The following is a 40,708-nucleotide window of genomic DNA, read 5'->3' as shown; positions in this document are numbered from 1 at the left end:
CGAGCGCGGCCGCCGTCGCGAGCTATCGCCAGCGCGTGCTGGCTCATCTCGCCCGCTTCAAGGTCTATCCGGATCAGGCCCGCGAGCGCGGCATTGTCGGCCGGGCGGTCGTCGCCTTCACCCTGTCGCGTGCCGGCCAGGTCACGGCTTCGTCTCTGGCCGGCTCGTCGGGGGCGGCGATCCTCGACCAGGCGACGATCGCCATGCTGCGCCGCGCCCAGCCATTCCCGGCCATGCCGGACGGCGGTCCGATGACGATGAGTTTCACCGCAGGAATCCGTTACGACCTCAGGTGAAATCCATTATAGGATTGTCGAGAATTCAAGGAGACAAACGATGTTCATCGCAATGAATCGCTTCAAGGTGATCAAGGGTGAGGAGGCCGCTTTCGAGCAGGTCTGGCGCTCGCGTGAATCATACTTGAACGAGCTCGCCGGCTTTATCGAATTTTCGCTGCTGAAGGGGCCGGAGCGCGAGGATCACACCCTCTACGCCTCGCACACTGTGTGGGCGTCGAAGGAGAATTTCACCGCCTGGACCAATTCCGAGCAGTTCCGCAAGTCTCACGCCCGCGCCGGCCAGGGTAAGCCGCTGTCGATCGGTCATCCGGAGTTCGAAGGGTTCGAGGCCGTGCTGGTCGACGACAACCGTTCGGTTCCCAGCGCCGCTGCCGAGTGAGGAAGGCGCCATGACTGCCCAAGCAACGGCTTCCGCCGAGGAGCGGCTGGCCGCGGCCCGCGCCGCGCTCGCCGCCAAGCCGGATGGCGTCATCGAGGCGGTGGCGCGCCAGCATGGCGTCGCCTCCCGTGACGTCCTCGCCATGCTGCCGCCCTCGGAAGCGGTCTTCGCGCCGGCTTCCGCCTTCGCCGACATCTGGCAGGACATGACGGGCTGGGGCGAGATCCTGTTCATCGTCAACACGCCGGACATCGTCCTGGAGTGTCACGGCACGCTGCCTGCCGGGTCCAGCGCGCAGGGCTGGTTCAACGTCCACGGCGACAGCCCGATCGGCGGCCACATCAAGGCCGACAATTGCCGCGAGATCGGCTTCGTCGACCGGACGTTCCACGGCCGGCGCTCCTGCTCGGTCCAGTTCTACAACGCGGCGGGCGAGGCCATGTTCAAGGTCTTCGTGCGGCGCGACGCCGAACGCCAACTCCTGCCGCAGCAGACCGCGCGTTTCGAGGCGCTGCGCGCCCGCTACGCCTGATCCGTCGCCAGGACGGGACGAGCCCGAGCGCCCGCGGTGTCCGCGGGCGCTTTTTTTTTGGGGCGTGCCACCCGCGGGGTTCGCCTTAGCCCGTTCGGCGGATCGGGCCGGTTCCGGCATTGCTTGCGCGGCGGCCGCTTTGCCGCTTTGTTTGCAGAAAGGTTCCATCGACAAGAGGCCGAGCCCCGGATGGAGGCTGCGGACCCGGAACCGGATGAGGGAACGCAACGCCCATGCGGCAGCCCCCTGCGCCGCAGCGGCTCGAGGGAGGCTCGCATGCCGGCAAACGGATCGTCCGACACGGATGTCGCGGATTTCGTCGTGGTTGGAGGCGGTTCGGCCGGATCGGTCGTGGCCGGCCGGCTCACCGAGGACGCCGCAACCCGCGTGGTGCTGCTGGAGGCGGGCGGCGGCGGCGACAGCCTCGCCATCCGGACGCCGGCCGGCATCATCGCCATGCTGCCGACCAGGCTCAACAACTGGGCCTTCTCCACCGTGCCGCAGAAGGGTCTCGGCGGCCGTGTCGGCTATCAGCCGCGCGGCAAGGCGCTCGGCGGATCCTCGGCGATCAACGCCATGGTCTATATCCGCGGCAACAAATGGGACTACGACCACTGGGCGAGCCTCGGCAATGCCGGCTGGTCCTATGCCGACGTGCTGCCCTATTTCGTGAAGTCCGAAGCCAATGAGCGGCTGGACGGGCCGCTGCACGGCCGCGAGGGGCCGCTGAACGTCGCGGACCTCAGGACGGGAAATCCATTCCCGCAGATCTTTCTCGATGCCTGCCGGCATCTGCAGATCCGGGTGACCGACGATTTCAACGGCGACGACCAGGAGGGCGTCGGCCTCTATCAGGTCACGCAGAAGAACGGCGAGCGCTGGAGCGCGGCGCGCGCCTATCTCCTGCCGCATATCGGCAGGCGCACCAATCTCGACGTGCGCACGGGGGCGCTCGCGACGCGCATCCTGTTCGAGGGCAAGCGCGCCGTCGGCGTCGAATACCGCGCCGGCGGCGAGACCCGCATCGTGCGGGCCAGGCGCGAGGTGATCATTTCCGCCGGTGCGTTCCAGTCACCGCAACTCCTGATGCTGTCGGGGGTCGGTGACCCCACAAAGCTCGGCCGGCTCGGCATTCCCGTGGTCGCCGCGGCGCCGGGCGTCGGTGCGAACCTGCAGGACCATCCCGATTTCATCTTCGGCTACAAGTCGAACAATCCGGCGCTGATGGGTGTTTCGCCCGGCGGCTCGGTGACGCTCGTCAGGGAGATCCTGCGCTACCGGCGCGAACGGCGCGGCCTGCTGACCTCCAACTTCGCCGAGGCCGGCGGGTTCCTGAAGACGAGGCCGGATCTCGACGTGCCCGACATCCAGCTGCATTTCGTCATCGGCATGGTCGACGACCACGCACGCAAGCAGCATCTCGGCCACGGCTTTTCCTGCCATGTCTGCCTGCTTCGGCCGAAGAGCCGTGGCACGCTGGAACTGGCGAGCCCGGATCCGATGGCCGCGCCGCTGATCGATCCGGCCTTCCTCGACCATGCCGACGACGTCGCGGCCATGGTCGAGGGCTTCAAGCTGACGCGCCGTATCATGGACGCGCCGCCGCTCGCCGCGCAGGCGACGAAAAACATGTTCACCGCCGGGGTCGAGACCGACGATGAGATCGTCGACACGCTGCGCAGGCGCGTCGACACGGTCTATCACCCGGTCGGCACCTGCAAGATGGGCACCGACCCCATGGCGGTGGTCGACCCCGCCTTGAAGGTGCGCGGCCTGGAGGCGCTGCGCGTCGTCGACGCCTCGATCATGCCGACCCTGATCGGCGGCAACACCAATGCACCGACCATCATGATCGGCGAGAAGGCGGCCGATCTGATCCGCGCTGCCTGAGGCCGGCCGGCCTTGGTCTGGCCTGCCGGACCGGCCGTCCCTGTTCACACGGCGTTGTCGCGGGCGAATTTCGCCACGTCCGCGTGGGTCGCGAACCAGACGTCGCCCTTCGCCTTGGCGTGGCGGATCAGCTCTTCGATGATCCAGATGCGCGAGCGGTAGCCGATGATGTGCGGGTGGGTGGTGAGCTGGAAGATGCCGCCTTCCTCGTAGGCCGCGTCGAATTCGCGCCGGAAGATGTCGAACACCGCTTCCGGCGGCGTATGCGGGCGCAGCGACTGGAACCGGTGCATCATGAAATAGACGGCGTCGTCGCGCACCCATTCCACCGGCAGCTCGACGATGCCGGTCGGCGTGCCTTCGAGCTCCAGCTCGTAGCAGTCCTCGTCCGCCATCAGCGAAGAATCGTAGAGGAGGCCCATCTCCTTTTCGATGCGCAGCGTGTTGGGGCTGAAATCCCAGGACGGCGTGCGCAGGCCCACCGGCCGGACGCCGGTGATCTTTTCCAGCGTATCCGCCGAGCGCAGCATCAGGTCGCGTTCGGCGTCGTAGGGCAGCACCGAATTGAGCTCGTGGATCCAGCCGTGGATGCCGATCTCGTGGCCTTCGGCGACGACGCGCCGCTGCTCGTCCTCGTGCAGCAGGGCCGCCACCGCCGGCACGTAGAAGGTCGCCGGCACGCCGTGGCGCTCCAGGATCTTCAGGATGCGCGGCACGCCGACGCGCGGGCCGTACTGGCCCCAGGCCATGCGGCCGATGGACTTGCCGCCGTCGCGCAGTTCGTTGGTCTCGTGGTCGGCGTCGAACGACAGCGCGAAGGCGCAACGCGCGCCGCCGGCCCACTGCGCCGGGCGATAGCTGCGGCCGGCACGCACCTGGCCGACCAGCTTGCGCCAATGCGCTTCCGGCCACTGCCAGGGTTCCATGGTGGTTTCGGCTGGATTGCTCATCTCGAACCTCTCCTGTTGCTTGGCGAATGGCGAGTGGCGAATAGCGCGTGGGGACGAGGCGAAACGGACCGGCCAGGCGCAAGAGGCGGCATCCCAATTCGCCATTCGCTATTCGCCACTCACCTCATTTTCCTCCGTCGACCGGCAGGACCTGGCCGTTGACGAAGCTGGCGAGGTCCGAGGCGAGGAACATGACCACCTTGGCGATCTCGTCGGCCGTGCCGAGCCGCTTCAGCGCGACGCTGTCGACGATCTGCCGTTGCCGCTCCTCGCTGTACGACGCCCATTGCCGTTCGGTGGCTGCATTGGTCCTGACGAAGCCCGGCGCGACGCTGTTGACGCGGATGCCGTGCGGGCCGAGCTCGTGGGCAAGCTGCCGTGTCAGGCCTAGAAGCGCATGCTTGGCCGCGCAATAGGCCTGGACGCCGGTCAGCGATGCCTGCAGCGCCGCGCCCGAGGTGATGGTGACGATCGCGCCCTGGCCGGCCCGTTTCATGGCGGGGGCGGTCGCCCGGCACAGGGCCAGCGCCGAGCCGAGATTGATCTCGAGGATGCGGTCGAAATCGGTGTCGGCGACCGTCTCGATCGGCACGGGCGCCTGGCCGGCGACGCCGCCGGCATTGCTGACCAGCACGTCGATCGCGCCGCCGGCGCGGGCTTCGACCGACGCGATCCAGTCGGCGCCGGCCTTGCGGTCCATGAGGTCGACGACGTCGGTGACGATCTGGGGCGAGGCGATCGCCTTCAGCTCGTCGCCGAGAATGTCGCAGCCATAGACGGTGGCGCCGGCGGCGGCGAAGCGCTGGCTGATGGCGCGGCCGAAACCGATGGCGGCGCCGCTGACGGCAATGGTCTTGCCCTGGAAATCGAGGCTCATGCGCGCACCAGTTCGTCGAGGTTGTCGTCCGTCATCGCGCGCTTGCCATCCTCGATCTCATGGATCATGGCGACGAGCGCCGCGAGCTTGGGGCAGGGGATGCCGTGGCGCGCGCCGAGAGCCGCCACCGGGGCGAGCTGAACGTCGACCTCGGTGCGCCGCTTGCGCACGGCGAGGTCGCGCCAGATGCCGGAATGGGTCTTGGCGTTCGGCCGGTTGAAGGCGACCATGGCGGCGACGCTGGCGCGCGCCGCCGCCTCCGACGAGCCCGGCTGGAAGGCGGCCGGATCGAAGCCGTTGAAGCCGCGTGGCGTCACGCCTTCGGCGCGGGCGACGCTCAGCACCTCGGTTGCAAGGCCGCGCCAGAGCGGCAGCAGCTCGGGCCGGGCGAGGCAATCGGCGATGCCGAGCTGGCCGACCCCTTGCGCGAACAGCAGCGAGCCATAGGCGAGCTTGCCCCAGAGATAGGAGCCGACATCGTCGGTGATGATCGCATCGGGCTCGAACAGCCTGACGTCGGCGAGCAGCGCTTCGAGGCGCGGCGTCGTCTTGCCGTCGAGCTCGCCGACCACGAACGCGGCCCGGTTGCCGTAGTGGATCTCGCCGGGCCCGATCCAGTCGGCGCCGAAATTGATGAAGGCGCCGACCGTGCGCTCGGGCCCGACGATGCCGGCGATGATCGGCTCGCAGAGACCGTTCTGCAGCGACAGGACGTAGCCGTCGGGTGCAAGATGGGGCCGAAGCGCGCGCGTCGCCTCGGCCGTGTGATGGGCCTTCACCGCGAGGAAGATGCGCTTCCAGGTGCCGGTCAGTTCGGCCGGCGTGAAGGCCGGCGCGGTCACCGTCATCGGATCGACCGGGCCGGTGATGGCAAGGCCGCGGGCCGGATCGCGGATCGCCGCCACGTGCTCGCCGACGATGTCGACGAAGGTCACGTCGCGGCCGGCGCGCTTCAGCGTGGCGCCGACGGTGCCGCCGATCGCGCCGGCGCCCCAGATCAGGATCGGTTCGGATGTCGCTTGTCGGGACATGATCGTTTCCTTGTCGTGTCGGATCAGCGCAGGCGCTCGTGCGCGGTCTCGCGGAAGCCCCAGATGACGACGGCCGAGACGATGCCCGCGAGGATGAGATAATAGGTCGGCGAGATCGGCGAACCGGTGACGCCGATCAGCCAGGTGGCGATGAACGGCGCGAAGCCGCCGAAAATGGCGACCGACACGCTGTAGCCGATCGACATGAGCGTGGTGCGCGAATGGGTCGGGAACAGTTCGGAGAGCGCGGCCGGGCCGGCGCCCGAGAAGGCTGCGATGAACAGGTTGAAGACGATCTGGATCGCCACGATCGTCACGAAGGACGAGCCCGACAGGATCACCTGGAACAGCGGATAGGGCAGCACCACGAAGGCGATGCAGCAGGCGAGCAGCAGCGGCTTGCGGCCGATCCGGTCCGAGAGCGCGCCGAACAGCGGCGTGGCGAGCACGAGGATGACCAGCGCGACCGCATTGCCCCACAGCGCCTGGCTCTGGCTGACCCCGGCATGTTTGGTCAGGAAGGTCGGCATGTAGTTGAGCATGATGTAGTAGGAGACCGTCCAGATGATGGTGAAGCCGAAGGCCTTGGCCATCAGGACGAGCGGACTGCCGAGATCGTGGCTCATGGGGCTCGGCGCCTGCTGCGCGGCGGTGAAGGCCGGTGTCTCCTCGATATTGCGGCGCATGTAGAAGCCGACCGGGACCAGGAGGCCGCCGAGCAGGAACGGGATGCGCCAGGCCCAGTCGTTCATCTGCTGGGCGGTGACGAGCCCGGCGACGATGGCCACGACCAGGCTGCCGAGCAGGCTCGCGCTGGCGATCGAGGCCTGGCCGATGCCGCCGAACAGGCCGCGCCGGCCTTGCGGCGCGGATTCGATGATGAAGGCGGTGGCGCCGCCCCATTCGCCGCCGGCGGCAAGGCCCTGGATCAGGCGCATCACGACCAGCAGGACGGGAGCGAGGATGCCGATCGTTTCGAACGAGGGCAGGATGCCGATGCCGACCGTGCCGACGGCCATGCCGAAAATGGTGATGAGCAGGGCGACCTTGCGGCCGCGCTTGTCGCCGATCCGGCCGATCACCGCGCCGCCGAGCGGGCGGGCGAGGAAGCCGACACCGAAGGCCGCGAAGGAGGCGAGCAGGGCCGCGACCTCGCTCTCGCTCGGGAAGAACTTGGTGGCGATGGTCGAGGCGAGGAAGGCGTAGACGACGAAGTCGTAATATTCGAGCACATTGCCGATCGAGGCGGCCATCAATTGCCGGCGGCGGGTGGCGGACGACATGGCGCTTTCGCTGTCGTGGGGTGCCGGCACGGGCTGCACGGTCGTGGGTTGCACGGTCCTGGGCTGCGCGGTCATGGGGTGACGATCCTCCTTGTCGGATTGGCGATATCGATTATCGCTTATCGTTTATCGAGAGCGGTGCGGCGGCGCCGGATCAGGCATCGTCCTGCATGGCGAGGTTGCGGGTGAGGGCCTCGGCGGCCTCGGCGAGAGCGGTGAGAATGGCGGCGCGCTTGACCTGGAAGCGCGGCGTGACGCAGCCGATGTCGAGGGTCGCGAGGATCGCGCCGTCGGGCCCGAAAATGGGCGCGGCGATGCCCGTGCCGCCGAGCGCATATTCTTCCTCGACGATGGCGATGCCGCGCTCGCGGACTCCCTCGACGATCGTGCGCAGCGTCTCCAGACGGGTCACGGTCGCCGGCGTCAGCTTGACCCGCGGCGAGGCGGTCAGCATCGCCTCGCGCTGCGCCGGAGGCGAAAAGGCGACGAGCACGCGGCCCATCGCCGTGCAGTAGAAGGGCGAGGGCACGGCGAGATCGACGTCGTAGCGGATGTTCTGCCGGGCGACCTCCTTGGCGAGGATCTTGACCGCGCCGGCTTCGGCGGCACCGAGCAGGACGGTTTCGCCGACCGTCTCGCAGAGCCGCTCCATGACCGGTTCGGCGAGGGCGATCAGGCGGGCGTGGCGGTGGCCGCCCCAGCCGAAGCCATGGGTGCGAAAGGTCTCGTTGAGACGATAGCGATCCGCCGCGTCGCGCGAGACGTAGCCGCGGGCGAGCAGCGTGCGCAGCAGCATCAGCGTGCTGCTCTTCGGCAGTCCGAGCGCCTCCGAGGCTTCGCTCAGCGACGCGCCTTCGGCATGCCCGGCCAGATGTTCGAGCAGGTCCAGGACGCGGGCCGCGGAGCGGACGGTGGCGGTCATATATCTGTCCGTGGTTCAGAATGCTGAACAGAGCCTATGAACGCCCGGCCGTGGAGTCAAACCTGCCGGCGGCATTGCCCTGTGGAGCAGCGGCGTGGCCGCCGCCCGGGTTGCAAAAAAAAGCCGCCGCGGAGGCTCCGCGGCGGCCGGGTGGCAGGAGAGGCGTGGTGCCCGTGGCGGCGAGGGCGCCGCCTCAGAAATTGACCTTGTCGCCGCCCTTCAGCGCCAGGATCTCGCGGGCCTCGTCGGCATCGGCCACTTCCAGGCCCAGGCCTTCGATGATCTGGCGCACCTTGGTGACCTGTGCGGCATTGGACTCGGCGAGCTTGCCGGGGCCGATCCAGAGCGAGTCCTCGAGGCCGACGCGCACATTGCCGCCCATGGCAAGCGACATGGCTGCGATCGGCATCTGGTTGCGGCCGGCGCCCAGCACCGACCAGTGATACTGGTCGCCGAACAGCCGGTCGGCCGTGCGCTTCATCATGACGACGTCCTCGTAATGCGGCCCGATGCCGCCGAGAATGCCGAACACCGACTGGATGAAGAACGGCGGCTTGATGATGCCGCGGTCGGCGAAGTGGCGCAGGGTGTAGAGGTGGCCGATATCGTAGCACTCGACCTCGAAGCGGGTGCCGTTATTGGCGCAGGTCGTAAGGATATATTCGATGTCGGCCAGCGTGTTCTTGAACATGCCGGCGCGCGAGCCCTCGAGATAGGCGCGCTCCCAATCGTGCTTGAAGTCCTTGAAGCGCTCCAGCATCGGATAGAGGCCGAAATTCATCGTGCCCATATTGAGGCTCGCGACCTCGGGGGCGTAGGTCGCGGCCGGCTTGACGCGCTCTTCCACCGTCATGGTCATGGCGCCGCCGGTGGTGATGTTCACCACGCAGTTCGACGACTGCTTGATCACCTTCAGGAACGGCGCATAGGCCTCCAGGCTCTGGTCCGGCCGGCCGTCCTTCGGGTCGCGCGCATGCAGGTGCACGATCGCCGCGCCGGCCTTGGCCGCGCCGATCGCCGCGTCGGCGATCTCCTGGCCCGTCACCGGCAGGTGGGGGGACATGCTGGGCGTGTGGATCGAGCCGGTGATGGCGCAGGTGATGATGACTTTTTTGGACTTCGCCATGGCGGGCGCTCCGATGCGAGTTGAGATCCGTCCGGTCCTTCGGGATCAGGCCGGTTTTTTCTTGGCGGCACGCTTATGTGCCTTGAGGGCGGCGAGCCGTCCGTCGCGCCAGCGCGACAGGCGCGCAATCCGCTCGGGCGACTGCTCACCGGCCCATTCGGCCATGATGGCCTTTGCGTTGCGTTTGGAAAAGGCGTCGCGGCCGGTGAGCCGCCCCAGATTTTCCGCATAGCGGCTGTTGTAGTCGGCAATGCCGGCGGGCGCGTTGAGCTCGATCGTCTCGAACGGCCCCATGAAGGACCAGCGCAGGCCGAGCCCGTCGCGGATCGTCTTGTCGAGGTCCTCCGGGCTCACCACGCCGTCGCCGACGAGCTGATAGGCCTCCGCCAGCAGCACGGCCTGCAGCCGGTTCAGCACGAAGCCGTCGATCTCCCTGCGCACGGTGATCGGCACCTGGCCGACCTTTTCGTAGATCCGGCGCGCCTTCTCGACCACAGCAGGATCGGTCCAGGGCGCCGGGCACAGCTCGACGATCGGCACGAGGTGCGGCGGATTGACGGGATGGCCGACCAGCACGCGGGCGCGGTGCTTCAGGTCTTTCGCCCAGAGCGAGGAGACCAGCACGGAGGTCGAGGAGGCGACGATCGCATCGGCCGGCGCCAGCCGGTCGATGGCGGCGTGGATCTCCTTCTTGGCGGCCACGGTCTCCGGACCGTTCTCCTGCACGAAGGCGACGCCCGTCAGCGCCTCCTCGAGGTTCTTGGCGACGACGAGATTGGCGGCGGAAGCCGCGGCATCCTTGACCAGATCGAGGGCCGCCAGCTCCTTCAGGTTGCGGGCGATGTGGCTGCGCGCCGCCTTGGCCGCGCCGGGAGCGGGGTCATGGAGGGCGGTCGTCCAGCCGTGGCTGGCAAAGACGGTGGCCCAGGCCCGGCCGATCAGGCCCGAACCGACGATGGCGACTTTCGGCATGCTGTCTCCCCGATGAAATATGTCACAGCCACAGGACCTTGCGGCGCAGATCCTGGTCGTCCCGCAGGCTCTTCGACGCGCCGCTCCAGGTCACCGTGCCGCGTTCGAGCGCGACCGTGCGGTCGGACAGCGCCAGGGCAAGGTCCAGGTGATGGTCGACGATGATGATCGACACCTCCCGGCGCAGCTTGTCGAAGGCCTCGAACAGTTCCTCGGTAATCGCCGGCGACAGGCCCTCGAAGGGTTCGTCGAGCAGCAGGATGCGGGTGTCGCCGACGAGCGCGCGGGCCACCGCGACCATCTGCTGCTCGCCGCCGGAGAGGAAGTCGGCCGGGGTATTCCAGCGCTCCTTGAGCCGCGGAAAGAAGCTCAGCACCTTGTCCTCGTCCCAGTGCCGGCCCGCGCCGGTCAGGCGCTTCAGCCGGCCCAGCATCAGGTTGTCCTTCACCGGCATGCCGGCGAACAGGCCGCGCCCCTGCGGCACGTAGCCGACGCCGCGCCGGGCAATCCGGTCGGAGGAAAGTCCGGCGAGCGCCTCGCCGGCGAGCAGGATGCTGCCGGAGGCGGGCGGCGCGATGCCGGTAATGGTCTTCAGCAGCGTCGACTTGCCGGCGCCGTTGCGGCCGAGAAGGGCGACGATCTCGCCTTCGGCGACCGCGACCGAGACGTCGTTCAGGATATGGCTCTTGCCGTAGAAGGTGTTGACCCCGTTCATCATGAGCAGGGGCGTCTCGGTCGCCGCAGAGGGACGCTCCTTGGCGGTGATGGCGTGGGTGCCGGAACCGAGATAGACGGCCTGCACCTTCTCGCTGGAGCGGGCTTCCTCCACCGTGCCGTCGATCAGCACCTCGCCGTCATTCATGACGGTGACGTGGTCGGCGATCTGGAACACCCGGTCGATGTCGTGCTCGACCAGCAGCACCGGAATGTCGGCCGAGATGGTCTTGATGATGTCGCCGACCCGGCGTCGCTCCGCGGCGGCAAGCCCCGCCAGAGGCTCGTCGAGCAGCAGCACGCGCGGCCGGGTGGCGAGCGCGAGCGCCATGTCGACGAGGCGCTGGCCGCCATAGGAAAGCGAGCCCGCTTCGGCCTTTTCGATCCCGGCGAGGCCGAGATAGCGCATCAGCGCGGTGGTGTCGGCGGCAACCCCGGGCAGGGCGGCCGCGCGCGTCCAGACGCCGAAGCGGCCGGAATGGCGCGCCTGGATGGCGAGACGCACATTCTCCTCGATCGTCAACCCGCCGAACAGGTTGGTGATCTGAAACGAGCGGCCGACGCCGGCCGCGGTGATCGCCTGCGGGCTGAGGCCCCCGATCGGCCGGCCGTCCAGCGTCACCGTGCCGCTGTCGGGCGGAAACATGCCGGACAGGAGGTTGAAGGCGGTGGTCTTGCCGGCGCCGTTCGGGCCGATCAGGGCATGGAGGGTGCGGTCCATCACTGTGAAGCTGACGCCGCGCACCGCGCGGATGCCGCCGAAGCTCTTCACGATCCCGTCGGCGCAGAGCACCGGGCCCGCGCCGCTGCCTTCGTGGACGAATTCGCGCGGCACCGGCCCGACCGCCTCGACCCGCCGGCCGGCCATGGCCGCATCGGTCTCCGGCAGCCTGCGGAACGGTGCCAGCAGGCGCTGGGCGACGCCGGTGAGCCCGGTCGGCGAGAACACGATGAAGCCGACGAACATCAGGCCGAAGAACAGGAGCCAGCTCGACGTGAACAGCGAGAGATATTCGCGCGACAGCATGAAGAACAGGGCGCCGAGGGCAGGGCCAAGGAAGCTGCGCATGCCGCCGATGACCACCATGGCGAGCAGCTCGCCGGAGAACTGGATGGCGACCGGGTCGGCCGAGGTGAAGCGGTGATGGAAGGCCGAGAGCGCGCCGGCAAAGCCGGTCAGCGCCGCCGAGACGGTGAAGGCGATGAGCTTGTAGCGGTCCGTGTCGTAGCCGACGAAGCGGGCGCGCGTCTCATTCTCGCGGATCGCCACCAGCACGCTGCCGACCGGCGCGTTGTGGAACCGCTGCAGCACCAGCACGACGACGAAGCCGAGCAGCGCCACGAGGCCGTAGAAGGTCCAGCCATGGTTGAGGTCGACCGGGCCGTAGTTCGGTCTGACCACGCCGCCGAGGCCGTTCTCGCCGCCGGTCAGCTCGGTCCAGCGGAACGAGATCGTGTACATGACGGCGGTGAGCGCCAGCGTCAGCAGCGAGAAATAGACGCCGCGCCGGCGCAGGATGACGAGCCCGGCGATGGCCGCGGCGAAGGCGACGAACAGGACGGCGAACAGCACGGGCAGCAGCATCTGGCCGGCCAGGGCATGGCGCTGGGCGAGCACGGCAGCATAGGCGCCGACGCCGAAGAAGGCGCCGTGGCCGAAGGAGACGAGGCCGGTATGGCCGACCAGGATGTTCAGCGCCATGGCGGCGATGGCGAAGATCACCACGTCGGTCGCCGAGGTCAGGGTGAGGCCGATGGCCAGCATGAACAGCGGCAGCGCGATCAGCGCCGCGGCGGCCACGAGAAGGGAGCGCAGTTCGGAGGTCATGGCGGTCACTCGAACTTGGCGATGCGTTCGCCGAACAGGCCGCGCGGGCGCAGGAGCAGCACGAGCACCATCAGGAGGTAGACCGAAGCTTCGGTCGCGGCGGGGTAGAAATGCGCGGCGATGCCGCGCGTCACGCCGACGATCGCCGCCGCCGCCACGACGCCCCAGAACGAACCAAGACCGCCGATCACCACCACCACGAAGGCGAAGGTGATGATCTCCTGGCCCATGGCCGGGTGGACGCCGGCGATCGGCGCGACCAGCACGCCGGCAAGGCCGGCCAGGCCGACGCCGATCATCACGACGGCGGTCATGTAGGGCCGCAGCGAGATGCCGAGCGCGCCGACCATGTCGGGGTTCTGCACGCCGGCGCGCACCACCTTGCCGAAGGCGGTGCGGGAGAGCAGCAGCCAGAGCCCGAGGACACAGGCAGCCGCGATGGCAAGGATCATCAGGCGGTAGCGGGAATAGACGAAATCGCCGATGAATACCTGGCCCCTGAGCGCCGGCGGGATCGAGAACGGCACCGGCGCCGCGCCGTAGATCATGCGCAGCGACTGCTCGGCCACCATGGCGAGGCCGAAGGTCAGCAGGAGGCCGAGGATCGGATCGCCGGTATAGAAGCGGCGCAGCAGGAAGCGCTCCACGACCATGCCGATCAGCGCGACGAGCAGCGGCGAGGCGACCATGGCGCCGCCGAAGCCGAGCTGGGGCGCCAGCGTCACGGTCAGATAGGCGCCGATGGCATAGAAGGCGCCGTGCGCGAGGTTCACGATGCCTCCGAGCGAGAAGATCATCGAGAGGCCGAGCGCGATCATCAGGTAGTAGGCGCCGTTCTGGAGCCCGTTGAGGATCTGCGACAGGAGCGGAATGAAGTCGATCACGAACACCTCTCGGGAAGGCCCAAGGGCCGGGTGCTTCGGGCGGCGGATGCGGGCGGGGCGAGGAGCGAGCGGGGAGGCCGCCGGGGCCTCCCCGCCTTTGCATGCAGGCGCCGCCGCGGGGGGCATGCGGTGTGTGGCGCGCTGCACGTCTGCCGGTCAGGATGGCTTGCGAGCCCTCAGGTCTTGAACACGCACTGGTTCTCGTCGGCGGTCGCGGCGATCGCCTCCAGGCTCTCGTCCGGGCCGGGCACCGGCGGCGACGAGGAGAAGATGTCCCACTGGTTCTTCACCTGCGCCGCGGGCAGGGCGGTGATGGCATACATTTCCATCATCATCTGATGGTCGCTCGCCCGGAAATAGCCCTCGCGGGTCTTCAGGAGATCGAACTTGGCGCCCTTCTCGAACAGCTCGACCAGCTTGGCCGCCTCGGTCGACTTGGTCTCGGCCATGGCCTGGGCGATCACCTTCAGCGAGCAGTAGTCGCCCCAGGCCTGGTTTTCCGGCGGCCGCTTCCAGCGGGCGAGATAGGCCGCGACGAACTTCTTGCTGCTCGGCGTGTCGACGAGATGGTGCCAGACGACCGGCCAGATGCCGCCGAAATTGCCCGATCCCGCACCCCAGGCGAGCGCCGTGTCGAAGCCGAAGCCGGCGACCGGGAAGGACAGGCCGAACTCGGCATATTGCTTGAGGAAATTGGTGATCTGGGTGCCGGCGAGATTGAGGATCACCACGTCGGGGCGGGCGGTGCGGATCTTCAGGAGGAAAGGCGAGAAGTCGGCGAGATCGGTCGGGATCAGGTCGTCGCCGGCATGGTTGCCGCCGTTCTCGGCCATGTAGCGCTTGGCAACCCGCAGCAGGTCGTGGCCGAAGGCATAGTCGGCGGTCAGCGAATACCATTTCTTGCCGCGCACCAGCCCGTCGCGCACCAGCGACCGGCCGACCGCCTTCACATACATCGAGTTCTGCGCCTCGATATGGAACATGAAGCGCTGGCAGTCGGTGCCGCGCAGCGCGTCGGAATTGGCGCCGGTATTGATGAACAGCACCTTCTCGCGCTGCACGACCTGGCCGATGGCCAGCGCCGAGGCGGAGGAGATCTCGCCGATCAGGGCGGTGATCTTGTCGCGCTGGATCAGACGTTCCGCCTTGGCCGACGCCTGCTGCGGATTGGGGCTGTCGTCCATCACCAGCTCGACCTTGCGGCCCATCACGCCGCCGGCCGCGTTGATCTCCTCGGCGGCGAGCTGTACCGCCTGCACGGCATATTCGCCCAGGGGGCCGAGAAAGCCGGTGCGGGGGGTGATATGACCGATCTTGATGGCCTCGGCCTGGGCCAGGCTGATGGCCGGCGCTCCGATCACGCCGAGCGCGGCGGCGCCGGCCGATGCCTTCAGAAGCCTGCGGCGCGAAAGGTTATGGACGAGCGGCATGAAACGTCTCCCTCAAGGTTTTTGCCTGCCCTGGAATGAGCGGGCCCGTTGTCCGGGCCTCGCCGACGGCCGCTCTATCAGCTTGCCGTGATCTGTGATCACAGTTATGGTTTCCCAATCGGGACGCTTTGTCCAGCCCCTTCTGAATGTGATGACCAGCGCCGTTGAAGCCCTCACCACCATTGGCCCGATCGAGCGCCAGACCCTCGGCGACCAGGTCTACGGCCATATGCGCGAGCTGCTGATGGCGGGGCGCCTGGCGCCCGGCGAAAAGCTGTCCCTGCGCGCGACGGCCGAGGCGCTCGGGATCAGCATGATGCCGGTGCGCGAGGCGGTCAGCCGGCTGGTCGCCGACCGGGCGCTGGAAGTGACGCCCAACCGGGCCATCCGGGTGCCGGTGCTTTCCGTGGAGCAGTTTCGCGAGCTCTCCGCGGTCCGCATCGAGATCGAAGGCTTTGCCGCCGAACGCGCCGCCTCGGCCGCCACCCCGGCGGAGATCGTCGCCATCGCAGAAGCGGAGGAGGCCTTCCGCCGCCTCAGCCTCGATGCCGGCGCCGATCTCTCCGAAGCGGTCAGCCGCAACAAGGAGTTCCATTTCGCGGTCTATGCGGCGAGCGGCCTGCCGACCCTGTTCGAGATCATCGGCGGGCTCTGGCTGAAGGCCGGCCCGGTCATCAACCTCGACCTGCGCGCCAATCCCGAGCGGCTCGCCACCGGCGGGGCGGTGCGTTTCCACGCCGACGCGCTCGCCGCCATCCGCGTCGGCGACGGGCCGGCGGCGCGCCGGGCCATCGCCGGCGATATCCGCGGCGCCTCGGAATTCATCATCGCGCGCGGCGGGCTCGCCCATGCGGCGGCCGACGGCTTTTCCGACATCAAGATCATCTGAGGGGACGCATCCATGGACATGGGCATCAAGGGCCTGCGCGTGCTGGTGACGGCGGGGGCCAACGGCATCGGCCGCGAGGTCGCGCGCGCCTTCGTCGAAGAGGGGGCGCGGGTCCATGTCTGCGACGTCGACGCCGAGGCCATCGCCGCGCTTGCCGGCACCGATCCGGCCATTTCCGCCAGCCTCTGCGACGTCACCGACCGCCAGGCCGTGGCCGGCCTGTTCGAGACGGCGCTCGCCAGGCTCGGCGGGCTCGACGTGCTGGTCAACAATGCCGGCACGGCCGGCCCGACCGGCCGGGTCGAGGAGATCAACCCGGAAGACTGGGACCGCTGCATCGACGTCTGCATCACCAGCCAGTTCAACTGCGTGCGCCTGGCGGTGCCGCACCTGAAGAACAGTGCGAACGCCTCGATCATCAACCTCTCCTCGGTCGCCGGTCGTCTCGGCTTCGCGCTGCGCACGCCCTATGCGGCAGCCAAATGGGCGGTCATCGGCTTCACCAAGTCGCTGTCGGTCGAGCTCGGCGAGTTCGGCATCCGCGTCAACGCCATCCTGCCGGGCCTCGTCGAAGGCGACCGCATCCGCCGCGTGTTCGAAGCCAAGGCGCAGGCGCGCGGCGTCTCGGCGCGCGAGATCCAGGAACAGGCGCTGAGCTATACCGCGCAGAAGACCATGGTGACGGCGCGCCAGCTCGCCGACCAGATCGTCTTCTGCGCCTCGCCGCGCGGGCGCACCATTTCCGGGCAGGCGCTGTCGATCTGCGGCGACACGCTGATGCTCAGCTGAGCGCGCCGGCGGCTTGCCGGGCGCGCGGATGATCGCGCCCGTGCAGGACCGCAGATGCCCCGCGGACCGCGAGAAGACTTTGCTTGTCGCCGGAGATACTTGGCGGAGATGAGCATGTTCTGCGACGGCCGATAATAAAAGACAATGTTTCATTGACGTCGACCTGAACAGGCAGAACCCTAAACGGGAGCCTATGATGCAGGAGACGTCGCATGACTGTACTGACGCGCCGCGGCTTCGGCCTCGTCGCCGGCGGGACGCTTTTCGCCCCGCATGTCCTGCGGGCCGCACCCGATCTGAGCAAGGTCACGCTGCGGGTCGGCGACCAGGTCGGCCAGCAGCAGAGCAAGCTGAAGGCGGCCGGCCTCCTCGACGATCTGCCCTACCGCATCGAATGGTCGGTCTATCCGGCCGCCGTCCATCTGCACGAAGCGCTGAAGGCGGGGGCGATCGACATTGGCGGCGCCAATGATTCCCCGACCGTCAGCGCCATTGCCAACGGTTCGCCGGCAACGGCCGTCGCGGCCTGGGACAATGGCGGGCGGGGCACCTATCTCCTGGTGCCGCGCGGCAGCACGGCAGGCTCCCTCGCGGATCTGCGCGGCAAGACCATCTCGCCGACGACCCGCGGCAGCGTGGCGCATCATCTCGTCGTCGGCGAACTGCGCCGCGCCGGCCTGACGGCGGAGGACGTCAAGCTCGCCTTCCTCAATCCGGTCGATGCCGGCGCGGCCTTCGCGGCCGGCAGCATCGATGCCTGGGCGACCTGGGGCATCTATGCGGCGCGCGTGCGCGGCGTGCTGGGCGGCCGCGTGCTGTCCGACGGCAAGGGCATCAATTCCGGCCTGTTCGTCTACAGCGCGACAGCCTCGGCCCTGCGCGATCCCGGCAAGGTCGCGGCGATCGCCGACCTCTCCGAACGGGTCAACCGCGGCTATCAATGGTCGCGCGACAATCGCGCGGCCCATATCGCCTGGTTCAAGACATTTCCCCGGCAGGACGACCAGATCGCCGCCGCGCTCTACGAGGACGAGGCGAGTCACCGGCGTGTCGCGATCGACGACGTCTTCGTCGCGCGCCTGCGCAAGACCTTCGAGACCTGGCGGTCGGTCGGCATTCTCGGCGGCGACATCGATTTCGACCGGCATGTCTATCGCGCGCTCGCGGTCGGAGGTCCGGCATGAGGAGCGATGGCGCGGCCGTGCTGAGCTCGGAGCGGGAACTGGTGGCTGCGATGGCGATGGGGCCGATCGCCTCGGTCGCGCCGGCGATCCCGACCGGCACGAAGGCGCCCGCCGCGGCCCTGCGCCCGGATGCCGGTCCGGGTCGGTCGCGCTCCATCGCGATGGTCGCGATCAAGCCTGCCGCCGCGGCGCGGCACCGCCTGCCGCGCGCCCTGCGGCGGGCGATCGGCCCCGTCCTCCTGGTCGCGCTCTGGCATGGCCTGTCGGTCACGGGACTGCTGCCGCCGGAGGCCCTCGCCGGTCCCGTGCGTGTCCTCTCCAGCGCCGCGGCGCTCTGGTCGACCGGCGAGTTGCAGGACGCCATGGCCGCCTCGCTCGGCCGCGTGCTTGCCGGGCTCGCGATCGGCGGCGCGACCGGCCTCGTTCTGGCCGTCCTTTCGGGCCTGTTCAAGGTCGGCGAGGATCTGATCGACGCCACCGTGCAGATGCTGCGCACGGTGCCGAACATTGCGCTCATTCCGCTGCTGATCATCTGGTTCGGCATCGGCGAACCGCCGAAGATCGCATTGATCGCGCTCGCCACCTCGTTCCCGATCTATCTCAACGTCTATGCCGGCATCCGCAACGTCGACCAGGCGCTGGTCGATGCCGGGCGGACACTCGGCCTCAGCCGGGCCGGATTGATCCGGCATGTCGTCCTGCCCGGTGCCTTGCCGAGCGCCCTGGTCGGGCTGCGTTACGCGCTCGGGGTCGCCTGGCTGGCGCTGGTCTTCGGCGAGCAGGTCAATGCCACCGCCGGCATTGGCTTTCTGATGAGCAATGCCCGCGAATTCTTCCAGACCGACGTGATCGTCGTCTGCCTTGCCGTCTATGCGCTGCTTGGCCTCGCCGTCGACCTCGTCGTCCGTCTCCTCGAAAGGATCTTCCTGTCATGGCGACCGGCATTCACGGGGGCCTGACGCCGGACCGGCCGGCGGCCGTTACCGTGCGCGGCCTGACGCGGCGCTTCGGCGACCGGGCGGTCATCCGCGATCTCGCTCTCGACATCGCCGCCGGCGAGTTCGTCGCGCTGGTCGGCGCCAGCGGCTGCGGCAAGAGCACGCTCCTGAGGGTGCTCGCCAATCTCGACCACGACATAGCGGGCGAGGTGCAGGTGCCCGTGAAGGTGGCGGTGGCCTTTCAGGCGCCACGGCTCATGCCGTGGAAGCCGGTCTGGCGCAATGTGGTGCTCGGCCTGCCGGGTGGCAGCCGGGCGCGGGCCGATGCCGCGTTGGCCGAGGTGGGGCTGTCCCACCGCGCCGACGTCTGGCCGAAGGTTCTGTCGGGCGGCGAGGCGCAGCGCGCTTCGCTCGCCCGCGCCCTGGTGCGCGACCCCGACCTGATGCTGCTCGACGAGCCGTTCGGCGCGCTCGACGCGCTGACGCGCCTCAAGGCACAGGCGCTCGTCGGCGAGCTCTGGCAAAGGCACGGCTGCGCCATCCTGCTGGTCACCCATGACGTCGATGAAGTCCTGATTCTCGCCGATCGCGTCCTGGTGATGGCCGACGGCCGCATCGGCCACGATATCCGTGTCGACCTGCCGCGCCCGCGCAGCCGCGATACCGGTATATTCGCCGCCCTGCGCCAGGATATTCTCGGTTGGCTGGGCGTGGCGACGCCCGGTGCCGGGGCGGCGCGCGCGGCATGAGCGGGGCGCGTCAAGCGGCGGACGATCTGGCGCTTCGTGCCGACGTCCTGGTCATTGGCGGCGGCATGGCCGGAGCCTGGGCGGCCGAGGCGGCCGCCCGCGAGGGTGCCTCGGTCGTCCTCGTCGACAAGGGCTATTGCGGCACGAGCGGCGTCACCGCGACGGCCGGGCCGGGCCATTGGTGGGCGCCGCCGGATCCGCCCGAGGCGCGCCGGCGCGCGATCGCCGGCCGCCAGGCCATCGCCTTCGGCCTCGCCGACCCGGACTGGATGGAAGCGATCATCGACGAGACGTTCCGGCGGCTGCCGGGGCTGGGCCGGCATTACCGGTTCACGCCCGACGACCGCGGCATCGTCAACTACCGGGCGGTGCGCGGTCCGGAATATATGCGCGCGCTGAGGGCGCAGGCCCTGGCGGCCGGAGTGACCATCCTGGATCATCATCCCGCCATGGAGCTCGTGGCCGACGGGGACGGGGCCGTGGCCGGCGCACGCGGCCTGCGGCGGCAGGCCGGGGGAGGCCGGTGGATGGTGACGGCGGGCGCGACCATCCTGGCCGCCGGCGGCACGAGCTTCCTGTCGCATCTCCTCGGCGCGCGCACGAATACCGGCGACGGCTACCTCATGGCCGCCGAGGCCGGCGCTGCCTTGTCGGGCATGGAGTTCACCGCGGCCTATACGATCGCGCCGCGCCGTTCCACGATGACCCGCACCATGTCCTATGCCTTCGCCGACTATTACGACGGCGACGGCCGGGCGATCGATGCGCCCTTCGGGCCGGACCAGACGCTGAAGATCGCCCGCGCCCTGCTGCGCGGGCCGGTCTACTGCTCGCTCGCGCGCCTGCCGCAGGATGTGCGCGACCGCCTCCACACCATTTCGCCCAATGTGCCCCTGGTCTTCGAGCGCTTCGGCATCGATCCCTATCGCGATCGGTTCGAGGTCACGCTGCATACCGACGGCACCATTCGCGGCATCGGCGGCGTGCATGTCGCGACGCGAGACTGCGCCACCACGGTCCGGGGCCTCTATGTCGCCGGCGACAATGCGAGCCGCGAGCGCGTCACCGGCGCTTCGTCGGGCGGCGGCAATGTCAATTCGGCCTGGGCGCTGTCATCGGGGATCTGGGCCGGGCGCGCCGCGGCGGCCCATGCCCGGCGCGTCGGGGCAGCGGATCGCGGCGCCCTGCGGCCGCTCGGGCGCGCCGGCCTGCAACCGGCCGGCGGCGCTCGCCCGCTCGACCTTCCCGCGCTCGCCCGGACGGTGAAGGACGCCATGCATCCCTACGACCGGAACCTGTTCCGCTCGGCGCCTGGCCTCATCGCCGCGCGCACGGCGCTCGATGCCGCGTGGTCGGAGCTCGGCCGCCATGGCGATGGCCGAGCCGAACCGCTGCGCCAGCGCGAGCTGGCCGCACTGATCGCGTCGGCACGCTGGTCGGTGGCGTCGGCGCTCGTCCGTGCGGAAACGCGCGGCATGCATATCCGCGCGGATCGTCCCGCGCTCGACCCCGGTCTCGGTCATCGTCTGCTCGCACGCGGCCTCGACGAGGTTGTGATCGCCGTCGAGACCGCCGCCGGTCCCCGGTCGCAGCTGGAGCCCGTGTCATGATCGCGCTGCTGGTCGCGGAACGTTGCACCGCCTGCAATCTCTGCGTCGATGTCTGCCCGACCAATGTCTTCGAGCGTGCCGGGCAGGGCGCGCCCGCCATTGCCCGGCCCGACGATTGCCAGACCTGCTTCATGTGCGAGCTCTACTGCCGCGCCGACGCGCTCTATGTCGACCCGGATTGCGAGCGGGCGGTGGCGGTGGACCAGGCCCACGTGCTGGCGGCCGGCTTTCTCGGCCGCTACCGCCGGCATTCCGGCTGGGACGAATGGCAAGATCTCTATCCCAATGAGCAATGGCGCATGGAGACGGTGTTCCGTCGGGCCGCGGAGGCGGCGGGTGCGGCGCGCGCTCGGGCGGAAACCGGCGCATCGCAGGAAATTTTAGCAACACGCGCCGGAGTGGAAGAAGAGTCTCGATAGGGTAAAGTATTTGGACGGACATTCCCGACGCAATTCTTATGATCTGCAGGATCAGATGTGGCGAAGAATGTCGGATGAATTATACGATCAGCCTGCTCGACAAGAGCCCCGTAGCGCCGTCAGGCAACGGCGTCGATGCCTTGCAGACCAGCATCCGGTTTGCCGAAGCCGCCGAGGCGCTCGGCTATGCCAGGCTCTGGCTGGCCGAGCATCACGGTTCGCCGGGGCTCGCCGGCTCGGCGCCGGAAATCCTCGCCGCCCATCTGCTGGCGCGCACGCGGTCGATCCGGATCGGCACCGGCGGCGTGCTGCTGCAGCACTACAGTCCCTTCAAGGTGGCCGAGGTGTTCAAGGTGCTGTCGGCGCTGGCACCCGGGCGCGTCGATCTCGGCATCGGCAAGGCGCCGGGCGGGCTGCCGATCACGGCACGGGCGCTGCAGGCCAAGCATGGCGGCGACGGCCGGCCCGGCTTCGGCGCGCAGCTCCGCGACCTCCACGGCTTCCTGGACGGGAGCCTGCCTGACGGCCACCCGCTGAGCGGGGCGATCGCCCATCCGCAGGTGCCGGCGCGGATCGAGCGCTTCCTGCTCGGCGCGAGCGAGGAGACGGCGCGGCTGGCGGCCGAGCTCGGCTGGAACTTCACCTTCGCGGGCCATTTCAACGGTGATGTCGAGAGCATCGAGACGAGTTTTGCGGCCTATCGGGCGCTGGCCGGCCGCGCGCCGTCGCTGGCCGTCTTCGCTTATGCCGACACATCCACCGCGAAGGCCAGGGAGGCGGTGGCGCATGTGCGCATCTTCCGCCTGACGCTGCCCGACGGCCGCCGGTTCAACGTCGCGAGCCTCGACCAGGCGAGCGAATTCGCCCGCCAGGTCGGCGCTGAGACCTATTCGATCGAGCCGGCCGAACCGCAGGTGATCGCCGGCACGGCCGACGAGGTTCGCCGCGAGCTCGACCGGCTCAGCCGTCGCTTCGGCGTCGAGGAATTCATCATCGACACGCCGGTGGCGGAGGCGGAGCGGCGCATCGGCAGCATCGAGCGCATTGCCGGCCGGCGGCTGACCGCCGCGGCCTGAGCGATGCCGACAGATCAGGGGACGCAAGATCCATGACCAAGCGCAAGATCAGTTTCGGCATCATGCTGCAGGGGCCGGGCGGCCACATGAATGCCTGGCGCCATCCGTCGAGCCCTGTCGATGCCAGCGTCAATCTCGACTTCTACATCGCCACCGCGCTCAAGGCGGAAGCCGCCGGCATCGCCTTCGCCTTCGTCGCCGACGGGCTCTACATCAACGACAAGTCGATCCCGCATTTCCTCAACCGTTTCGAGCCGCTGACCATCCTGTCGGCGCTGGCGACGCGCACGACCAAGATCGGCCTCGCCGGGACCGTGTCGACCTCCTATTCCGACCCCTTCACGGTCGCGCGGCAGTTCGCCTCGCTCGACCAGATCAGCGGCGGCCGGGCCGGCTGGAACGTCGTGACCTCGCCGCTCGAAGGCTCGGGGCGCAACTATGGCCGGCCGCATCCCGAACACGAGCTGCGCTACGCGATCGCCGACGAATACCTCGAAGTGGCGCAGGGGCTCTGGGATTCCTGGGATGACGACGCCTTCGTGCGCGACCGGGCGACGGGCCGCTTCTTCGACCGCGGCAAGCTGCACCGTCTCGATCACAAGGGACGCTTCTTCCAGGTCGAAGGCCCCTTGAACATCGGCCGCTCGCGGCAGGGCCAGCCGGTCATTTTTCAGGCCGGCTCCTCGGACACCGGCATCAAGCTCGCCGGCAAATATGCCGACGCCGTCTTCACCCATTCGCCCTCGCTCGAGGAGACGCGCGGCTTCCTCGGCCAGGTCAAGGCGAGCGCCGTGGCGCATGGCCGTCCGGCGGAGGCGGTGAAGATCTATCCAGGCATCGGGCCGATCGTCGGCGAGACCCTGGCCGAGGCCGAGGCCAAATACGAGACGATCAAGAACCTCATCACGATCGAGGAGGCGCTCGCCTATCTCGGCCGCTATTTCGACCATCACGACTTCAGCCAATATGCGCTGGACGCGCCGTTCCCGGAGCTCGGCGACATCGGCCGCAACAGCTTCCGCTCCACCACCGACAGGATCAAGGAGCGGGCGAGGGCGCGCGGCCTGTCGCTGCGCCAGGTCGCGCTCGAGGCGGCGACGCCGAAGCCCAACTTCATCGGCACGGGCAAGGACATCGCCGCCGAACTCGCGCGCTGGATCGATGCGGGCGCGGCCGACGGCTTCATCCTGGGCTTCCCGGTGATTGCCGAAGGGCTCGACGATTTCGTCAGGCTGGTGATCCCGGAGCTGGAGGCGCTCGGCCGCTACGACAGGGACCTGCCCGGCACGACGCTGCGCGACCATCTCGGGCTGCCGCGCAAGGCGAGCCGCCACGCCGCGGAGCAGCCTGCGCCGCGCCGGGCGGCCGGCCAATGACCGTTCACGTGACCGGCGACCCGATCCGGCGGGCGATCGACGGCTTCGTCGACGACTTCATCGTGCTCCGGCGCGACCTGCACCGCTGGCCCGAGCTCGCCTTCGAGGAGCACGGGACCGGCGCGCGGATCGCCGGCCTGCTCGAGGGCTGGGGCTACGAGGTCACCCGTGGCATCGGGCGGACCGGCGTCGTCGGCACCCTGCGGTCGGGGCGGGCAGGGCGGGGACTGGGCATCCGGGCCGATTTCGACGCCTTGCCGATCGACGAGGCGACCGGGCTCGACCATGCGAGCCGCCAGAAGGGGCGCATGCATGCCTGCGGCCATGACGGCCACACCGCGATCCTGCTCGCCGCAGCACGCTATCTTGCCGAGACCAGGCGTTTCGACGGCACGCTGCACCTGTTCTTCCAGCCGGCCGAGGAGGTCGGCGGCGGCGCTCGGGCGATGCTCGGCGATCGGCTGTTCGAGCGCTTTCCGGTCGAGGCGGTGTTCGCCCTGCACAACTGGCCAGGCGTGCCGGCCGGCCGGTTCGGCTTCGTCGAGGGCGCAGCCATGGCCGCGGTCGACCGGGCGCTGATCCGCGTCCGCGGCAAGGGCGGGCACGGCGCCGAGCCGCAGCATGCGGTCGATCCGGTCGTGGCCAGCGCCCATGTCGTCACCGCCCTGCAGACGCTGGTCTCACGCAATGTCGATCCGCGCGAGGCGGCGGTGGTGACGATCGGCGCGATCCATGGCGGCGATGCCGCCAACGTCATTCCCGACCATGTCGACCTGAAGGCGACGATCAGGACGTTCCAGCCGCATGTCCGCGACCTCGTCGAGCGCCGGCTGCCCGCCCTTGTCGAGGCGCAGGCGGCAAGTTTCGGCGCCGAGGCGGACATCAGCTACCAGCGCGGCTTTCCCGCCGTGGTCAACGATCCCGGCGCCCTGGCCTTCGCGCGCGAGACCCTTCTTGCGACACAGGGGCCGCAGGCGGTCGTCGCCGATTTCGCGCCACGCACGGCGAGCGAGGACTTCGCCTTCCTGCTGGAGCGGCGGCCCGGCGCCTTCATCTTCGTCGGCAACGGGCCTTCGGCGCCGCTGCACAGCCCCCGCTACGATTTCAACGACGCGATCATCGCGCCGGCCGCCGCCTTCTGGGCCGCCCTGGCCGAGCGCTTCCTGGCCGCGCCGGCCCTGGCCGCCGCCGCTTCCGTCTCCTGAAAGGGTTCGCACCGATGAGCGCCATCACCGTTCTCTACACGACCACGCTCGATCCGCGCGCCAGGCCGCTCATCGACGACCTCATCCACGAATATGACAGCCGCTACGGCAATATTCCCGGCCGGGAAGGGGCGGTGGTCGAGCTCAACCGCTATCCGCCCGCCGCCTTCGCGCCACCGGACGGCAATTTCCTGCTGCTCGTGCGCGACGGCGAGGCCATCGCCGGCGGCGGCTTCAAGCGCTACGACGCGATCACGGCCGAGCTCAAGCGGGTCTGGACGCGGCGCGACCTGCGCCGGCAGGGGCTGGCGGCGCGCGTGCTGGCCGAGCTCGAGGCCCAGGCGCTGCGCCAGGACTACCGGCGCCTCTATCTGACCACCGGTTTCCGCCAGCCGGAGGCGGTCGGGCTCTATCTCGCCAACGGCTACCGCGCCGAGTTCGATCCGAAGGCCGATCCGGAAACGCTGCAGAAGCTGCCCTTCACCAAGGTGCTGACGGCGGCGGCGCGCCCGGCCAGGGGCGACCGGCCCGATGCGCCGGGCACGGCGGCCTCGGGCAGCCGTGCCGCCTGACCTTTCGGGATCCACGCTCATGACCCTCGTCAACGATGCCACGCGTGTTGCCAGCGCGCCGCCGCAGAACCCGGCGCCGCCTTCGGGATCCTATCGGATCGTCAAGGCACGCTATCCGGGCCGGACCGCCGGCACCGTCTTCGCGGCGCTGGTGATCGCGTTCGTGCTGCATTCCGTTCTCGCCAATCCGCGCTGGGGCTGGGACGTCTTCGCCGAATGGTTCTTCGCCGAGCCGGTGCTGCTCGGGCTCGGCCGGACGCTGCTCCTGACTGTGCTCGGGGCCTTTTTCGGCTTCACCCTCGGGACCGCACTGGCGCTGGCGCGCGTCTCCGGCTCGCCGCTGCTCGCGGCCCTGTCCTGGACCTTCACCTGGCTGTTCCGGTCGATCCCGCTCATCGTGCTGCTGCTGATCCTCAACAATCTCGGCTATCTCTACGAGACCGTGGCGCTCGGCGTGCCCTTCACCGGCATCAGCTTCTTCTCCTACCAGACGACGCAGCTGATCACGCCCTTCGCGGCCGCCATCATCGGCCTGACGCTGAACCAGGCGGCCTTCACCTCCGAGATCATCCGCGGCGGCCTTCTGTCGGTCGACCAGGGGCAACTGGAGGCGGCTGCGGCACTCGGCCTGCCGCGTTCGCGCCAGGCATTCCGGATCGTGCTGCCGCAGGCGATGCGCGCGATCGTGCCGCCGGCCTTCAACGACATTATCGGCCTCGCCAAGGGCACCTCGAATGCCTACATCCTGGCGCTGCCGGAGCTGTTCTACACGATCCAGATCATCTACCGCCGCAATCTGGAGGTCATCCCGCTCCTGATGGTGGCGACCGTCTGGTACCTCGTCCTGCTCTCGGTCCTCTCGGCCGTCCAGTATTTCATCGAGCGCCACTATGCACGCGGCGCGGTGCGCAATCCGCCGCCGCCGGTCATCCGCACGCTGGTCGGCTGGCTCGGCAGGCTGCGTTTCGTGCCCGATGGCCTGCCGCTCGCCGCCGCCACGCCGGCCACGCTGGCCGCGCCGGCGCCCCGGCGGCGACGCGCCTCAGGCGAGGAGGCCCGGCGCGGCGGCCAGGTGACGATCCACAACGTCTCCAAGAGCTTCGGGGCGCTGAAGGTGCTCGACCGGGTGCATCTGACGCTGAGGCCCGGCAGCGTCACCGTCATTCTCGGCCAGTCGGGCTCGGGCAAGTCGACGCTGCTGCGCTCGATCAACCACTTGGAGCCGATCGACGCGGGCCATATCGCCGTCGACGGCCGGTTCATCGGCTACCGCCAGGAGGGCGACGCGCTGCACGAACTGAAGGAGCGCGACATCCGGAAGCGCCGCGCCGATGTCGGCATGGTGTTCCAGACCTTCAATCTCTTCCCGCACCTGACGGTGCTCGAAAACATCGTCGAAGCTCCCGTCGCGGTGCGCCGGCTCGACCGCGTCGCCGCCGTGGAGCTTGCCCGGGACCTGCTCGCCCGCGTCGGCCTCGCCGACAAGGAGAACGCCTATCCGCGGCAATTGTCGGGAGGCCAGCAGCAGCGGGTGGCGATCGCCCGGGCGCTCGCCATGCAGCCGAAGGTGCTGCTTTTCGACGAGCCGACCTCGGCGCTCGACCCTGAACTCGTCAACGAGGTGCTGGACGTGATCAAGGAGCTCGCGCGGTCCGGCGTCACCCTGGTCATCGTCACCCATGAAGTGGGCTTTGCCCGCGAGGTTGCCGACGAGGTCGTGTTCATGGAGCGCGGCCAGATCCTGGAGCAGGGGCCGCCGGCAGGCGTGCTCGATGCGCCCAGCCATCCGCGCACGCGTGAATTCCTCGCCAAGGTTCTCTGATCGGCGCCCCCGGCCCGCATTTCCCGAAGAAGGACAGCCGCCATGCTCTCCCGCCGTCTCGTCGTCAGCCTTCTCGCCGGCACCGCCATGGCCGGCCTGCCGATGCCAGCACCCGTGCTCGCCGCCGAGGCCGACCTCTCGCCCGAACAGAAGGGGCGGGTCCGGGCACAGCGCGTCGAGGACGCGATCAGGCTGATCTCGCCGCAATACCGCTTCGTCGCGCCCGGCAAGTTCACTGTCGGCATTGCCGCGGGCCGCCTGCCGTTCGGCACGATCGCCACCGACAACCGCACCGTCGTCGGCTCGGAAGCCGATCTCGGCCAGCTCGTCGCCGACAGCCTCGGCCTCGATCTCGCCATCGTCCTCACCGCCTGGGCGGACTGGCCTCTCGGCGTTCAGTCCGGCCGCTTCGACGCGGTCATTTCCAACGTCACGGTGACGGAGGAGCGCAAGGAGCGCCTCGACTTCTCCACCTACCGGAACGACCTGCTCGCCTTCTTCGTCCGCCAGGACGGCCCGATCCAGAGCATCCGCGAGCCGAAGGACGTCGCCGGGCTCAAGGTGATCGTCTCCTCCGGCACCAACCAGGAGCGCATCCTCATCAACTGGATCCGGCAGAACGAGGCCGCTGGCCTGAGGACCTCGGAGATCCAGTATTACGACGACGATGCGGTGCTCCAGCTCGCGCTGCAGAGCGGGCGGGCGGATGCCTATCTCGGCCCGCATGCGCTGCTGTCCTACCGGGCGGCGCTCGACCGCAAGACGCGCCTGGCCGGTACGCTGTCCGGCGGCTGGCCGCTGACCGCCGAGATCGCCGTCACCACCCGCAAGGGCGCGGGGCTCGCCGAGGCGATCACGGCCGCCCTCAACGCCCAGATCGCCAACGGCAACTACGGCAAGGCACTGGCCCGCTGGGGGCTCGAACAGGAGGCGATCACGCACTCGCGCACCAATCCGCCGGGCCTGCCGAAGAGCTGAGCCGCCGGCCGCTTCCCCTGCCAGAGAGAAAGTCCATGCCTTTCCGGTCGTCCCTTCCGCCGTCGTCCAGGCGATGGTTCGCGCGCCGATCCCGTTGGCTGCGCTGGGGCCTCGCCGTCGCCTTGCTTGGCACGGCCGCTGCGCCTGCGGCGGCGTCCGAAGCGCCTTCCGCCACTTTCGATCTCAGCCCGGCCCAGGCATCCCGCCCGCGCGCCGCGCGAAACCCCGAAGCCGTCGCCGCGATCGCCCCGGCCTATCGTTTCGTCACGCCGGGGGTATTCACGGTCGGCATCGCGCCCTCCGTGCCGCCGATCGCCACCTACGCCACCGATGCCCGCACCGTGGTGGGCGCCGATGCCGACATCGCCCAGGCCGTCGCCGACAGTCTCGGCCTCCGGCTGGACCTGGTGCCGGTCGCCTGGGCCGATTGGCCGCTCGGGCTCGCCTCCGGCAAATACGATGCGGTGATCTCCAATGTCGGCGTCACCGAGCAGCGCAAGGAGAAGTTCGATTTCTCCACCTACCGGCAGGGGCTGCACGGCTTCTTCGCGCCGCTGGCGAGCCAGGTCACGCGCATCGGCGAGCCGGCCGATGCCGCCGGACTGCGCATCGTCGTCGGCGCCGGCACCAATCAGGAGCGCATCCTGCTGGAATGGAGCCGGCGCAACGTCGCCGCCGGCCTCAGGCCGATCTCGCTCCTCTATTTCGACGACCAGCCGACCAGCCTGCTGGCGCTGCAGGCTGGCCGCGCGGACGTGATCGTGCAGCCGCATTCGCAACTGCTGTTCATCGCGGCGCGCGATCGCAACATCCGCAAGGTCGGCGTGCTCAGCGCCGGCTGGCCGGATCGCTCGGACGTCGCGATCACCACGCGCAAGGGCGCGGGCCTTGCCGGCGCGCTGACGACGGCGATCAACGGCCTCATCCAGTCCGGCCGATATGGCGAGATCCTGGCACGCTGGTCGCTGGAGGACGAGGCGCTGCCGCGCTCCGAGATCAATCCTCCCGGCCTGCCGAGTCATTGAGGGGAGGTGGCCGTGACCAGGACTGTCGAACTCGAGCGGATCAGCTTCCTCGTGCCCGGCACCTATCCGCCCGGCGATCCCGCCCGCGGGCTCGAGGATACGCTGCGCCTCATTGCGGCAGGCGAGGCGCTCGGCTTCGACGGTGCCTGGATCAGGCAGCGCCATCTCGAGCACAGCATTTCCTCCGCGACGGTGATGCTGGCGGCGGCCAGCCAGCGCACGCGGACCATCGCGCTCGGCACGGCGGTCATCCAGATGGGCTACGAGAATCCCTTCCGCCTCGCCGAGGACCTGGCGACGGCCGACCTGCTCTCCGGCGGCCGGCTGCAGGTCGGGCTCAGCGCCGCGCCGCCCGAACATGCGCGGCTGCTCGGCAATCGCTTCCGCGACGGTGACGAGGGTGACGGCGGCGATCAGTCCTACAGCCGGCTCGAGCGGCTGGTCGGCAATCTGCGCGGCGAACTGATCGGCTCGGACGAGACCTTCATCAGCTCGGCCGCCGGCCGCATGCGCCCGGCGATCCGCCCGGTCGCGCCCGGCCTGACCGAACGGCTCTGGCTCAGCGCGGGCTCGACGCGGTCGGTCGAATGGGCGGCCCGCAACGGGTTCAATCTGCTCATCGGCAATATCAACCTCGCCGGCGACACGAGCGGTTTCGTCGCGACGCAGCGCGATCACGTCGCCCGGTTCCGCGCGCTGTCCGATGCCACGATCGCGGTCGGCAGGGTCATCCTGCCGCTCAACGGCGCCGACGGGCGGACCCGCGAGCGCTATCGCGCCTTCGCCGCGGAGCGCCATGGCCGGACGCTGAGCCCGCAGGGCGAGCGGCGCGTCCAGTTCGCAGCCGATCTCGTCGGCAGCGCCGACGAGATCGTGCTGCACCTGCTGACCGAACCGGTCGTCGCGGCGACGCGCGAGCTGCGCCTGGAGCTGCCCTACAATTTCGCCTACGAAGACTATGTCCAGATCCTGACCGACTTTGCCCGCCAGGTCGCGCCGTTCCTGGGTTGGGCGCCTGGCCGGCAGGCGGCGGGCGCACGGCCGCTGCCGGCCAATGTCACGCCGCTGCGGCGTGGCCTCTGACCGGCCGGCCGTTCATGCGCCGATGGCGGCGAGGCCCGCGCTCATCCGCGCCAGCGCCTCGTCGAGCAGGGCGCGCGGCGTGCCGAAATTCATCCGGACATGGCCGAAGCCCTCGCGGCCGAACTCTTCGCCCGCGCTGAAGCCGATCCGGGCCCTGTCGAGGAAGAAGGCGTGGGGCGTCGGCTTCAGCCCCAGGGCGCTGCAGTCGAGCCAGGCGAGGAAGGTGGCTTCCGGGCGGCGGAAGGTGATGGCCGGAAAGCGGGCGGCGATCTCGGCTTCGAGGTGATCGAGATTGGCCGCGAGATAGGCCATGAGCTGGTCGCGCCAGGGCCGGCCCGAGCGGTAGGCGGCTTCCGTCGCCGCCAGCCCGAGCAGGTTGTTGCTGTCGACCATGCCGAGGCGGGCCGCCTCGAACCGCTTGCGCAGGTCGGGGTTCGGAACGATGGCGAAAGCCGTCTTCAGGCCGGGAATGTTGAACGTCTTGCTCGCCGACATCAGCGTGATCGTGCGGGCCGCGATCTCGGGGCCGAGCGTCGCGATTGGAATATGGCGCGCGCCGGCATGGACGAGGTCGCAATGGATCTCGTCGGAGACGATCAGGAGGTCGGAGCGCTCGCATTCGGCGGCGAGGAAGCTCAGCTCGGCCCTGGTGAGCACGCGGCCCGTCGGGTTATGCGGGTTGCACAGGAGCAGCGCGCGCGCCCGTGCGAGCGCCGGTTTCAGCCGTTCGGCATCGATATCGAAGCCGGCGCCAGCCGGCACGATAGGCACGTCGATGCGCTGGAGGTCCCAATGTTTCGGCGCATTGAGCAGCGGACGGTAAAGCGGCGTCTGCACGACGACGCCGTCGCCGGGGGCGAGAAAGGCCTTGAAGGCCATGTTCACGCCGGGATCGACGCCCGGCAGGAAGACGAGGGCCGAGGGATCGACGGCCCAGCCATGCCAGTCGCGCAATGCGCCGACAATGGCCTCCCGCAGCGAATCCGGCGGGTTCGCATAGCCGAGGACCGGATGGTCGAGCCTCTGCCTGATGGCGGCGAGAACGGGTTCGGCGGCGGCAAAATCCATGTCCGCCACCCACATGGGCAGCACGCCGTCGGGATAATAGTGCCACTTCTTGCAGTCGGTCGTGGCCTTGCGGTCGAAAGGAATGTCGAAGACGGAGGTCATGGCGGGCTGTCGCAATATCCGGGCACTGGCCGCAGCAGTCGCACCTGATCGTATCGGCGGCAAGGACAGAATTTTCCGTTTTTCGGCGCGATCCTGGCAGGCCATTTCAGCCCGGCGCGCGCTCCGCCGTGACATCCCTGCCGGCCATGGGCCAGAGTGGCGGCATCCTGTCGAAGCGAATCCGCCGTGACCGTCATTGCCCATCTTTCCGACCTGCATATCGGGCCGGTGCCGTTTCCCCTCGCGCCGCCATGGCGGCTGAAGCCGGTGCTCGGCTGGATCAACTGGGCACGCCAGCGCGGCGCGCACGAGGCCGCGCTGCTGCGGCGGACGCTCGCGGCGGTGCGCGATGCGGGGGCCGACCATATGGTGGTGACCGGCGATCTCGTCGAGCTCGGTCAGGAGACCGAATGGCGGGCGGCGGCGGCGGCGCTCGCGGCGCTCGGCCCGGCCGGGCAGGTCGCCTGGGCGCCCGGCAACCACGACCTCTACACCCGTGATGCGCCGGCGCGCATCCGCGCCGGCCTTGCCGGCTGGCTCGCCCCGGCAGAGCCGCGCGGCGACATCAGGGCGCATTTTCCGCGGCTCGACCGGGTCGGCGACGTGGCGCTGGTGACGCTGTGCACCGGCACGCCCACCTGGCTGTTCTCCGCCGAAGGCGCGCTCGGGGCCGGGCAGCTCGCACGCCTCGACCGGCTGCTCGCCGGCCTCGACCGGCAGCGCTGCCTGCCGGTCATCGCCATGCATCATCCGCCCGTCGCGCCCGGCCTGTCGCGGCTGAAGCGATTGCGCGACGGCGCTGCGCTGCTCGGTCTCGCCGACCGCCATGGCTGTCCGGTGATCCTGCACGGGCACCTGCACAAGGCCTGTCGCGTCGACTGGCAGGGCGCGCATGGCCGGATCGCGCTGATCGGGGCGGCTTCGGCCTCGGCGGCGGGCCATGGCCACGATGATCCGGCGTCCTTCAATCTCGTCACCGTCACCCGCGCCGCGGACGGCTTTGCCTGGCAGGTGGAGACGCGGCGCCCCGGCTGAGGTTCTGCACAGGCGTCATGCGCTTTGCCTGATGGGCTTTGGCCGGCCTTGGTGTAGTTGGAGGGGAGTGCCTGTCCCGCCCCGGAGCCTTCCCGATGTCCGCCTCTGCTCTCGCGCCCGCCCTGCTCGACGCCCTCAAGGCGCTTCTCGGCGCCAGGGTGTCGACCTCGGAATCCGATCGGGCGCAGCACGGCCGCGACGAATCATCCCATCCGCCGCGCCTGCCGGACGCCGTCTGCCGGCCGGAGAGCACCGAGGAGGTCGCCGGCATCGTCAAACTGTGCGCCGCCCACCGCACGCCGGTCGTCGCCTATGGCGCCGGCTCGTCGCTGGAGGGCGCGCTGATCCCGCTGCAGGGCGGCGTATCGATCGACCTCACCGGCATGAACCAGATCCTCGCCGTCCGGCCGGAGGATCTCGACGCGACCGTGCAGGCCGGCGTCACCCGCAAGCAGCTCAATGCGCATCTGCGCGATACCGGCCTGTTCTTCCCGATCGACCCTGGCGCCGACGCCACGATCGGCGGCATGGCCGCGACCCGTGCCTCCGGCACCAATGCGGTGCGCTACGGCACGATGCGCGAGAATGTGGTGAGCCTCACCGTGGTGCTGGCCGACGGACGCGTCATCCGGACCCGCTCGCGCGCCAAGAAGTCCTCGGCGGGTTATGACCTGACCGGGCTCTTCGTCGGGTCGGAGGGCACGCTCGGCATCATCACCGAGGTGACCGTGCGCCTCTATGGCATTCCCGAGGTGATGGCGGCGGCGATCTGCGCCTTCCCGACCGTCGAGGCCGCGGTCGATACGGTCATCACCACCATCCAGATGGGCCTGCCGGTCTCGCGCATGGAACTGCTCGACGACCGCGCCATCGAGGCGGTGAACGGCTATTCCAAGCTGGACCTGCCGGTGACGCCGACGCTGTTCCTCGAATTTGCCGGCAGCGCCGCGAGCGTCGAGGAACAGGCCGTGCTGGTCGAGGAGATCGCCCGCGGCGAGGGGGCGACGGGCTGGCGGCGGTCGACCGATCCGGACGAGCGCGCGCGGCTCTGGCAGGCCCGGCACGACTTCCACTGGGCACTGCGCGCCCTGCGTCCGGGCGCGCGCGGCTGGGGCACCGATGTCTGCGTGCCGATCTCGGCGCTTGCGGAGGTGATCCGCGAGACCCGCAAGCACTGCGCCCAGGCGCCGTTCTTCACCGCCATGGTCGGTCATGTCGGCGACGGCAATTTCCACCTCGCCATGCAGATCGACCGCGACAACCCGGACGAGCTGGCGCTCGCCAGTGCCATCAACGACCGCATGGTGAACCTCGCCCTGAAGCTCGGCGGCACCTGCACCGGCGAGCACGGGGTGGGCATCGGCAAGATGAAGTTCATGCGCACCGAGCATGGCGAGGCGGTCGACGTGATGCATCTGATCAAGGACGCCCTCGACCCGAACGGCCTGTTCAACCCGGGCAAGGTGCTGCCGCCGAGGACCTCGTGAGCAAGCACGAGGGCTCGTGCCGCGCTTGAGGAAAATTTCTTATCGAATTGATATAAATCGATAAAACGAAAGGAATTGATGTAAAATCTCAAGCTGTTGCGGCAGCCGGAGTCGCTGCCTGGCGGTGGGCGGCCCACCAGCCGGCGAGCGCCTCCATCCGGCAGGCGAGCTTGTCGTCCATGCCGCCGGCGAATGCGTCCCAGGCGTCGGCGAAGCGCCGCGGCACCCCGATGACGAGCGGCCGGCCGGCCGCCACGGCGTCGCCGATCTCGGCGATGAGGCCGAGGCCCTCGCTCTCCATCCGGCCGAACTTGTTGATCACCACGAGGTCCAGCGGCTTGTCGAGCGCGGCCTTCAACGCCCCGGCGGCCTCGGCGAGGCCGGTCGGGTCGAGCCGGCAGCTGCCGGCGCTGCCGCTGCCGAGCTCCTGGCAGATATTGATGCGCCGGCCGGTGTCGAGATCCTCGAGCTCCATGTCCATGGTCTCGCAGGAGGCGTCGCTGCCGTTGATCTGGACGAGCCCGGCCACCGCGATGCCGCTGGCGGCGAGGCCGTGGGCGAAATCGGCGAGCATCTGGTCGCAGTCGTCGTCCGGGCCATAGACCACGGCGGCGAGCAGGGAGGGGGATTTGCAAGGGGTCATCGCCGCCAGCTTGCCGTTGCCGCCGCCATCAGTCAAAGCGCCGGTGCCGGGCGCTTGCGGATGCGGAACACCAAGAGCCTCTCCTGCCGGTCCTGGCCCTCCAGGCTGTCGCCGGTCTCCCGCACCAGATTGGGAATGTCGATCGCCGCCATCGGGTCGGTGCAGGTGACCACGAGGAGATCGCCACAGGCCACCGCGGCGAGCGCCTTGCGCGTCTTCAGGGCCGGCAGGGGGCATTTCAGGCCGCGCAGGTCGAGCGCCGTCTCGTTCATGCCGCATGCTCCGCCGGTGCGGTCCGGGCCTCGAACCGGCGCATGATCTCGCGCAGGTGGTTGTCGCCCCACAGTTTCAGCGCACTGATGACGGGTTCGAGGCTGAGGCCGAGCGGCGACAGCGAATATTCGACCTTCGGCGGCACCTGCGCATAGATCGTGCGCACCACCAGGCCGTCGGCCTCCAGCTCGCGCAGCTGGTTGGTCAGCATGCGCTGGGTGACGCGCGGCACCTTCCGGCGCAGCTCGTTGAAGCGCAGCGTGCCCTCCAGCAGGTGGAACAGGATGACGCCTTTCCACTTGCCGTCGATCAGCGACAGCGCGCCTTCCACCGGGCAGCCCGGCCAGTTGCCGAGCTTGCGCAGACGCGGGTTTGGCATGCGTTGCTCCTCAAGGTCGACAGTATCAGTTTCGACACTATAGGCGAAATATGTGCGTTCTTGCGAGCCTGCAAGCTACTGTGCATCTCGTCTCCTGCACCTGGATGAAGGAGATGCCCATGCGTGCCGTCGGATATCGTGAGAACCTGCCGATCGCGGCGGAGGCCGCGCTCATCGACCTCGACCTGCCGAGACCGGTGCCCACGGGCAGGGACCTGCTGGTCGAAGTGCGCGCCGTCTCGGTCAATCCGGTCGACGTCAAGGTACGGGCCTCGACCCCGCCCGAGCCCGGCGCGGCGAAAGTGATCGGCTGGGACGCTGCGGGCGTGGTGGCCGCCACCGGCCCCGAAGCCCGCCTGTTCAAGCCGGGCGACGCGGTCTTCTACGCGGGCGCCATCAACCGGCCCGGCTCCAATGCCGAGTTCCAGCTGGTCGACGAGCGGATCGTCGGGCCGAAGCCGGCATCGCTCGATTTCGCAGCGGCCGCGGCCCTGCCGCTCACCACCATCACCGCCTGGGAGATGCTGTTCGATCGGCTCGACGTCAGCCGGCCGGTGCCAGGCGCGGCGCCCGCGCTGCTGATCGTCGGCGGCGCCGGCGGGGTCGGCTCGATCGCCATCCAGCTTGCCCGCCAGCTCACCGATCTCACCGTCATCGCCACGGCCTCGCGCCCCGAAACCCGCGACTGGGTGCGCGGGCTCGGCGCCCACCACGTCGTCGATCATCGCCAAAAGCTTGCGCCACAGGTTGCGGCGCTCGGCCTCGGCGCGCCGGGGCTCGTCTTTTCGACCACGCATACGGCGAGCCATCTCGCCGATATCGCCGCGCTGATCGCGCCGCAGGGGCGGGTCGGCGCCATCGACAATGCGCCGAGCCTCGACGTCATGCCGCTGATGTCCAAGAGCCTGTCGTTCCATTGGGAGCTGATGTTCACGCGTCCCGTGCAGGGCACGGTCGATATCGAGGCTCAGCACCGCCTGCTCGGGGAGACCGCCCGGCTCGTCGATGCCGGGCGGATCCGCTCGACGCTGACCGAGACCTTCGGCACGATCAACGCGGCCAATCTGAAGCGCGCCCACGCCCATGTCGAAACCGGCACGGCGCGCGGCAAGATCGTCCTCGCCGGCTTCTGATGGGAGCGCATTCCGGCATCATCGGTGCCGGGATGACGCGGCCCGGGCTGCCGTGGCCAGCCAATGGCCGCGGCGGCCGCAACGGCGCAATCGGACGAAGGTCGTCGGCTTGCCGGGTGGAGCGAGGCGGGCAAGACCTGCCTTGCCGGTCAAGGTGGTCGCGCCGCTGAGCGCGCGGCCTTGCCGTCTCGGCGCTCAGGCACGCCGCTCGCGGTCTCGACATCGACCGGCCGGGCAGGAGGCTGCGCCCGGCCGGCGGGTGACGGGTCGGGGTTTGTGCTAGAGCTTGCGGCCATGGCGCAGCTTTCCCCCGACCATTTCGCCCTCACCAGCGCTCTTCTGTCGGTCGACGACGCGATCGCCCGGGTTTCCGCCAACCTGTCGCCGGTCGCCGAGACCGAGCGCCTCGGCCTGCTCGAAGCCGATGGCCGCATCCTCGCCGAGGATATTTTCGCGCCGATCGACCTGCCGCCCTTCTTCAACTCGGCCGTCGACGGCTATGCCGTGCGTTTTGCCGATCTCGACCCGGCAGGGGTGACGGAACTCGCCCTGGCCGGCCGCGTCGCCGCCGGCACGGCGCCGGACCGGCCGGCCGCGACGGGCGAAGCGGTGCGCATCTTCACCGGCGCGCCCATGCCGGCCGGCACCGATACCGTCTTCATGCAGGAGGACGTCCGCCTCGCGGGCGAGCGCGTCGGCTTGCCGCCCGGCCTGAAGGCGGGCGCCAATTGCCGCCCGGCGGGCGAGGACCTGGCGCGCGGCCGGCTGGCGCTCGCCGCCGGCCGGCGCATCACGCCGGAAGCCATCGCGCTCATCGCCGCCCTCGGCCTGACCCAGATCACCGTGCGCAGGCGCGTGAAGGTCGCGATCTTCTCCACCGGCGACGAGATCGTCTCGCCCGGCCGGCCGCTCGGACCGGCCGAACTCTACGATTCCAACCGTTTCACGCTGCAGGCGCTGCTGTGCCGGCTCGGCGCGACCGTCACCGATCTCGGCATCCTGCCCGACGACCGCGCCGCGGTCAGCGCCGCGCTCGCCGCCGCGGCGCATGGCCACGACCTGGTGCTGACCTCGGGCGGCGTCTCGATGGGCGAGGAGGACCACGTCAAGGCAGCGGTTGAGGCGGCCGGCAGCCTGACCTTCTGGCGCCTGGCCATCAAGCCGGGGCGGCCGGTGGCCATGGGCGTCGTCGGCGGCACGGCCTTCATCGGCCTGCCGGGCAATCCGGTCGCCGTCTTCGTCACCTTCGCCCATGTCGTGCGGCCCTTCCTGTGCGCACTCGGCGGCGGCCGGCCCGAGGCGCCGCCGGCTCTGCCCGTCCGGCTGACCTTCACCCATGCCAAGAAGGCCGGCCGGCGCGAATATGTCCGGGTCATGCTGGCGCGTGCCGCCGACGGCGTGGTGGAGGCGGTCAAGCACCCGCGCGACGGGGCCGGGATGATCACCTCGCTCACCGAGACCGACGGCCTCGTCGAGCTCGGCGAGACGGTCACCGCGGTCCAGCCCGGCGACATGGCGGGCTTCCTGCCCTATGCGCTGCTCCGGTAAGCCGAGCCTGCCCGGGCCTTGGCCGCTTCCGGCGTGCCCCGTCCGATCGCGGAGCGAGGTCAGGCGTCCGGATGGCGCGCGGCGATGGCTTCGGCCGCGGCGAGATCTGCGGGCGCATTGGCGTTGAAGAAGGGATCGTAGGGATCGGCGGGCCAGACCGCCTCGGCGACGCCGTGGCGGGCGGTCCAGCGGTCGACCCGCCTGACGTCCTCGACGACGAGGGCGTGGCGCAGATCGGTGCGCAGCCTGACCGGCCAGAGCCCGATGACCGGGTGCGTCCGGTCGCCCGAGCGCGCCGCCGCGAGCGGCTGGCCGGCCGCCGCGCGCGCCGCATGCAGCCGCGACACGAGGTCTGCGGGCAGGAAGGGCGTATCGGTCGCCGCCGACAGGACCCAGGCGATGTCGGGCCGGTGCCCGGCGGCCCAGTCGAGCGCGGCGAGAATGCCGGCGAGCGGCCCGGCGAAACCGGGCACGTCGTCGGCGACGACCGGCAGGCCGAGGAAGCCGAACCGCGCGAGGTCGCCATTGGCGTTGACGATCAGCCCGTCGCATTGCGGCGCGAGCCGCGCCACGATGCGGTCGAGGATCGAGCGGCCGCCAACCGTCTTCATCGGCTTGTCGCCGCCGCCCATGCGCCGGGCGAGCCCGCCGGCCAAGAGGACGCCGAGGGTCGGAGGCATCAGGCGGCCTCCGTTGCACGGGGCGCCGCGCCGGCCCGCGCCCGATTGCACAGGTCGCGCAGCGTCCGGGCCACCTCGCGGGCATGCCGCACGCCGATGAAGCCGGATTTGCTGTAGCGGAAGCGCAGGTGTTCCGGGGTCGCCAACCGGCCGAGATAGGTGCGCTGGAACATGACATGGCCGTCCGCGCCGAAGGCGAGGCCGCTCGTGTCGACGAATTCGATCCGCGCGAGGGCGAAGGCGCGCGTTGCCCGGCCCTCCAGGATCAGCGCGCGCCGGTCGGTCAGCGCATAGAGCGTCCGCCCGCCGCGGAGCGCCGCGCGCAGCGGCGCCGACAGCGACCAGAGGCCATAGGCGAGCGGCGGCAGGGCGGCATAGGCGAAGGGGGGCGGCGCGCCCGCGGTCTTGCTGAGCCAGAAGGCGGCGAAGCCGGTCGCCGCGACGCCGACCGGCATCTCCTGCCACATGGCGCGGCGGGCGAGCCGCAGCCGCACCGGCCGGTCCCACCAGACGAGCCTTTCGCCCGGCTCGATCTGCCGCATGAGCCGTTCGGGGGGCTGGGAGCTATCGGTCATGGCGCGGGCCGCGGAAGGTGGCCTGCATGGAGCAGGGCCGTGGTTCGAGCCGCAGGCGAGCCTCGAACCACGGGAGGTCCCGATGCAGCGGGCCCGCCAGTCCGCCCGGCCGGACGCGATGAGCCCGCCATCATTCGATGATGATCGTCGGCGCGGCCTTCTGCTTGAGGCCGCCGGCGCCGGAGAGCGCCGCCCAGACCTGCCGGGCCATGTCGCGGTAGACGCGCGATTGCGGGTCGTCCGGCGCCATCGCGACCACCGGCTCGCCGGCATCCGAGCGCTCGCGCAGGTTCATGTCGAGCGGCACCTCGCCGAGGAAGGGCACGCCGAGGCGCCCGGCCTCCTGGCGCGCGCCGCCATGGCCGAAAATGTCGTAGCGCTTGCCGGTATCGGGCGCCAGGAAATAGCTCATGTTCTCGACGATGCCGAGGATCGGCACCTCGGTCTTGCGGAACATGGCGACGCCGCGCCGGGCGTCGAGCAGGGCGAGGTCCTGCGGCGTCGAGACGATGACCGCGCCGGCGAGCGGGGTGGCCTGGGCCATGGTGAGCTGGGCATCGCCCGTGCCCGGCGGCATGTCGACCACCAGCACGTCGAGATCGCCCCAGGCGACCTCCCGCAGCATCTGGGTGATGGCGCTCATCACCATCGGCCCGCGCCAGATCATCGGGGTTTCCTCGTCGACCATGAAGCCGATCGACATGACCTTCAGGCCGAACCGCTCGAGCGGGGCGAGGGTGCGCCCCTCGATCACCCGCGGCTTGCCGGAGAGGCCGAGGAGCTTCGGCAGCGACGGGCCGTAGATGTCGGCGTCGAGAATGCCGACCTTCAGGCCTTCCGCGGCGAGGCCGAGCGCCAGATTGCAGGCGGTGGTCGACTTGCCGACGCCGCCCTTGCCGGAGGCGACCGCGATGACGTTGCGGATGCCGGGAATGGTGGCGGCCCGTGTCGGG

Annotated in this window: 40 protein-coding genes; 23 read left to right on the top strand and 17 right to left on the bottom strand. The window is 69.6% G+C overall.

Annotation, left to right across the window (positions count from 1 at the left end):
* From OZ671_RS26835 to OZ671_RS26820, 4 genes are all read left to right on the top strand, one after another.
* The coding region (locus tag OZ671_RS26835) for an energy transducer TonB (protein WP_268863550.1) at positions 1–296 on the top strand (296 nt) is incomplete at its 5' end.
* 40 nt (positions 297–336) lie between these two features.
* Positions 337–678: an antibiotic biosynthesis monooxygenase family protein gene (locus tag OZ671_RS26830; protein ID WP_038314123.1), complete on the top strand. Its 342-nt coding sequence runs from the start codon at positions 337–339 to the stop codon at positions 676–678.
* 10 nt (positions 679–688) lie between these two features.
* The gene (hutX, locus tag OZ671_RS26825; RefSeq protein ID WP_038314122.1) at positions 689–1,210 is read left to right on the top strand and encodes a heme utilization cystosolic carrier protein HutX; all 522 of its coding nucleotides are present in this window, start codon (positions 689–691) and stop codon (positions 1,208–1,210) included.
* Positions 1,211–1,486: 276 nt separating this feature from the next.
* Positions 1,487–3,100, top strand: coding sequence for a GMC family oxidoreductase (locus tag OZ671_RS26820; RefSeq protein WP_268863549.1), 1,614 nt, complete (start codon positions 1,487–1,489; stop codon positions 3,098–3,100).
* Positions 3,101–3,144: 44 nt separating this feature from the next.
* Here OZ671_RS26820 and OZ671_RS26815 read toward each other — a convergent pair whose 3' ends face one another.
* The 10 genes from OZ671_RS26815 to OZ671_RS26770 form a co-directional block, all read right to left on the bottom strand.
* Positions 3,145–4,050, bottom strand: coding sequence for a polysaccharide deacetylase family protein (locus tag OZ671_RS26815; protein ID WP_268863548.1), 906 nt, complete (start codon positions 4,048–4,050; stop codon positions 3,145–3,147).
* Positions 4,051–4,174: 124 nt separating this feature from the next.
* On the bottom strand, positions 4,175–4,927 hold the full coding sequence (locus OZ671_RS26810) for an SDR family NAD(P)-dependent oxidoreductase (protein WP_268863547.1): 753 nt from the start codon (positions 4,925–4,927) through the stop codon (positions 4,175–4,177).
* The gene (locus tag OZ671_RS26805; RefSeq protein WP_268863546.1) at positions 4,924–5,958 is read right to left on the bottom strand and encodes a ketopantoate reductase family protein; all 1,035 of its coding nucleotides are present in this window, start codon (positions 5,956–5,958) and stop codon (positions 4,924–4,926) included. The genes OZ671_RS26810 and OZ671_RS26805 overlap by 4 nt, the downstream gene beginning before the upstream one ends.
* Before the next feature lie 23 nt (positions 5,959–5,981).
* Complete coding sequence (locus OZ671_RS26800; protein WP_268863545.1) at positions 5,982–7,316, bottom strand: MFS transporter; 1,335 nt, start codon at positions 7,314–7,316, stop codon at positions 5,982–5,984.
* A gap of 79 nt (positions 7,317–7,395) precedes the next feature.
* Complete coding sequence (locus OZ671_RS26795; protein WP_268863544.1) at positions 7,396–8,163, bottom strand: IclR family transcriptional regulator; 768 nt, start codon at positions 8,161–8,163, stop codon at positions 7,396–7,398.
* Positions 8,164–8,356: 193 nt separating this feature from the next.
* Positions 8,357–9,289 (bottom strand): 3-keto-5-aminohexanoate cleavage protein, encoded by a 933-nt coding sequence (locus tag OZ671_RS26790; protein ID WP_038314116.1) that lies wholly within the window; start codon positions 9,287–9,289, stop codon positions 8,357–8,359.
* A gap of 45 nt (positions 9,290–9,334) precedes the next feature.
* The gene (locus OZ671_RS26785; RefSeq protein ID WP_268863543.1) at positions 9,335–10,261 is read right to left on the bottom strand and encodes a 3-hydroxyacyl-CoA dehydrogenase; all 927 of its coding nucleotides are present in this window, start codon (positions 10,259–10,261) and stop codon (positions 9,335–9,337) included.
* A 22-nt stretch (positions 10,262–10,283) separates the two neighbouring features.
* Complete coding sequence (locus tag OZ671_RS26780; RefSeq protein WP_268863542.1) at positions 10,284–12,803, bottom strand: branched-chain amino acid ABC transporter ATP-binding protein/permease; 2,520 nt, start codon at positions 12,801–12,803, stop codon at positions 10,284–10,286.
* Between the two features lie 5 nt (positions 12,804–12,808).
* Complete coding sequence (locus tag OZ671_RS26775) at positions 12,809–13,684, bottom strand: branched-chain amino acid ABC transporter permease (protein ID WP_268863552.1); 876 nt, start codon at positions 13,682–13,684, stop codon at positions 12,809–12,811.
* Between the two features lie 179 nt (positions 13,685–13,863).
* Entirely contained in the window at positions 13,864–15,117 is a 1,254-nt protein-coding gene (locus tag OZ671_RS26770; protein WP_268863541.1) for an ABC transporter substrate-binding protein, read from the bottom strand.
* Positions 15,118–15,268: 151 nt separating this feature from the next.
* On the opposite strand from OZ671_RS26770, the gene OZ671_RS26765 reads away from it, so the two are divergent.
* The 15 genes from OZ671_RS26765 to OZ671_RS26690 all read left to right on the top strand — a co-directional run bounded on the left by OZ671_RS26765 (position 15,269) and on the right by OZ671_RS26690 (position 30,832).
* Positions 15,269–16,006 (top strand): GntR family transcriptional regulator, encoded by a 738-nt coding sequence (locus OZ671_RS26765; protein WP_268863540.1) that lies wholly within the window; start codon positions 15,269–15,271, stop codon positions 16,004–16,006.
* 12 nt (positions 16,007–16,018) lie between these two features.
* Positions 16,019–16,795: an SDR family oxidoreductase gene (locus OZ671_RS26760; RefSeq protein WP_268863539.1), complete on the top strand. Its 777-nt coding sequence runs from the start codon at positions 16,019–16,021 to the stop codon at positions 16,793–16,795.
* A 212-nt stretch (positions 16,796–17,007) separates the two neighbouring features.
* Positions 17,008–17,979, top strand: a complete 972-nt coding sequence (locus OZ671_RS26755; RefSeq protein ID WP_268863538.1) for an ABC transporter substrate-binding protein — start codon at positions 17,008–17,010, stop codon at positions 17,977–17,979.
* Complete coding sequence (locus OZ671_RS26750; protein ID WP_268863537.1) at positions 17,976–18,938, top strand: ABC transporter permease; 963 nt, start codon at positions 17,976–17,978, stop codon at positions 18,936–18,938. Before OZ671_RS26755 ends, OZ671_RS26750 begins: the two co-directional genes overlap by 4 nt.
* The gene (locus OZ671_RS26745; protein WP_268863536.1) at positions 18,911–19,666 is read left to right on the top strand and encodes an ABC transporter ATP-binding protein; all 756 of its coding nucleotides are present in this window, start codon (positions 18,911–18,913) and stop codon (positions 19,664–19,666) included. The genes OZ671_RS26750 and OZ671_RS26745 overlap by 28 nt, the downstream gene beginning before the upstream one ends.
* Positions 19,663–21,276: an FAD-dependent oxidoreductase gene (locus tag OZ671_RS26740; protein WP_268863535.1), complete on the top strand. Its 1,614-nt coding sequence runs from the start codon at positions 19,663–19,665 to the stop codon at positions 21,274–21,276. The genes OZ671_RS26745 and OZ671_RS26740 overlap by 4 nt, the downstream gene beginning before the upstream one ends.
* Positions 21,273–21,695, top strand: coding sequence for a 4Fe-4S dicluster domain-containing protein (locus OZ671_RS26735; protein WP_268863534.1), 423 nt, complete (start codon positions 21,273–21,275; stop codon positions 21,693–21,695). Before OZ671_RS26740 ends, OZ671_RS26735 begins: the two co-directional genes overlap by 4 nt.
* A gap of 74 nt (positions 21,696–21,769) precedes the next feature.
* A complete protein-coding gene (locus tag OZ671_RS26730) occupies positions 21,770–22,771 on the top strand; it encodes an MsnO8 family LLM class oxidoreductase (protein WP_268863533.1) in 1,002 nt (333 codons plus the stop codon).
* Between the two features lie 32 nt (positions 22,772–22,803).
* Complete coding sequence (locus tag OZ671_RS26725) at positions 22,804–24,147, top strand: LLM class flavin-dependent oxidoreductase (RefSeq protein ID WP_268863532.1); 1,344 nt, start codon at positions 22,804–22,806, stop codon at positions 24,145–24,147.
* Positions 24,144–25,352 carry a M20 aminoacylase family protein gene (locus OZ671_RS26720; protein ID WP_268863531.1) on the top strand — a complete coding sequence of 403 codons (1,209 nt, stop codon included), beginning with the start codon at positions 24,144–24,146 and terminating at the stop codon, positions 25,350–25,352. Before OZ671_RS26725 ends, OZ671_RS26720 begins: the two co-directional genes overlap by 4 nt.
* A gap of 14 nt (positions 25,353–25,366) precedes the next feature.
* A complete protein-coding gene (locus tag OZ671_RS26715) occupies positions 25,367–25,924 on the top strand; it encodes a GNAT family N-acetyltransferase (protein ID WP_268863530.1) in 558 nt (185 codons plus the stop codon).
* Between the two features lie 19 nt (positions 25,925–25,943).
* Positions 25,944–27,746, top strand: coding sequence for an amino acid ABC transporter permease/ATP-binding protein (locus tag OZ671_RS32000; RefSeq protein WP_328286402.1), 1,803 nt, complete (start codon positions 25,944–25,946; stop codon positions 27,744–27,746).
* A gap of 42 nt (positions 27,747–27,788) precedes the next feature.
* Positions 27,789–28,724, top strand: a complete 936-nt coding sequence (locus OZ671_RS26700) for an ABC transporter substrate-binding protein (RefSeq protein ID WP_268863529.1) — start codon at positions 27,789–27,791, stop codon at positions 28,722–28,724.
* 98 nt (positions 28,725–28,822) lie between these two features.
* Positions 28,823–29,749, top strand: a complete 927-nt coding sequence (locus tag OZ671_RS26695; RefSeq protein WP_442957132.1) for an ABC transporter substrate-binding protein — start codon at positions 28,823–28,825, stop codon at positions 29,747–29,749.
* Between the two features lie 12 nt (positions 29,750–29,761).
* On the top strand, positions 29,762–30,832 hold the full coding sequence (locus tag OZ671_RS26690) for an LLM class flavin-dependent oxidoreductase (RefSeq protein WP_268863527.1): 1,071 nt from the start codon (positions 29,762–29,764) through the stop codon (positions 30,830–30,832).
* A 12-nt stretch (positions 30,833–30,844) separates the two neighbouring features.
* Here OZ671_RS26690 and OZ671_RS26685 read toward each other — a convergent pair whose 3' ends face one another.
* The gene (locus tag OZ671_RS26685) at positions 30,845–32,002 is read right to left on the bottom strand and encodes a MalY/PatB family protein (RefSeq protein ID WP_268863526.1); all 1,158 of its coding nucleotides are present in this window, start codon (positions 32,000–32,002) and stop codon (positions 30,845–30,847) included.
* A 186-nt stretch (positions 32,003–32,188) separates the two neighbouring features.
* On the opposite strand from OZ671_RS26685, the gene OZ671_RS26680 reads away from it, so the two are divergent.
* Both OZ671_RS26680 and OZ671_RS26675 read left to right on the top strand, forming a co-directional pair.
* On the top strand, positions 32,189–33,037 hold the full coding sequence (locus tag OZ671_RS26680; protein ID WP_268863525.1) for a metallophosphoesterase family protein: 849 nt from the start codon (positions 32,189–32,191) through the stop codon (positions 33,035–33,037).
* 95 nt (positions 33,038–33,132) lie between these two features.
* Positions 33,133–34,524, top strand: coding sequence for an FAD-binding oxidoreductase (locus tag OZ671_RS26675; protein ID WP_268863524.1), 1,392 nt, complete (start codon positions 33,133–33,135; stop codon positions 34,522–34,524).
* An 88-nt stretch (positions 34,525–34,612) separates the two neighbouring features.
* Here OZ671_RS26675 and OZ671_RS26670 read toward each other — a convergent pair whose 3' ends face one another.
* The 3 genes from OZ671_RS26670 to OZ671_RS26660 are packed head-to-tail and all read right to left on the bottom strand — an operon-like array spanning position 34,613 to position 35,819.
* Positions 34,613–35,167, bottom strand: a complete 555-nt coding sequence (locus OZ671_RS26670) for a DUF2478 domain-containing protein (RefSeq protein WP_268863523.1) — start codon at positions 35,165–35,167, stop codon at positions 34,613–34,615.
* A 32-nt stretch (positions 35,168–35,199) separates the two neighbouring features.
* Positions 35,200–35,439, bottom strand: a complete 240-nt coding sequence (locus OZ671_RS26665; RefSeq protein ID WP_268863522.1) for a sulfurtransferase TusA family protein — start codon at positions 35,437–35,439, stop codon at positions 35,200–35,202.
* On the bottom strand, positions 35,436–35,819 hold the full coding sequence (locus tag OZ671_RS26660) for a winged helix-turn-helix transcriptional regulator (RefSeq protein WP_038314089.1): 384 nt from the start codon (positions 35,817–35,819) through the stop codon (positions 35,436–35,438). The genes OZ671_RS26665 and OZ671_RS26660 overlap by 4 nt, the downstream gene beginning before the upstream one ends.
* Before the next feature lie 119 nt (positions 35,820–35,938).
* Between OZ671_RS26660 and OZ671_RS26655 the strand changes: the two genes are divergently transcribed.
* A complete protein-coding gene (locus OZ671_RS26655; protein WP_268863521.1) occupies positions 35,939–36,952 on the top strand; it encodes a zinc-binding alcohol dehydrogenase family protein in 1,014 nt (337 codons plus the stop codon).
* 294 nt (positions 36,953–37,246) lie between these two features.
* Entirely contained in the window at positions 37,247–38,500 is a 1,254-nt protein-coding gene (locus OZ671_RS26650) for a molybdopterin molybdotransferase MoeA (protein WP_268863520.1), read from the top strand.
* 59 nt (positions 38,501–38,559) lie between these two features.
* Here OZ671_RS26650 and mobA read toward each other — a convergent pair whose 3' ends face one another.
* The 3 genes from mobA to OZ671_RS26635 all read right to left on the bottom strand — a co-directional run.
* Positions 38,560–39,180, bottom strand: coding sequence for a molybdenum cofactor guanylyltransferase MobA (mobA, locus tag OZ671_RS26645; RefSeq protein WP_268863519.1), 621 nt, complete (start codon positions 39,178–39,180; stop codon positions 38,560–38,562).
* A complete protein-coding gene (locus tag OZ671_RS26640; protein ID WP_268863518.1) occupies positions 39,180–39,755 on the bottom strand; it encodes a hypothetical protein in 576 nt (191 codons plus the stop codon). The genes mobA and OZ671_RS26640 overlap by 1 nt, the downstream gene beginning before the upstream one ends.
* 130 nt (positions 39,756–39,885) lie before the next feature.
* The coding region (locus OZ671_RS26635; protein WP_268863517.1) for an Mrp/NBP35 family ATP-binding protein at positions 39,886–40,708 on the bottom strand (823 nt) is incomplete at its 5' end.

The sequence above is a fragment of the Phreatobacter sp. AB_2022a genome (assembly GCF_026847585.1).
Classification (GTDB): Bacteria; Pseudomonadota; Alphaproteobacteria; order Rhizobiales; family Phreatobacteraceae; genus Phreatobacter.
This window is presented reverse-complemented; position numbering and strand designations above follow the sequence as displayed.

Excerpts from the sequence above, each read along its gene's own strand:
- OZ671_RS26830 (WP_038314123.1), top strand. The coding sequence starts at position 337 with ATGTTCATCGCAATGAATCGCTTCAAGGTGATCAAGGGTGAGGAGGCC.
- hutX (WP_038314122.1), top strand. The coding sequence starts at position 689 with ATGACTGCCCAAGCAACGGCTTCCGCCGAGGAGCGGCTGGCCGCGGCC.
- OZ671_RS26820 (WP_268863549.1), top strand. The coding sequence starts at position 1,487 with ATGCCGGCAAACGGATCGTCCGACACGGATGTCGCGGATTTCGTCGTG.
- OZ671_RS26815 (WP_268863548.1), bottom strand. The coding sequence starts at position 4,050 with ATGAGCAATCCAGCCGAAACCACCATGGAACCCTGGCAGTGGCCGGAA.
- OZ671_RS26810 (WP_268863547.1), bottom strand. The coding sequence starts at position 4,927 with ATGAGCCTCGATTTCCAGGGCAAGACCATTGCCGTCAGCGGCGCCGCC.
- OZ671_RS26805 (WP_268863546.1), bottom strand. The coding sequence starts at position 5,958 with ATGTCCCGACAAGCGACATCCGAACCGATCCTGATCTGGGGCGCCGGC.
- OZ671_RS26800 (WP_268863545.1), bottom strand. The coding sequence starts at position 7,316 with ATGACCGCGCAGCCCAGGACCGTGCAACCCACGACCGTGCAGCCCGTG.
- OZ671_RS26795 (WP_268863544.1), bottom strand. The coding sequence starts at position 8,163 with ATGACCGCCACCGTCCGCTCCGCGGCCCGCGTCCTGGACCTGCTCGAA.
- OZ671_RS26790 (WP_038314116.1), bottom strand. The coding sequence starts at position 9,289 with ATGGCGAAGTCCAAAAAAGTCATCATCACCTGCGCCATCACCGGCTCG.
- OZ671_RS26785 (WP_268863543.1), bottom strand. The coding sequence starts at position 10,261 with ATGCCGAAAGTCGCCATCGTCGGTTCGGGCCTGATCGGCCGGGCCTGG.
- OZ671_RS26780 (WP_268863542.1), bottom strand. The coding sequence starts at position 12,803 with ATGACCTCCGAACTGCGCTCCCTTCTCGTGGCCGCCGCGGCGCTGATC.
- OZ671_RS26770 (WP_268863541.1), bottom strand. The coding sequence starts at position 15,117 with ATGCCGCTCGTCCATAACCTTTCGCGCCGCAGGCTTCTGAAGGCATCG.
- OZ671_RS26765 (WP_268863540.1), top strand. The coding sequence starts at position 15,269 with ATGACCAGCGCCGTTGAAGCCCTCACCACCATTGGCCCGATCGAGCGC.
- OZ671_RS26760 (WP_268863539.1), top strand. The coding sequence starts at position 16,019 with ATGGACATGGGCATCAAGGGCCTGCGCGTGCTGGTGACGGCGGGGGCC.
- OZ671_RS26755 (WP_268863538.1), top strand. The coding sequence starts at position 17,008 with ATGACTGTACTGACGCGCCGCGGCTTCGGCCTCGTCGCCGGCGGGACG.
- OZ671_RS26750 (WP_268863537.1), top strand. The coding sequence starts at position 17,976 with ATGAGGAGCGATGGCGCGGCCGTGCTGAGCTCGGAGCGGGAACTGGTG.
- OZ671_RS26745 (WP_268863536.1), top strand. The coding sequence starts at position 18,911 with ATGGCGACCGGCATTCACGGGGGCCTGACGCCGGACCGGCCGGCGGCC.
- OZ671_RS26740 (WP_268863535.1), top strand. The coding sequence starts at position 19,663 with ATGAGCGGGGCGCGTCAAGCGGCGGACGATCTGGCGCTTCGTGCCGAC.
- OZ671_RS26735 (WP_268863534.1), top strand. The coding sequence starts at position 21,273 with ATGATCGCGCTGCTGGTCGCGGAACGTTGCACCGCCTGCAATCTCTGC.
- OZ671_RS26730 (WP_268863533.1), top strand. The coding sequence starts at position 21,770 with ATGAATTATACGATCAGCCTGCTCGACAAGAGCCCCGTAGCGCCGTCA.
- OZ671_RS26725 (WP_268863532.1), top strand. The coding sequence starts at position 22,804 with ATGACCAAGCGCAAGATCAGTTTCGGCATCATGCTGCAGGGGCCGGGC.
- OZ671_RS26720 (WP_268863531.1), top strand. The coding sequence starts at position 24,144 with ATGACCGTTCACGTGACCGGCGACCCGATCCGGCGGGCGATCGACGGC.
- OZ671_RS26715 (WP_268863530.1), top strand. The coding sequence starts at position 25,367 with ATGAGCGCCATCACCGTTCTCTACACGACCACGCTCGATCCGCGCGCC.
- OZ671_RS32000 (WP_328286402.1), top strand. The coding sequence starts at position 25,944 with ATGACCCTCGTCAACGATGCCACGCGTGTTGCCAGCGCGCCGCCGCAG.
- OZ671_RS26700 (WP_268863529.1), top strand. The coding sequence starts at position 27,789 with ATGCTCTCCCGCCGTCTCGTCGTCAGCCTTCTCGCCGGCACCGCCATG.
- OZ671_RS26685 (WP_268863526.1), bottom strand. The coding sequence starts at position 32,002 with ATGACCTCCGTCTTCGACATTCCTTTCGACCGCAAGGCCACGACCGAC.
- OZ671_RS26675 (WP_268863524.1), top strand. The coding sequence starts at position 33,133 with ATGTCCGCCTCTGCTCTCGCGCCCGCCCTGCTCGACGCCCTCAAGGCG.
- OZ671_RS26670 (WP_268863523.1), bottom strand. The coding sequence starts at position 35,167 with ATGACCCCTTGCAAATCCCCCTCCCTGCTCGCCGCCGTGGTCTATGGC.
- OZ671_RS26665 (WP_268863522.1), bottom strand. The coding sequence starts at position 35,439 with ATGAACGAGACGGCGCTCGACCTGCGCGGCCTGAAATGCCCCCTGCCG.
- OZ671_RS26660 (WP_038314089.1), bottom strand. The coding sequence starts at position 35,819 with ATGCCAAACCCGCGTCTGCGCAAGCTCGGCAACTGGCCGGGCTGCCCG.
- OZ671_RS26655 (WP_268863521.1), top strand. The coding sequence starts at position 35,939 with ATGCGTGCCGTCGGATATCGTGAGAACCTGCCGATCGCGGCGGAGGCC.
- OZ671_RS26650 (WP_268863520.1), top strand. The coding sequence starts at position 37,247 with ATGGCGCAGCTTTCCCCCGACCATTTCGCCCTCACCAGCGCTCTTCTG.
- mobA (WP_268863519.1), bottom strand. The coding sequence starts at position 39,180 with ATGCCTCCGACCCTCGGCGTCCTCTTGGCCGGCGGGCTCGCCCGGCGC.
- OZ671_RS26640 (WP_268863518.1), bottom strand. The coding sequence starts at position 39,755 with ATGACCGATAGCTCCCAGCCCCCCGAACGGCTCATGCGGCAGATCGAG.